Source organism: Shewanella sp. POL2 (assembly GCF_000282755.1).
Taxonomy (GTDB): Bacteria; Pseudomonadota; Gammaproteobacteria; order Enterobacterales; family Shewanellaceae; genus Shewanella; species Shewanella xiamenensis.
In genome coordinates this window covers 1-56,422 of record NZ_AKZL01000028.1, presented here as the reverse complement: position 1 = coordinate 56,422, position 56,422 = coordinate 1, and the positions used below count along the sequence as shown (strand labels likewise).

The following is a 56,422-nucleotide window of genomic DNA, read 5'->3' as shown; positions in this document are numbered from 1 at the left end:
TGCATAATGCAGGTTTTTTATTGGCTGAAGATTTTTTGATTAAAGACAATAGCTAATTAAGCCTATTTCTTACGCCAAGTGGTGCCACTTGGGCCATCCTCTAAGACCACACCAAGCTCATTTAAACGATTACGCGCCACGTCAGCCGCTGGCCAATCTTTTTCACTGCGAGCGCGGTTACGTTCAACGATCAATGCTTCAATCTCTGCAACCTCATCGTCACTGCCCTCACCTTTAAAGAAGGCCTCGGGAGATTGATGCAATAAGCCCAGCACATCAGCAAGTTGTTTCATTGACACGGCTAATGCAGAAGCCTCTGCCATATCAGTGAGTTTCAGACGGTTGATCTCACGCACCATATCAAACAGCACTGAATAGGCTTCTGGGGTGTTAAAGTCATCGTCCATTGCCGCTTTAAACTTAGCCACAAACTCTTCGGCAGGTGCCGGCGCTACAGTCAGGTCAACATCTTTAATCGCAGTGTATAAACGCTCTAACGCCGCACGCGCCTGCTTGAGGTTTTCTTCAGAGTAGTTGATTTGGCTACGATAATGACCCGATAGCAGGAAGTAACGCACGGTTTCAGCGTCGTAATGGCCTAATACATCACGAATGGTGAAGAAGTTACCCAAGGACTTGGACATCTTTTCGCGGTCAACCATCACCATGCCGGTGTGCATCCAGTAATTCACGTATGGCGTATCATGGGCGCAGCAAGACTGAGCAATTTCGTTCTCATGGTGTGGGAATTGTAAATCTGAACCGCCACCGTGAATATCAAAATGCAGACCTAAGTGCTTGCTGTTCATTGCCGAACATTCGATATGCCAGCCTGGACGACCCGGCCCCCATGGTGATTCCCATGTTGGTTCGCCCGGTTTGGACATTTTCCATAGCACGAAATCCATTGGATTTTGCTTGTTATCGTCAACCTCAACCCGTGCGCCCGCCTGTAATTGCTCCAGATTCTGACCTGATAGGCGACCATACTCAGGGAAAGAAGCCACACTGAACAGCACATCGCCATCAGCTGCCACATAGGCATGCCCGCGAGCGAGTAAACGCTCAACCATATCGATGATTTCGGCAATGTGCAGAGTGGCACGTGGTTCGAAATCGGGACGGATCATATTCAGCGCATCGAAATCCTTGTGCATTTCACCAATCAAGCGATCGGTTAATGTATTGCAGTCTTCTTGGTTTTCGTTAGCACGCTTGATGATTTTGTCATCAATATCGGTGATGTTGCGCTGGAAATTCACTTCATAACCCGCGTAACGCAGGTAGCGAACAATCATATCGAAGGAAACAAAAGTACGCCCATGGCCAATATGACAGAGATCGTAAACGGTCACGCCACATACATACATCCCAACTTTTCCGGGATTAATAGGCTTAAATTCCTGTTTTTGGCGGGTAATACTGTTGTAAATCTTCAACATCGGTATTCTCTTCAAAGATAGATTCAAGTGTAAAATCAAGGGGTCAGTCTACCACGCTGACGAGGGTTTTGAATACTGCACTTTGCGCGCAATCCGAGATAAGTTAGAATCGCGCCACTATTTACTGAGAGTATGAAAACATGATCACATTACACACTAATTTTGGCGACATTAAACTGCAACTGAACGCCGAAAAAGCCCCGCTGACCGTGGCAAACTTTATGAAATATGTTGACGAAGGTTTCTTCGACGGCACCATTTTCCACCGTGTAATTGACGGCTTTATGATCCAAGGCGGTGGTTTTACCGCTGAAATGAGCCAAAAACGTTGCCATGAGCCAGTGAAAAACGAAGCCAACAACGGTTTATCAAACCGTACTGGTACTATCGCGATGGCGCGTACTTCGGACCCACACTCAGCGACGGCTCAGTTTTTCATCAACGTCAACGATAACACCTTTCTCGATTTCAAATCTGAAAGCATGCAAGGTTGGGGTTACTGCGTGTTTGGTGAAGTGGTTGAAGGCATGGACATCGTTGAAAAAATCAAAGCTGTCAGCACTGGTAACCGTGGCATGCACCAAGATGTGCCATTAGAAGCGGTTGTGATTGAAAAAGTAAGTGCGGCCTAATTCCCTAGGATGCGAACCTTATTTATTGGCGATCTGCACTTAAGTGCCGATCGCCTCGATATCACCCAAGCCTTTAATCGTTTTCTCGATACCGAACTTGATGATGTAGATGCTCTCTATATTCTGGGGGATCTCTTTGAGGTATGGGTCGGCGACGATTTAGCCTTGCCCTTTGCCATCGAATTAGCGCGCAAGCTCAAGCAAGTCTCCCAAACCTTGCCCATCTACTTTATTCACGGTAATCGTGACTTTATGTTAGGCAAACAATTTGCCGATGCTGCGGGTATGCAAATGTTGCCCGAAGTCAAATGCTTAGATCTCTATGGTGTTAACACGGTTATTTTGCATGGCGACAGCTTGTGTACCTTAGATAAAGCCTACCAACGCTTTCGCAAATTACGCAGTTTTGCCTTTGCCCGTTGGCTTTATAGCTGTTTGCCGAAGAAAAAACGTCAAGCCATTGCCAATAAAATCCGCAGTAACAGCCAAAGCAGTAATCAGCAAAAAAGCTATGTGATTATGGACGTAGAACCCAGTGCGGTGAATGCGTTATTTGCTCAAACCCACAGCAAACAGATGATCCACGGTCATACCCATAGGCCTGCTATCCATGAATTAAACAATGGCTGCAAACGCATTGTAGTCGGTGATTGGTACGAGCAAGGCAGCGTGTTAGTGGTCAGCGCCGACGGTGTGGAGCTAAAAAGCCTGCCCTTCGACGCCAGCTAAGCACCTATAGCGTCTTCACCATTAACACATCTACCGCTAAGGCCTCATACCTGAATATGGTTGAGGCCGCTATTTATCTTTCCCACTGGGCAACTAAGGGTTGACCACTGTGGAAATGAAACTCCTCATCGGGCGCCATAATCAATTCGGCTTCTCTCTCGCCAAAATAAGCAACTCGCTCGCTGATATCCTCAGTCGATACTAACTGTGCCAGCTTAAGATAATCCTCAAAATGACGCGCCTCTGAGCGCAGCAGTGACACATAAAACTTACTTAACTCTGCATCCAAGTAAGGCGCTAATTTGGCAAAGCGCTCACAGGAGCGCGCCTCAATGTATGCACCCACAATCAACTTATCCCGCAGAATATCCTTCTCATGGGTGGTCACGTGGCTCATCATCCCTTTTGCGTAACGCCCAGCACGAATATTACGATATGGGATTTGCCGTGCGTGCATCAGCTCCAGCACTTGCTCAAAATGATGGAATTCTTCTTTTATCAAACGGATCAGTGGTGGGATCAGATCCTGTGCAAAAGCAAAATGTTGATTCGGCTGTAGATTGGCTACCAACTCATTCTTTTTGACATCACGAGCCAAAAACTGCTCGATATTGCGATCCTTATGATAAACAAATTCCTCATAGGGTTTCGCCCATGCCAATAGCGATTGTCCGCTGTCTTTATCCAAGGCATATCGCCTCAATAAGAACATCGCAGTCTGCGCCGCTTTTAGCTCACAATTACAATGGTCAATTAAGAGTTCATCTAACGAGGCAGAGGCTCTTGCTACATCAATCCAAGTTTGCGGCGTCTCACAACGAAGAAACGCATGAACAGGTGCCAGTAATTGCTGCATGGGATCACTCAAAAATCTTAAAGAAAATATCGCCATATTTTACGCGTAATTATCAACAAGCTATAGCTTTAGACACCAGTAAACTTGACTAGCTGAACTTTTTGTTCAATAAATAATCTACACTTTAAGAACTGAGATCCTGATCACGGCACATCTCAATTCAAAGAGTAGGCAATCGGGAGTTAAAGGGATTGTGGAGCATTAACCCTGATTGCAGAGCTGTTATCAGCTCGTCTGACGTTTGGCGAGCCAACATCAATGCTGAACAAGGATAATTATAATGATACTGAATCACTTAATGGGGTTATACACTCATCCAAAGCAAGAGTGGCATGCGATTGAACAAAACCATGAAGCACTCAAAAGCAGCTTAAGTCACGTTCTTCTCATCGCACTCATTCCCGCTGTCTGTAGCTTTATTGCAACAGCTTACATTGGCTGGAATCCAGGAGCTGGTGATCCTATTTATCTCACGCCGCAAAGTGCGATGTTTATGTCCGTAGGTATGTATTTTGGCCTAATTGCAGGCGTCTTTGCCCTCGCCTATTTAGCCTTTTGGATGGCAAAAACCTTCGATGCTCAGCCAACTTTCACCCAAGCATTAGAACTCGCGTCCTACACCGCAACACCGCTGTTTATGGTTGGTTTGGCGGCACTCTACCCAGTACTCTGGTTTATTATGATTGTTGGGCTGATTGGCTTAGCCTACTCGGTTTATCTGCTATATGCAGGTGTGCCCATTATTATGAATATCCCTGAAGAGAAAGGCTTTATTTACGCCAGTTCTATGGTCACAGCAGGTTTAGTGCTCTTGGTTGGATTAATGGCCACCAGTGTTATCCTCTGGAGCATTGGCTTTGGTCCTATGTACCAATAAGGGATTAATCCGCACTCAGGTGCAAACGACTTGAAATACTGATAGTGACAAATAGATAGTGGCAAATAGACGTGTTGAAAACGAAAAGTTGTAAAACAGAAAAGGCCCTTAGCTTGAAAACACTAAGGGCCTTTTTATTCTTTACTGCTGTTGACAGTTAGTCGCGACAGAGATTATCGCGGCCAACAACTTGCTATTCAAACGAGTCCCGCAGTGCAACTGTTAGGTTAAACACTAAATGCTCGGCTGAAGAGTCTTTATTGTCAGCACAGAAATAACCTTCACGCTCAAACTGATAAGCTTTTTCCGCTGGCGCATTCGCAAGGCTTGCTTCAACTAAACCATTAACCACTTCAAGTGAGTTAGGGTTAAGCACTTCATCCACTGTCTCGGCAGCAGCAGGATTTGGATCAGTGAACAAGCGTTGGTATAAACGGAACTCAGCAGGTTTAGCCGTAGTCGCTTCAACCCAATGGATTACGCCTTTCACCTTGCGACCATCGGCAGGGTTTTTACCTAAAGTATCGGCATCGTAGCTACAGTAGACGGTAGTGATATTACCTTCACTGTCTTTGTCACAACGTTCGGCTTTAATCACATAGGCGTTACGCAGGCGCACTTCTTTGCCCATGACTAGACGTTTGTACTGCTTATTGGCTTCTTCTCTGAAGTCAGCCACATCGATATACAGTTCGCGGCCAAAGGCGAGTTCGCGCGTCCCCATGCTTTCATCGCTTGGGTGAGAAGCCGCTTGAATCGTCTCGATTTGACCTTCTGGGTAGTTCTCAATCACCACTTTTAATGGGCGCAGTACGGCCATCGCACGTGGGGCATGTTCGTTTAGCTCTTCACGGATGCAGGCATCGAGCATCGCCGCTTCAATCATGTTTTCTTGCTTAGTGATACCAATACGTTGGCAAAACTCGCGGATAGACGCTGGGGTATAACCACGACGGCGTAGACCTGCAATTGTTGGCATACGGGGATCATCCCAGCCAGTTACTAACTTGCGTGTCACTAAGTCATTTAATTTACGCTTAGACATCAGCGTATATTCAAGATTTAAGCGTGAAAACTCATATTGACGAGTACGATTTGGCGCTTGGAAATCATCTAAATTATCGAGAACCCAGTCATACAGACGACGGTTGTCTTGGAACTCAAGTGTACATAATGAGTGAGTAATGTGCTCGAGCGCATCGGAAATACAGTGAGTAAAATCGTACATTGGATAAATGCACCACTTATCACCCGTTTGGTGATGGTGAGCAAAACGAATACGGTAAATCACCGGATCGCGCATACACATGAAAGGCGATGCCATATCAATCTTAGCGCGCAGCGCACATTCGCCCTCTTTGAATTCACCTAGACGCATTTTTTCAAATAAGCGCAGGTTTTCTTCCACAGGAGTATCGCGATAAGGGCTATTTTTACCAGGCTCTTTTAACGTGCCACGGTATTCACGGGTTTCATCAGCATTGAGAAAACACACATAGGCTAAGCCTTTATTGATTAACTCAACGGCATATTGATGTAATTGGTCGAAATAGTTAGAGGAATAACGCACCTCACCATCCCACTGGAATCCCAACCAACGCACATCCGCCTGAATAGAATTGACATAATCGATGTCTTCTTTTTCAGGGTTGGTATCATCAAATCGTAAGTTACAGAGACCTTGGTAATCGCGGGCGATGCCAAAGTTCAAACAGATGGACTTAGCATGACCTATATGTAAATAACCATTTGGCTCGGGTGGAAAACGCGTCTGCACACTCGTGTGCTTACCGCTTTTCAGATCCTCATCAATGATATTACGAATAAAGTTACTCGGACGTACTTCAGTGTCCACATGACTCATGGAATTCCTCTTTGCGAACAATGGCAATTTTAACAAAACCAGCATGATCCTACAGATCTCGGCCAGTTACAATGCCCAGTATTAAAAACTAAGGGTTATGCCGTGGATAGTAAAACAATAAAAGCAGCCGTGAAAGCTGCTTTTATCTTTGTAACCACTAAGCTGACATTTATTACTCAGGGATTTACTCAGTAATAATCCGCACGCCGGGGATAATTTGCTGAGTTCTGCGCCCTTTACGTTTTAGCCATAGATAGAATATGACTAACGCACTGAGGAAGAAACCAATCCATAAACCCGATTGCAATGGGTGCTCGGCAAAGGTTGCTACTTGGTAAGCGATAGTTGCACTGCCATAGGCCAGAGAGAATGTCCATGTCGCTGCAAACGTTGCCCAACGAGTACCAAACTCGTTCACTAAAGCGCCCATCGCCGCAACACAGGGAGTATAGAGTAAAATAAACAACAGGTAAGAGAACGCCGCTACCTTGGTAGTAAACCCAGATTGCAAGGCACTAAAGGTTGACGTTGCAACACCTTGCGCCTCTGCCGCAACATCGGTACTGGATACATCACCCACAGATAACTTAAGCGGGTCTTCCAAATCCAAACCGAACAAGTTTGCAGGAATGGTCGCAAGTGCCTCGTTAAAGCTGTCTGCTAGTGGTGTTAATTCACCGTCCTCAGGCGCCGCATTGGTATATAAGCTATTGAGTGTTCCCACCACCGCTTCTTTAGCAAAAATCCCGGTGATAATACCTACGGTTGCAGGCCAGTTATCTTGTTCAATCCCCATCGGCGCAAAGATTGGAGTCACTTTCTGGCTCGCTACACTTAAGAGTGACGCTTGGCTATCCTCGTGGCCAAAAGTGCCATCAATACCAATCGCATTGATAAAGTTGAGCAGTGTCACCACCAGCACAATGGTTTTACCCGCACCAAGGATAAAACTCTTAGTCCGCTTACCAGTACGCACCATCACAGCTTTAAATTTAGGCAACTCATAGCTTGGTAACTCCATCACTACCGCACTACTAGTGCCTGGTAATAAAGTGCTTCGCAGCAACAATCCGGTACCGATGGCCGCAAAAATCCCGATGATATACAGTAAAAATACCAGGTTTTGGCCAGAGTCTGGAAAAAATGCCGCCGCAAATAGTGCATACACAGGCAACCGGGCACCACAAGACATAAAGGGAGCCATCATTCCCGTGACAATACGCTCACGCTCACTGCCTAAGGTACGCGTTGCCATAATGGCTGGCACAGAGCAACCAAAGCCCACGATCATTGGTACGAAAGCTTTGCCCGGTAAGCCTATGCGACGCATTAATCCGTCAACCACAAACGCGGCACGAGCCATATAGCCCGAACTTTCAAGAACAGATAAACCAAGGAATAATGCCGCAATCACAGGAATAAACGTAGAAACCGTTTGAATACCTTGGCCCACACCACCCGCAAGGATAGTCACCAACCAAGCTGGCGCGCCTATGTTATTGAGCAATGCACCAAAATGATCGACCAGTAATGCCCCTGCAAACACATCGAAGAAATCGATAAACGCACTGCCGATGTTGATGCTGAACATAAACATCAAATACATGACAAATAAGAACACCGGAATCCCAAGTACAGGATGTAAGACTAATTTATCGAGTTTATCGCTCAAGGTTAAGAAGCCATCGGCTTTAACGGAACCTTGGAATACTCGCTCAACAAAATTAAAGCGAGTGGTTGCGACCATCACTTCAATGTCGTGTCCTTGCTGCGAAATTTGCTGAGTACAAGTATTCACCTCATCCTGAAGCTCAGCATTTTTACAGCTACCACAACCAGAACCGTTACCCAACATAGCTAAGGCGCGGCCACGGCTTAAGTTGGGATCTTTACTACAAAGTAGTTGCACGCCTGCTTCAATTTGCTCGTCGTAATCAAGTAACAAAGGCGCTTCAGATACACGACCTTGAAGTAAGTCAAGCACTTGCGCTTGTACTTTAGCAACATCAGCAGGATCGCGAGAACAAACCCCAATCACTGGGCAGCCCAATTCTTGACTCATTTTCTTTAAATCGACACGAATGCCACGCTTGATAGCAGCATCGATTTTGTTCAACACCACCACCATAGGGATCGACAATTCACGGAGTTGTGCCGTCAAATAGAGGTGGCGCTCGATATTGGTCGCATCAACTAAGTTAATGATGCCATCGACACGTTGTTCGGCGAGATACTGTTGAGCAATCTGCTCATCAAGAGAACAATCACAGCTATTACCCGCAGGGAGTAAATCATAGATACCGGGTAAGTCGGTTAAGTAAACGTCAGCACCATTGAGAGTAAAATGACCGGTTTTTTTCTCAACCGTCACACCGGACCAGTTGCCAACTTGCTGATTAGCGCCTGTAAGCGCGTTAAAGAGTGTTGATTTCCCAGCGTTTGGGTTACCAACGGTGACGCAATGAAACTGCTTAGTCATTCGCCTTTTCCACCTCAATAATGTCTGCCAAGTCTCTGCGCATACAAAGCTTACTACCACGAATATCCAGCTCTAAACCAGAGCCCATTGGCGCTCGGCGAATCAAAGAAAATCGTGTATTTGGGGTAATGCCCATGGACAATAATTTACGCTTCACTGTTTGCGGCAAATCTAATCGCCCGATTTCAGAAATAATGCCACGGTCACCGGGACTGAGTTCGCTTAACTTCATTACCTATTTCACCTTGTAACAGCTTCAGCTTGAAAAACTGTGCTCATTTTATCTGAGCTATGGAGCTAATAACTTTACCTAGATCAAGCTTTTTGACTGGTAACGATAATAGTTTTCAATTGTGTTGGGTATTATGTGACAAAAATCTCAATGAATAAACGCCTGACCGAAAATAAAAATGCCAGCTAGCTGCCACCCTTTATCGCAATCGAACAACATGTTCAATAAGCGTTAAAAAAAGTCATCCTCGGTACAAAATGAGACATTGGTCACACTTATTGTTTATCCCTACAAAATCATTCCTCTTTACAGTCAACCAGCTAAAAAATGTTAAGCACTTGTCACATGCTTGTTCTAATATTAATCAGCTAAATTAGCGATGTCGAAAGCTTGAAAAATAACAAATAAAACGCACTCGGGAATAGATGAACATGGATATAGGTTTAAAGTTCAAAAGCATAACTCAGGTTATGCTTGCTCTGATGTTATCGATACTCAGCCTTTCAACGGTAGCGACACCTTGGGATGACAAGCCACCCGAGGAGGTCGTCGCGACTTTGGACAAAAAGTTTGCCGAAGGTAAGTACTCGGCTAAAGGGGCTGACACTTGCCTGATGTGCCATAAAAAAAGTGCGGTTGTAATGGCCATTTTCGATGGTGTGCACGGTAATCCTAATATTAAAGAATCCCCCATGGCCGACTTACAGTGTGAGGCTTGCCACGGCCCACTCGGTAATCATAACAAGGGCGGCAAAGAGCCGATGATCACCTTCGGCCAGAATTCCCCCGTTCCCGCGCAAAAACAAAACAGTGTTTGTATGAGTTGCCATAACGACGATCAACGCATCGCGTGGAAAGGTAATCACCATGACAATGCCGATATCCCTTGCAGTAGCTGCCACCAAGTACACGTAGCAAAAGATCCTATCAGCGACAAAGCCAACGAAGTGGCGATTTGTACCCAATGCCATACTCAGCAAAAAGCGGATATGCACAAACGCTCATCCCATCCACTACAGTGGCAACAAATGGTCTGTAGCGATTGCCACAATCCCCATGGCAGTTTAAATGATGCCAGTCTGAAACAAATGAGCGTCAACGAAAACTGTTACAGCTGCCACGCTGAAAAACGCGGTCCTAAATTGTGGGAACATGCGCCAGTCACCGACAATTGTGCGAACTGCCATAACCCCCACGGCAGCGTCAACGAATCCATGCTTATTAGCAAACCGCCACAGTTATGCCAACAGTGCCACGCCTCCGATGGCCACAGCAGTAATGCTTACTTTGGTAATCAAACCAATGCCTTCACCTCGGGTAATTCCTGTATGAATTGCCATGGACAAGTGCATGGTTCAAACCATCCATCCGGCAAGTTGCTCCAGAGATAACAAGGGAATGATCATGCAAATAATGAACATATCGACTCCTAAAGCTTGTTTCTCACTCACATTACTGGCTTGGGCGATTAGTGGCGTACTCAACACAGCCCATGCTGAAGGATATGAAATCCAAAAAGCGAATCGCAGTGGCGTAAAAAGTGAGGCATGGAGCTGCAAGCAATGCCAGCCCAAAACAGGGCGCCAAGTCAACGTCAGCGCCACGCTCGCCTACAATGACGGCGAAGATAGCCGTTTTGGTAATCGCACTGGCACGGATAAAGATGGCTTGGTCGGTGCTGTGGGCGCCGATATGCAATACCAAGCTGGGAGTGGTTACCAAACCCGGCTAGAGGCCGATAAATTGGGATTTGACACGGGGTCAGCCAAGCTCACCACAGGCCAACCCGGACACTACCAAATCCAATTAGGTTATAAAGGGCTCGCCAATTACCAATACAATCAGCTAAAGAGCCCTTATCTCACCGATAACGATAAGATGCTCTTGCCTGATAATTGGGTAGCGGGAGCAACGACCCACTCCATGCCGTTACTGCAATCGAGTTTAATCGAGCAGGACTTAAGCATTACGCGGGATAGATTTAACCTCGGCGGTTACTACGCAGGCCATATCTCATCGAGCAGCCGCTACAAAGCCTCGGTGAACTACCAGCATGAAAACCGCAGCGGCACGAAAAAGACCAGCGCAAATATTCTCACTAACAGTGTGATGTTGGCGCAGCCAATTGATGACAGCACTGATGAAGTCGATGCCAGAGTTTATTTTGGCGGCACAGGCTGGCAAGCGGGCATAAACAGCCAGATAAGCCAATATAAGAATGACCATCAGGCACTGCTATGGCAATCGGCCTATACGCCCACATTTGGTGCGGCCTACTTTGGCCAAAATGCAGTCGACCCAGATAACAAGGCCTATCGGATCGCCGCCGAGGCCAGTGGTGGTCAAAATGGTCATAACATCCTTATGCACGTGGGCATCAGTAACATGTCACAGGATGAGGCTTTTCTACCAGCAACCATTAATGGCCCCTCCCCTGTACTGCCAACCGATAATCTGGATGCCCAAGTGGACATCCTAGATATGGTGCTTAAGTATTCAGGCCGCATCACACAGGATTTGAGTGTTCAAGCCAGTTATAACTATCAAGACAGGGAAAACAAGACGGCTCAGTTAGATTTCCCACAGGTCGTGACCGACAGCTTTTATCAAGGCACAGCTACAAATCGTCTCTACGATAAACGCAGTAAACAATTTGATCTCAAAGGCAAATACCGCCTATCGCCGTCGGCCTATGCTGAAGCGGGATATAGCCGAGATGAAATCATTTATTCGGAGCTTGATAGGCAGTCCATCGATGAATCGGGTCTCTTTGCCAAACTCAGCTACCGCTATTCGCCAGCTTGGTCAGCTTGGTTAAAGGGCGAAGTATTAGATCGTAATGGCAGTGAATACGATGCTGTAACAAGCACACAAAGTCCGAGTAATCCTTGGCTACGTAAGTCTTATCTTGCTGATCGCAAACGTCAAAAAGTCACCTTGCACACAGATTACCAAACCGATATAGGGTTCTCTGTGGGTGCGAGTTTACACAGTATTGATGATGACTATAACCATACATCAGTCGGGCTCACCCAAGTGTCTTACCTTGGCTACGATGTAACTGCGCAGTATCTAATTAGCGACAATCTAAGTCTTAACGCCTATCTCAACCAAGACTGGCGCGATTCAGATCAGGCCGGAAGCAATCGTTTCTCAACACCTGATTGGTACAGCACCGCTGAAGAGAAATCGACCCTGATTGGCGCGGGTATCGCCTATCAAAACCTGCTGGATAATCGTTTAGATCTGGGATTGGACTACAGCTACTCCGATGGTCAAAGCGATACTGAAATCACCTATGGCATCACTAGCCCCTACGGTGACTACTACAGTCGCAAGCACAATATTAACGCCTACGCCAAATATAAGCTGGCCGACAGTATGTCATTACGCTTCGATTGGTTGTTCGAGAAATATCAAGATGCAAACTGGCAAAACCAAAACATCACTTGGGACACGGTCCCCAATGTGCTCAGTTTTGGCGACATCAGCCACGATTACAATGCTCATTACTTAGGTTTGACCTTAAGCTACCAAATGTAACTTAGGCACTGACAGCGTATTCCAAGGATAGAAATATGAACAAGTTTGCCAAATTAACCACACAATATAGTTTGATGCTGCTCCTCGCCACACTTGTCTCCGCTTGTGGGGGCAATGATGGTAATGATGGCTCACCCGGTGAGCCGGGGAAACCACCCGCAATAACGATCACTAGCCTAAACATCATGGTCGATAAAGTTACCGTGACCGACGGCATTGCCCAAGTCGATTATCAGGTGAGCAATCAAGACGATGAAGCCGTGGTTGGTATTCCTTCAGCCACCTTTATTGCGGCGCAATTACTACCTCAGGGCGCCACAGGTGCTGGTAATAGCAGTGAGTGGCAACATTTCACCTCTGAAACGTGCGCCGCTTCTTGCCCAGGCACGATTGTTGACCATAAAAACGGCCATTACAGCTATCGTTTTAGCGCCACATTTAACGGCATGAATGGGGTGACATTCGTTAACGACGCCACCCAACGAGTAGTCATCAAACTGGGCGGTGATGCATTAGCCGATGGCACAGCGCTCCCTATAACTAATCAGCACTATGATTGGCAAACCTCGGGGAATACCTTAGCTTATACCCGTAACTTAATTACCATTGAAACCTGTAATAGCTGCCACAACAATTTAGCGTTCCATGGTGGACGTTATAACCAAGTTGAAACCTGCGTAACCTGCCATAACAGTAAGAAGGTCAGCAATCCCGCGGATATTTTCCCGCAAATGATACACAGCAAACATTTAACGGGATTCCCTCAATCCATCAGTAATTGCCAGACTTGCCACGTTGATAATCCAGATTTAGCCGAGCGTCAAAATTGGCATAGGGTACCCACCATGGAAGCCTGTGGTGCCTGCCATACCCAAATTAATTTCCCTGCGGGCCAAGGCCATCCAGCACAAGCGGATAATAGCAATTGCGTTGCTTGCCATAATGCCGATTGGACCGCAAGCGTACACGGCAATGAAGATCAAATAGCCGCGTTAGCTCAATTTAGTCCAAGCATCAGTAGTGCAAGCATGGATGCCAATGGCACAGTGACTGTTGCGGTGACCCTGATCAACCCCAGCACAGGCACTGTTTACCTAGATAGCGCAGATAAACTCAAATTTATCAGCGACCTAAGGGTTTATGCTAACTGGGGAACCAGTTTCGATTACAGTACCCGCTCTGCGCGCTCAATTCGTCTCCCTGACTCCACGCCAGTTTCTGGCAGCAATGGCACCTACGTTTACACTATTTCAGGTCTCACCGTTCCCGCTGGTACTGAGGCCGACCATGGAGGCTTAGCGATTCAGGGCCGGGTATGCGCCAAAGACAAAGTCTTAGTGGATTGCAGCACCGAACAGGCAGAAGTGCTGGTGATCAAATCAAGTCATAGTTACTTCAATATGTCTGCATTAACCAGCACTGGCCGCCGCGAAATCATTAGCAATGCCAACTGTGCTAGCTGCCACGGCGATCAACAACTGAATATTCATGGTTCGCGCAACGATTTAGCAGGCCAATGCCAACTTTGCCACAACCCGAATATGCAGGCCGATGCTACAGCGGCAAATCCCTCCATTACCTCCTTTGACTTTAAACAGTTAATTCATGGGATCCATACCAGCCAATTTACTGGTTTTGCAGATCTCAACTACCCAGGAAAAATCGGTAATTGTGCTCAATGCCATATCAAAGATGCAGCAGGCGTTTCAACGGTTGCCCTGCCCTTAAATACAGCGGTTCAACCGCTTGCGCTTAACAATGGCACCTTTACCAGCCCAATTGCCGCCGTATGCACTAACTGTCACTCAAGTGATGCGACCCACAATCATATGAAGCAACAAGGGGCCGTGTTTGCAGGCTCCAAAGCTGATGCAACCGCAGGCACTGAAACCTGTGCATTCTGCCATGGACAAGGGGCCGCCGCCGATGTACTCAAAGTCCACCCAATTAATTAACCCTATGATGCAGGCCAAAAGGCCTGCAACTGCAGATATAAAAGGAACTCATACTATGCAGTCTTCTACCTCTAAAGAAATAGTCAGATCTCAATCACATAACCCGCTTAAAGTGACTGATAAATACCAATGACTTAGTTAGCCTTACAGGTGGGATCTAATCCCACACATTAAATGCCAATAATGAGATTTATTCTTATTTGATAAGTGTTTAATGATGATTAAAACTATTGCAGGGAAATATCATGATGAAACGGTTCAATTTCAATACCGCAACAAAAGCGATGTTGGGTGCCGGTTTACTTTCACTTCTTCTCACTGGCTGCGGTGGCAGTGACGGTAAAGATGGTGAAGACGGTAAACCAGGCGTTGTTGGTGTCAATATCAACTCCACCTCAACCTTAAAAGCAAAATTCACAAATGCCACTGTTGATGCAGGCAAAGTCACCGTTGATTTTACGTTGGAAAATGCTAATGGCGTTGCCGTATTAGGCTTAACTAAAGATCACGATTTACGGTTTGGTATTGCGCAATTAACTCCAGTTAAAGAAAAAGTGGGTGAAACTGAAGCTAACCGTGGTTATCAATGGCAAGCTTATATTAATGCCAAAAAAGAGCCAGGTACTATTCCATCCGGCGTTGATAACCTCAAGCCATCAGCCCAATACCAAGCAAACGTTGAAGCAGCAAGTAAATGTGATACTTGCTTAGTTGACCATGGTGATGGTAGCTATAGCTACACCTACCAAGCCAACATTGCCAATGTAACTCAGCCATTAACCGTCACTTACAGCGCTGACGCGACTCAACGCGCGACGATGGAGCTTGAATTACCACAACTCACAGCCAACGCCCATTTCGACTGGCAACCTTCTACTGGTAAGACGGAAGGTATTCAAACCCGTAACGTGGTTTCTATTCAAGCTTGTTATACCTGTCACCAACCTGAAAGCTTAGAGCTTCATGGTGGTCGTCGTATCGATATTGAAAACTGTGCCTCTTGCCATACTGCGACCTCTGGCGATCCAGAATCAGGCAATAGCATTGAATTTACTTACATGATCCACGCTATCCACAAAGGTGGTGAGCGTCATACCTTCGATGAGACAGGCGCAGAAGTACCTGCTCCTTATAAGATTGTCGGTTACGGTGGTAAAGTGATCGACTACGGCAAAGTAGGCTTCCCATTAAAACCTGCTGCTGATTGTTCAGCTTGTCACGTTGAAGGTGCCGGTGCACCTGCCAATGCAGACCTATTCAAAGCAGACTTAAGCAATCAAGCTTGTATTGGTTGCCATACTGAAAAACCATCTGCTCACCATAGCAGCACTGACTGTACCTCTTGCCACAATGCGACAGAGCCTTATGGCGGTACTGGCAGCGCAGCCAAACGTCATGGCGATGTACTGAAAGCCTATTCTGACACCAAAGCGATGGGTATTAAGTTCAGCAATGTGGGTGTAAATGCAACAGGAAAAATCACTTTCGATGTACAAGTGATTGATAAAGATGGCAATGCAATCGATAAAGCCTATGTAAACCAAACCTCACGCGTTGTTGTGGCTTGGGATTCTGACAAAGATTACCCAAGCTCAGCAGCAGCTTCTTATAGCAACCGTCGTATCGCCCTGAACGAAGGTACCTATAATGAAGCGACCAAAACCTATTCACTAACAGGTACTAAGTTCAGCTTACCAGCGGATGCTAACGGTAAAACATTTGAACTCTGGTCTACATTAGAGGTTTGCTTCAACAATGGCGGCTATGGCGTTGCTGATGTTGTGATGACAGACTGTACTGTACCTAACGTCCGTAAAGTACCAGTTAAAGAAGCACCATATCACTTCGTTTGGAAAGATGGTGGTGTGGATAGCACTGCAAAAGCTAAAGCACGTCGTGAAATCATCGACCCAACTAAGTGTCAAGGCTGTCACAATCAGGAAATCCACCACTATGACAACGGTGTAAACTGCCAAACTTGTCATACATCGGACAAAACCCTGAAAAATGATGCGGCCTATCCAGGCGGTAAGATACCAACCAGCTTTGCTTGGAAAGCGCACGAGCGTGAAGGACATTATCTGAAATATGCAGGCGTACAATCTGGTACTGTATTAAAAACCGATTGTGCAACATGTCATACTGCAGATAAATCAAACGTTGTAACGGGTATTGCTTTAGGCAGATCACCAGAACGTGTATGGCGCTACGGTGATATCACAAATAATGGTGCTGATATTTGGGTATCTTCCGATGCTGGTGCATGCTTAAGTTGTCACCAGAAATATCTGTCTGACGCTGCCAAATCGCACATCGAGACTAATGGCGGTATCTTAAATGGCTCAAGTGCAGCAGATGTTCAAACTCGTGCCTCTGAAAGCTGTGCGACTTGCCATACTCCATCACAATTGATGGAAGCTCACGGTAACTAAGCCGACGTAATTCTCTCAATAGAGAGTAAGAACAAAAAGAGAGAGGTATCCCCTCTCTCTTTTTTATTTTAGCTTCACAATCCGCCGTTTTTTTGATCTAAATTTGTTTTTCCCCTGTGGTTTAACTACCTCTTTAGAAATAGAAAGATCCAAGTCACACATTAGCAAAGGCTTAGAAGATTTTAGAGGCATGTTAGGTTAGCCTTTCCTTGGGGAATTCTATTTCCAGCATCCACTTAGGTTGCCTTCAAGACCAAAGCACAGACAAAGAATCTGTCGGGTGAAGAAGACAAGCACTTAAGTAATGCCAAACCTATGCAGGGAAAAAAATGATGAACGCAAAAAAATCAAAATTCGCACTGCTGCTTGCAGCAAGTGCCGTCACTATGGCCTTAACAGGCTGTGGTGGTAGCGATGGTAACGATGGTAAACCCGGTGAACCTGGTGGAGAGCCAGCTCCCGCTATTCAAAAGCTCAATTTTACATTCAACAAATCTGTTGTGACTAACGGTGTACCTAGTGTTGAATTCACTGTCACCAACGAAGACGATTTACCGGTCGTGGGTCTGCAAAAAATGCGTTTTGCAGCAGCTCAATTACTTCCTCAAGGCGCTACAGGTGCCGGTAATGCCTCTCAGTGGCAATACTTTGGTGATGAAACCTGTGATCTCGCTTCAACTTGCCCAGGTACTTTTGTTGACAAGAAGAACGGCCACTACAGCTATACCTTCAAGATGAACTTAACTGCCAATGCTAAGATCACCTACAACGACCAGTTGGCTCAACGTGTGCTAATCCGCGCTTACAATACGCCACTACCAGATGGCACCTTAGTGCCTAACAGCAACGCTTTTGTAGATTTCACCGCTGACACAGGTGCCGAGCCTGGTTATAGCCGTAAAATCGTTGCCACTGAAAGCTGTAATACTTGTCACCAAGACTTAGCACAGGTTAAACATGGTGGTGCGTATTCAGATGTTAACTACTGCGCAACGTGCCACACCGCAGGCAAAGTGGGCGTAGGTAAAGAGTTTAATGCTCTAGTTCACGCCAAGCATAAAGACCTGACCTTAGGCTCATTAGAAAGCTGCCAAAGCTGTCACACTGAAAATGAAGCAACACCTGATTGGGGCAACTGGTCACGTATTCCAACTGCCGCAACCTGTGGAAGCTGTCATAGCACTGTGGATTTTGCTGCGGGTAAAGGCCACTCTCAACAACTCGATAACTCTAACTGTATCGCCTGCCATAACAGCACTTGGACAGCCGAGTTACATACAGCTAAAACCGCTGACAAAAAAGCCGTTATCGCTCAATTAGGTATGTCTGCAACATTAGCTGCTCAAGCAGACAATACTGCGGTATTAACCGTGTCTATCTTAGATAAAAACGGCAATGCCATTGATGCGGCGAGTGTACAAAATAAGATTAAACGTTTAGAAACTATCACTAACGTTGGACCTAACTTCCCCATCATGGGCTATAACAAGAGCCCAGGTAGCGGTACAGCTAAAGTGGCCAAAGATCTAGTCAAAGATGGTGCATTACAAGCTGATGTTACCATCGCTGATGGTAAACTGGTGTTCACTACTCCTGCACTGCCATTTGGTGCGGGCGATACTGATACCGCCTTTACCTTTATTGGCTTAGAAATGTGTAACACTGGTACCACATTAACGGCTTGTACTGCTAATAGCACAACCACCAGTATGAAAGCCGAGTTAGCCTTTGGTACTAAATCTGGTAAAGCGCCTAGTACACGTCATGTTAACTCAGTGAACTTCAGCACTTGCCAAGGCTGTCACAGTGACACCTTTGAAATCCACAAAGGTCACCATGCAGGCTTTGTGATGTCTGAACAAGTTTCACATGCCAAAGACGCAAACGGTAAGCCTATCGTGGGTGTTGATGCTTGTGTTGCCTGTCACACACCAGATGGTACCTATGCAAACGGTGCTAACAAAGGTGGTTTCGAAATGAAACTACACGTGGTTCACGGTGAGCAAGGCGTGATCAAAGAATGTACTCAGTGCCACAACGACTTCAACTTAGATGCATTTAAAGTGAAAGGTGCACTGGCTACTTCTGCAGGTAAATACACCACCCCAATCACAGCAACTTGTACTTCATGCCACGCGCCAGAATCTATCGGCCACGGTTTAGAAAATATGGGTGCGATTGTGAATGGCGATTATACTCAAGCCAACCAAGCGGCACAGTCAGAAACCTGTTTCTACTGCCATACCCCAACAGTTGCAGATCACACTCAAGTGAAAATGTAATTTGCCCAAGCAGGGGGAGCTAGCTCCCCCTTTCTTGAATTTTGTTGGGACAAATTGGGAAGCCTATTATGAAGAACAGTCACAAAATGAAAAATCTACTGCCGGCATTTGTCATCACAATGGCAATGTCAGCAGTTATGTCTTTATGCATCACACCAAACGCTTACGCGTCGAAGTGGGATGAAAAAATGACCCCTGAGCAAGTCGAAGCGACCTTGGATAAGAAGTTTGCCGAAGGCAACTACTCCCCTAAAGGTGCAGACTCTTGCATCATGTGCCATAAAAAATCTGAAAAAGTGATGGACCTTTTCAAAGGTGTCCACGGCGCGATTGATTCGTCAAAAAGCCCCATGGCTGGCCTGCAATGTGAGGCGTGCCACGGCCCAATGGGTCAGCACAACAAAGGCGGCAACGAGCCGATGATCACTTTTGGTAAGCAATCAACCTTAAGTGCCGATAAGCAAAACAGCGTATGTATGAGCTGTCACCAAGACGATAAACGTATGTCTTGGAATGGCGGTCACCATGACAACGCCGATGTTGCTTGTGCTTCTTGTCACCAAGTACACGTAGCTAAAGATCCTGTGTTATCTAAAAACACTGAGATGGAAGTCTGTACTAGCTGCCACACTAAGCAAAAAGCGGATATGAATAAACGCTCAAGTCATCCACTCAAATGGGCCCAAATGACCTGTAGCGACTGCCACAATCCCCATGGGAGCATGACAGATTCCGATCTTAACAAGCCTAGTGTTAATGATACCTGTTATTCCTGTCATGCCGAGAAACGCGGCCCAAAACTTTGGGAGCATGCACCCGTCACTGAGAATTGTGTCACTTGCCACAATCCTCACGGTAGTGTGAATGATGCCATGCTGAAAACCCGCGCGCCGCAGCTGTGTCAGCAATGTCATGCTAGCGATGGCCACGCCAGCAATGCTTACTTAGGTAACACTGGTTTAGGTTCTAATGTCGGTGACAATGCCTTTACGGGTGGAAGAAGCTGCTTAAATTGCCATAGTCAGGTCCATGGTTCTAACCATCCATCTGGCAAGCTATTACAGCGCTAAGGAGACGAGAAAATGAAATTTAAACTCAATTTGATCACTCTAGCGTTATTAGCCAACACTGGCTTTGCCGTAGCCGCTGATGGTTATGGTCTTGCTAATGCCAATACTGATAAAGTGAAATTATCCGCATGGAGCTGCAAAGGTTGCGTGGTTGAAACAGGCACATCTGGCACTGTGGGTGTCGGTGTCGGTTATAACAGCGAAGAAGATATTCGCTCAGCCAATGCCTTTGGGACATCCAATGAAGTCGCAGGCAAATTTGATGCCGATTTAAGCTTTAAAGGTGAAAAAGGTTACCGTGCCAGTGTTGAAGCTTATCAACTCGGTATGGATGGCGGTCGTTTAGATGTGAATGCGGGCAAACAAGGCCAGTACAACGTCAATGTAAACTATCGCCAAATTGCGACCTACGACAGCAATAGCGCCCTATCGCCCTACGCGGGTATTGGTGGCAATAACCTGACGTTACCGGATAACTGGGTAACTGCTGGTTCAAGCAGTCAAATGCCATTGTTGATGGATAGCCTCAATGCCCTCGAATTATCACTTAAACGTGAACGCACGGGATTGGGATTTGAATATCAAGGCGAATCCCTGTGGAGCACCTATGTTAACTACATGCGTGAAGAAAAAACTGGCTTAAAACAAGCCTCTGGTAGCTTCTTCAACCAATCGATGATGTTAGCAGAGCCAGTGGATTACACTACTGACACCATTGAAGCGGGTGTCAAACTCAAGGGTGATCGTTGGTTCACAGCGCTCAGTTACAATGGGTCTATATTCAAAAACGAATACAACCAATTGGACTTTGATAGTGCATTCAATCCTACCTTTGGTGCCCAAACCCAAGGTACGTTGGCGCTTGATCCCGATAATCAGGCACACACAGTGTCATTGATGGGACAGTACAACGATGGCAGTAACGCCCTATCGGGTCGTATTCTTACTGGACAAATGAGCCAAGATCAGGCGTTAGTAACGGATAACTATCGTTATTCCAGCCAGCTAACAAGCGATGCGGTTGATGCGAAAGTCGATCTATTGGGCATGAACCTTAAAGTCGTTAGCAAAGTCAGCAAAGATCTTCGCTTGACCGGTAGTTACGATTATTACGACCGTGACAATAATACCCAAGTTGAAGAATGGACCCAGATCAGCATCAACAATGTCAACGGTAAGGTGGCTTATAACACGCCTTATGATAATCGTACGCAACGCTTTAAAGTCGCGGCAGATTATCGTATTACCCGCGATATTAAACTTGATGGTGGTTATGACTTCAAACGTGACCAACGTGATTATCAAGACCGTGAAACCACGGATGAAAATACCGTTTGGGCTCGTTTACGCGTCAATAGCTTCGATATGTGGGACATGTGGGTAAAAGGCAGTTACGGAAAACGTGACGGCTCACAATACCAAGCGTCTGAATGGACTTCTTCTGAAACCAACAGCCTGTTACGTAAGTACAATCTGGCTGACCGTGACAGAACTCAAGTCGAAGCGCGCATCACCCATTCGCCGCTTGAAAGCCTGACCATCGATGTTGGTGCCCGTTACGCGTTGGATGATTATACCGATACTGTGATTGGCTTAACTGAGTCAAAAGACACCAGTTATGATGCCAATATCAGCTATATGATCACCGCAGACTTACTGGCAACCGCCTTCTACAACTACCAGATCATTGAGTCTGAACAGGCGGGTAGCAGTAATTACAGCACCCCGACGTGGACTGGCTTTATTGAAGATAAAGTGGATGTGGTCGGTGCAGGTATTAGCTACAACAACCTGCTGGAGAACAAGTTACGCCTAGGACTGGATTACACCTATTCCAACTCCGACAGTAACACTCAAGTCAGACAAGGTATCACTGGCGACTATGGCGATTATTTTGCCAAAGTACATAACATTAACTTATATGCTCAATATCAAGCCACCGAAAAACTCGCGCTGCGCTTCGATTACAAAGTTGAGAACTATAAGGACAATGACGCCGCAAATGATATCGCCGTTGATGGCATTTGGAACGTCGTAGGTTTTGGTACTAATAACCATGACTACACCGCACAAATGCTAATGCTGAGCATGAGCTACAAGCTCTAATCTGCGTTTATTGATGGTCAAAAGCCCGCTCTGCGGGCTTTTTTATGAGAGCGTGTTGAAGTTTCGAGAGTAAATATTATTCGTTCCGGCAAGCTCGTGCTCGCGAAACTATACGAAAACTCACCGCACTTTTGTTACAACATCTCGCTATTCCAACCCACAAAATCTTGAATAAGATCAGAATCTGGGGCAAAACTCGCACTCAAAATAAGGTATTCCTTGAGTTTACAAGCACTTTAGCGGATGTTAATTCAGCCCGTTAATTATCAGTGGATATCAGATGTCGTCCTTCACTTGTTCTTTTTGGCGTTTATCGCCTGTACCCGCCTTGATAGGTTTAAGTTTGTTCTCTACCCCTGCCATGGCATTTGATGCCAGCGGTGGCACAGCAAGCTTATTTATCATTGTCGGTCTGGGTGGATTTACCCTGATCAATAGCTTAATGCAAGGGCTGTTCTTTTTTGCGGGTCAGTATCGTAATCCCATCTTTGCCAAACGCCACGTACTAACCGCACTGATAGTACCACTGCTCGCTTTTACCTTTACCCTTTATGAACACCGCACTTGGAGCGACTTTGCACTCAATCTTGGGATGATCATTGTAGGCGTTGGGCTGATTTTATTGCCGCTGCAGTTACGCCAACTTCATCAGCCCAGCAATCAACATGCGGGCTGGCTACTGAGTCTTGGCGCCTTATTGATTCTCGGCATCAGTTATCTACTGCCGCCCTGCGCGCTCTTTGCTATCATCTTGGCCCATATTGCTTTAGCCTCTCATGCCAAAACTCCCACTAAATCCTTGGGTGCCAAGCCATTGAGTTATCTTGTATTAACCGCCTCCTATGCACTCTTTGGTTATTGGCTCTATCATCTATTGAGCAAACTAGGGGCTTAACGATGACAACCGCCCCACTCCCAAGTATCGAGCCCGCTTGCTCAACCGAACTCAATTTTCTGCTCAAGCAAATTCGCGCCTGCCAACTTTGTCAGGCCGAGCTTCCCCTGCCAGCAAAACCTATCTTGCAAGCCAGTAGCCAAGCACGGATCTTAATTGCGGGCCAAGCCCCCGGTGTAAAAACTCACCACAAGGGCATTCCCTTCGATGATGCCAGTGGCGAGCGTCTGCGCACTTGGCTTAATGTCAGCAGAGAACAATTCTATGATCCCGCACTGTTTGCCATAGTACCGATGGGGTTTTGTTTTCCGGGAACCATTGAGCGAAACGGTAAAAAGCAAGGTGATAAGCCGCCGCGCCCAGAGTGCGCCACGACCTGGCATGAAAAGTTATTAGCCTTGATGCCACAGGTAGAGTTAGTGCTCGTCCTTGGCCAATATGCAATTGATTACCATCTGCCACGTGCTAAGGCTCGTCTTAGTACAGCATGCAGGGAGTTAACCTCACCGGACTTAACGTTATCGACGCCATTGCCGCCCCCAAAAGTCACAGTAACCCAAGCGATTGAGCAATGGTCCTTGTATTGGCCGCAATTGATGGTCATGCCCCACCCTAGCCCTCGAAACAACCTTTGGCTAAAACAGCATCCCGAATTTGAACGCGAACGACTTCCCACGCTTCAAGAGAGGGTTGCTAGCCTACTGGCAAGCTCTCCAGAACCGAAATAAAAAACCATCATCAACAGGATAGCCTTGTGAGGGCAATATAAATCCAATTAAAAAGCCCCATTTAGGGGCTTAGAATAAGATCTTGAACGACCGACTTAATATCTACAACACAGCACTTTATGCATTGCGTTTAAAATAAGCTTATTGGCAACTCACACCAACTGCCGAAAATGCCGCTGTCACATCCGCCACAGGATAGCCTGAGCCTTTAGCACTCGCGGCCTGCTGAACCCCACAGGCTGCTTGATTAAACGTCGATGTCGGAGTCCAATACAACTGGTTTGCTAGCACAAACACATCGAACGCCTTACGCGTATTCCAACCACTTTTAGTCGCCAGTGTGTAAAAGGCTTTATTAAAAACACCAGAGGAATAATGCACATCCATAGAACTGGTATAATTGGCGGCATTGTCAATTGAACGTCCATCCTTTGTTGGGGTATCCATATAACGCAGCGCCCCAGCGCCTTTGACTATATCGTAGCCGACTTTCCAATCGTTACTACCACGCATGTAGTACTCGGCCGCTTCACCAGCTATATCCGAAAATGCCTCATTGATACCCCCGGACTGGCCGCTGTAATTTAACCCAGAGTTTTGCTCGGTAAAGCCGTGGCTGACCTCATGGGCGGAAACATCTAAGCTCACAAGTGGATAGAAATAGCTTGCGCCATCCCCAAAGGACATAGCCGTACCATCCCAGAAGGCATTTTCATAATTGCGGCCATAATGCACCCGCATCTCCAGCTGGAATGTTAACGGTGCAGTGTTGTACCAATCCTTGTACATATTAAAAATAACGCCGCCGAAATAGTGCGCATCATTTAAAGGAGAATAAGCACCATTTACCGCCAAATAAGTGTTCTCTGGACAAGTAAAAGTGAACACCGAACCACGGCGAGTCGAGTTCGCCATGTTGACAGTTTTCACATTGGTGTTGGTCATGGTGCATGTACCATTAGACTCGCTCACCTTGAGATAACCATAATCACTGCCGTAGTAATAACCACCGATTTTGGCATTTCCTCCAGGTCCAGTGGCATCTAAGGCTGTGCTACCGCCACCGGAACCACCACCGCCAGGTTTACCTGCGGTACTTTTTGCGGTCATGATTTCATTCCAATGCTCGAGCACCATCCCTGTTTGAGCATCTACAAAGCCCGTTGGTCGAGACAATGCATCGGTTTGGTCGCTTAAATAGGAAACCCGATACGCTAACCTTGGAGTATCACCCGTCATCAGGATAATAAGCTGTACGTCCTTTTTCCCCGTTGCCGCCGAACCCGGATATAGTCTATTCAAGGCCGCAATCGCCTGCCCTTGAGAAATCCCAGCTTCCACGGAAAAATCATCCGCAATTTGTGCCACATCTCCTTCAGCACTCAGTTGAGTATCATCCGTGCTAACAACCAAATGGTGGCCATACACCAGCACCCCATCGAAATACTGCAACGCTTTGGTTTTACTTTGGCTTTTGTTAAGCGTTATCGTTTTAACTTCTTTAAAACTGTGTTTTTGGCTCAATCCTACAGCAGCGGATAAGGATTGCCCGTGATTAAATTTAATTTCAACAGCTTGTGCCTGAATACTCGCCGCTATACACATCGCCAGTGCTGACGGTAAGAGATAAACTTTCATCGTGATATCCTTTGCCTTAGCCCATTAAGGGACAAACGACACTAAAGGGAATAAATACGGCCATCATTTTACCCACCCAATTTGTTAAAATTACGTTAAAACCGATTGAGTTCAATAATCAGTATAGAAGATAAAAAAACACCTGCCCTTTTCTGTCGTTTGCCATTACCCTAACTGCGTTGCTGTTTGCGTCAGTGGTTTATAAATAGATTGAAAAATAAGGTGAGTTATGTACGTTTTGGATCAACACATCGCCAAAAAAATTGTGAGTCGCACAATGAAAATCATTGGACACAATATCAATGTGATGAATGGTCAAGGCGTGATCTTAGGCTCAGGAGACCCTAAACGTATCGGTGCAACCCATGAGGGCGCTTTACTCGCGATTGCGCAAAATCGCAATGTGGAATTGAGCGAAGAAGTCGCCTCCGGTCTTCATGGCGTAAAACCAGGCATCAACTTACCTTTGCATTACCAAGGGCAAATTATTGGTGTGATTGGCATTACTGGCGACCCGGCAGAACTAACCCACTACGGCGAGCTACTAAAAATGACCGCCGAGATGATTGTCGAGCAAGCCAATCAACAGGATAAATTGCAATGGGAAAACCGCCAGCGTGAAGAATTTATTCTGCAACTTATCAAGGCACAAACCGATGACGATGAGCAATTGCATCGCTGGGCCAAGCAGCTCGATATTGATATCACGCTACCACGAGTGGCCGCCATTATTGAAGTCAGTGAAAAACAACCCTCCGCCATCCACAAAATGATATCGCAGGTAAACACATCAACAAATAACGAGCTAAGCGGTAGTGATGAGCGCAATCCCAGAGTCAGCGAAACCCTCAAGCAAGTATTGCATCTACTGCAAAATCCCGACCGCGGCAACCTAATTGCCATGACCTCCATGTCACAGCTGGTGATCCTAAAACCCGCTTTTCTAGATGGAAAACAATGGGATCCCGAGCTTGAAAACCAACGTATTGATAAGTTATTGCAACGATTACCTGCGCAGATGGACTTAAATTTTAAAATTGCCTTGGGTCACTTTTTTCCCGTAAAAGGTGGGATTGCACGCTCCTATCAAACCGCGCAAGAAACGTTGAGCTTAGGTAAACAGCTCAACCCTGAAGGCACAAAATACCTATTTGAGGATTATTCCTTACAAGTGCTGCTCTCAGGACTCAAGCATGACTGGCGCGGCCAAGCGCTAGCAAGTCCCTATCAGCAACTAACGCAGGCCGATAAAAATGGCCAATTACGTAAAACTTTAGCCGCCTACATCACCCACTTTGGTGATGCGCAGCAATGCGCCAATGCCCTGTTTATCCACCGAAATACCTTAAGATATCGTCTAGATAAAATTCAGCAATTAACCAAAACTGATATTCAATCCTTACACGGCTTATTAAGTCTGTATCTGGGACAACTGCTTGATACTTAAGCAAGCCCAAAGTAGCAGCCTCTGTTTAACCAGACGCTCCTTTAGCCGACGAATTCAACGACTGAGTATTTAACTCTCGTGGCTTAAGCAATCAATGGATATCGCAATCATGTCTCAAGCTAACCTCATTTACTGCACTATTACTCCACTATTGAGTAAGCAATACATTCGGTGAAAGATTTATACCGTATCTCCTGTCCTATATTTCTGGATAACTCTCTCGCGTCGACATTTCGAACGCTCGTTACAGTCCATTGAAGGAATAACAATGACCCTATTCAAACTGACTTTACTTGCCAAAGCCTGCATCATCACAGGCTTAGCACTAACTTCACCCACATTAATCGCCGCTGAAAAAACCATTCCCGAACTGGTTGATGCCGTCAATGGCACGCCGGATGCGGCGAGTCGCGAAGCCGGCAAAAAAGTGAAACTGCGTAATCACACAAAGGGATTTTGCACCTCCGGCTATTTTGCGCCCAACCCAGAGTTACAAGATTCGCTAACGATTCCATTTTTTAATCAAAGCCAAATTAAGGTTACCGCTCGCTTTTCCCTTGGCGGCACCAATCCTCAAATCTCCGACAAAACCCCTGGGCGCTTTATGTCACTCAAAATTGATGGTGATAAAGAAAACCTGAACTTTGTCACCACCAATGTGCCAGTGTTCTTTGCTAGTAATCTGGATGATTTTTTTACCTTTCAGACCAAAGTGAAACAAGGCGCCGAAGGTAAACAATGGCTTATCGATAATAAGCCCAACGCCAAAGCTTTTTTCGACTATGTAAAACAACTGCCACCCAGCCCCAGCTTTGCCAATAGTCGCTACTTTGGCGTAAACAGCTTTTTGTTTACCGACAAGCAAAATAACAGCGTTGCGGGTAAATGGATTTTTGAACCCGTCGCCGGCACAGCAGCCCTTTCTGCCAGCGAACTGGCTAATCTGGGTGATGATTTTTTAAAGGCAGAATTACTCCAGCGCATTAATACCCAGCCAGCACAATGGAACCTCTATATTCAACTGGCTGAATCGGGTGATGACATTAATAATCCAACGGTGATTTGGCCTGAGACTCGTAAGCGATTACTGGTCGGCCAAGTGGTGATTAACGGGGACCGCGATAGCGACTCCCAAGTGCAACAGTGTGATAAAGGCATTTTTAACCCACTGTTATTACCTAAGGGCATTGCCCCCTCAGCCGATCCGATACTTAATGCTAGAACGGCGGCTTATGTTGAGTCTTTTATTCGTCGTCAATAACTCAAGATATTAAACGCTACACTTTTAAGGTTGGTAAACCGCAGGTTTACCAACCCCTCGCAACAATATTTCTGCTATTACATTCGAAGTCACACGCATTATTTTGTGCATACGCACAAAATAATGGCCTGTTTATGCCGTAATTCCGTCAGTTTAACCAAAGCTATTCAATTCGCAGTATTCAATAATAGGCTGACCTTAAAGCAGCCTTTATTTGAACTTAGGATCAGATAACCGCCGCGCCCTACAAAAACAGCCAGAACCACTTAAGAACTTCAGCCAAGACTGAACGGGACAATCTATGAACTTAGTGCTCATCCTCATCGGCGTGATTGCATTTATTGTTATCGCGACCTCAAAATTTAAGCTCCATCCGTTTTTAACCTTAATTCTGGCCGCCTTTATTGGCGCCTTCGCCTATGGTTTACCGAGTGGCGATATTGCTAAAACCATCACCACTGGCTTTGGCAATATCCTCGGCTATATCGGTCTGGTGATCGTGCTCGGGACCATTATCGGTATCATCCTCGAAAAGAGCGGCGCCGCCATCACCATGGCAGACGTGGTGATTAAAGTCTTGGGTAAACGCTTCCCAACACTCACGATGTCGATTATCGGCTACTTAGTGTCGATTCCGGTGTTTTGTGACTCGGGTTTCGTGATCTTAAACTCGCTGAAACAATCCATGGCCAACCGCATGAAGGTCTCTAGCGTGTCGATGAGTGTGGCGTTAGCGACAGGTCTTTATGCGACTCACACCTTTGTACCGCCCACACCTGGCCCTATCGCCGCGGCGGGTAACTTAGGGCTAGAGTCCAACTTGGGCCTAGTGATTGGTGTTGGTTTATTTGTTGCTGCCGTTGCCTCACTTGCGGGCATGCTATGGGCGAACCGCTTTGCAGGGGTTGAACCTGATGGCGAAGGCGCGGAAGAACTCAAAGCTCAAGCCGCTGATTTTGAATCCTTAAAACAAAGCTACGGCACACTCCCTAGCCCATTAAAGGCATTTGCACCGATTTTTGTGCCTATCCTATTAATTTGTTTAGGTTCTATCGCTAACTTCCCTTCTGCACCACTGGGCAAAGAAGGCCTATTCAGCCTATTAGTCTTCCTCGGTCAACCCGTTAACGCCCTGCTTATCGGTCTATTCCTGTCACTGCTATTACTGAAAAGCGATAACAAGATCGCCGAGTTTAGCGAGCGCATTAGCCAAGGCTTAGTCGCCGCAGCACCGATTATTTTGATCACTGGTGCCGGTGGTGCCTTCGGCGCCGTGTTAAAAGCCACACCTATTGGTGACTTTTTAGGCAGCTCATTATCAGCACTCGGCGTTGGGATTTTCATGCCCTTTATCGTCGCCGCAGCATTAAAATCGGCTCAAGGTTCATCCACCGTTGCCTTAGTGGCAACCTCAGCCTTAGTCGCACCAATGCTGGGCGATATCGGTCTTGGCAGCGAAATGGGCCGCGTGTTAACCGTAATGGCAATTGGTGCCGGCGCCATGACAGTCTCCCACGCCAACGACAGTTTCTTCTGGGTGGTGACTCAATTTAGCCGCATGAGCGTTAAACAAGCCTATAAAGCCCAAACCATGGCGACCCTTATCCAAGGTGTAACCTCCATGCTGGCCGTGTATGTACTAAGCTTAGTGCTGCTCTAAGCCGCTGTTATCTTGTCCTTGGGCGCAACCAAGCGCCCAAAAAGCTGTAGGATTTTGAATGAAGATAGTTATTGCCCCCGATTCCTTTAAAGAGAGCTTAAGCGCACTCGATGTGGCTAATGCAATCGAACAAGGCTTAACACAAGTGATCCCAGACTGTGAGATTGTCAAAATCCCCGTAGCCGATGGCGGCGAAGGAACGGTACAATCTATGGTCGATGCCACTGGCGGCAGCCTTGTCAATTTAGAGGTCATGGGGCCACTCGGCCATAAAGTCAAAGCCCATTACGGCATTTTAGGCCAGCAAGCCAAAGGCACGATTGCGGTGATTGAAATGGCCTCCGCCTCGGGTTTACACCATGTACCAAGGGATCAGCGTAACCCGCTGATCACCACCAGTTATGGTACGGGCGAGCTGGTTTGTGATGCGCTCAATCGCGGGATAAAACACATTATTTTAGGCTTGGGCGGCAGCGCAACCAATGATGGCGGCGCAGGTATGGCCCAAGCGCTGGATATTTTACTGCTGGATAAACAAGGTAAAACCTTAAGTGCGGGCGGCGCAGCGCTATCTCAGCTTGCCAGTATCGATATGAGCAACGCCCATCCGCTACTGAAAGAATGTACCTTTGAAGTGGCCTGCGATGTCGATAATCCGCTGTGCGGCGAGCGTGGCGCTTCGGCCATCTTTGGCCCGCAAAAAGGCGCAACACCCGAGATGGTGAGCATTTTAGACGCCGCACTGAGTCACTATGCCGATGTGATCGCCCAAAGTGGCGTGACCGATCACCGTAACCAAGCTGGCGCGGGCGCGGCGGGCGGTATGGGGCTTGGCGTGATGGCCTTTTTAGGCGCCGAGCTTAAACCCGGTGTCGAGATTGTGATGCAAACGGTAGGACTGGCTGACAAAATTCGCGGCGCGGATCTTGTCATCACGGGTGAAGGCCGAATCGATGGCCAGACCATATTTGGCAAGACCCCGATGGGTGTATTAAAGCAAGCGCAGCTGCAAAATATTCCGACTATCGGGATTGCGGGTTGCCTTGGCGACAATGCTAATGCGGTGCTCGAGCAAGGTATGGCGGCGATTTTCCCCATCATTCCACATTTAAGTCCGCTGGACGATGTGCTAGCTAACGCCAAAACCAATCTAATCAATACCGCCCGTAATATTGGCGCCGTCTTGATGCTGGGAAAGCGTTAACTTTACCTTAGCGTACAAACAGTGTTTAGATAACCAACAACACACACCCAAGGCGCTATTTATAGCGCCTTTGTTTATTCTATAACCCAAGCACTGACTTAGGCGGTGTTTTAGTGCTTGATGCCTAAAAGGCCTTGCAGTAAAGTGAGCTCCCTTTTTGGTAATCCGTAAACGGGTTTAAGCGCCATGTATTTGGTTATACTCTTAATCACCTTTGCGGTTTCACTATAAGAATTAATAGACGGCAAGCCCCATGACCCAAAAACTCCCTCGCCAAGCCATCGCATCTGAAGAAAGTCTAATGCGGATTTTCACTGTGCCCGAAGATGCGGAATCCACCTTAAGCATTATCGAGCAGAAGCTTTCCGAGGACTTAGCCGGTTTTTTGGGTGACAGCATTGCCGCGCTAGAAAAGCCGCTTTCCGAAATCGAAACCGATTTTCAAGCCTTTGAAATTCCAAGCCAGCCGCGTTTTGTCTCCGACTACACCGACGAAATCATGCAAAATCTCGTGGCGCATTCGGTGCATACGGCTGCGCCCAGTTTTATCGGCCATATGACCTCGGCACTGCCCTATTTTGTGTTACCACTGTCGAAAATGATGGTGGGGCTGAATCAAAACTTGGTTAAAATCGAAACCTCCAAAGCCTTTACCCCGCTTGAGCGCCAAGTGCTCGGCATGATGCACCATTTGATTTACGCTCAAAATGATGATTTTTATCGTAATTGGATGCACAGCGCCAACCATTCCCTCGGCGCATTTTGCTCCGGCGGCACTGTGGCTAACATCACCGCCCTGTGGATTGCCCGTAACCAATTACTCAAGGCCGATGGCGACTTTAAAGGCGTGACCCGCGAAGGCTTAATCAAAGCGCTACGTCACTATGGCTTCGATGATTTAGCGATTCTGGTCTCCGAGCGCGGCCACTACTCCTTAGGTAAGGCCGTAGATCTGCTCGGTATCGGTCGCGACAATATCATCAGCATCCCAACCGATAGCAATAACAAAGTCGATGTTGCCAAAATGCGCGAAGTCGCCGCCGAACTGGCGAATAAACGCATTAAAGTCATGGCGATTGTTGGGGTGGCAGGCACTACCGAGACGGGCAATATCGACCCACTGCGCGAACTTGCCGCCTTAGCAAGTGAGCTAAACTGCCACTTCCATGTGGATGCAGCGTGGGGCGGCGCAAGCTTATTATCCAATAAATACCGTCACTTACTCGATGGTATTGAACTCGCAGATTCAGTCACCATCGATGCCCATAAGCAAATGTATGTCCCCATGGGCGCGGGCATGGTGTTATTTAAAAATCCTGAGTTTGCCCATGCGATTGCCCACCACGCCGAATATATTCTGCGCCGAGGCTCTAAGGATTTAGGCAGCCAAACGCTGGAAGGCTCACGCCCAGGCATGGCGATGTTAGTGCATGCCTGTTTACAGATTATCGGCCGCGATGGTTACGAAATCCTGATTAATAACAGCCTTGAAAAAGCGCGTTATTTTGCCGAACAAATCGACGTACACCCAGACTTTGAGCTAGTCACCGCGCCAGAGCTGTGCCTGCTCACCTATCGTTATGTGCCAGCAAGTGTGCAGGCGGCGATGCAAGTAGCGATAGAACAAGGCGATAAGACCAAACTCGCTCGCTTTAATGAGCTGCTCGATGGTCTAACCCAATTTATTCAAAAACACCAACGCGAACAGGGTAAATCCTTTGTCTCCCGCACCCGCATTCAACCCGCGCGCTACTTTAGACAACCCACAGTGGTGTTTCGCGTCGTATTAGCTAATCCCTTGACTAGCCATGAGATCCTGAATCAAGTGCTTATCGAGCAAGGTGAAATTGCCGCATTGGATAAAGAGTTCTTACCTGCGCTATTAGCTATGGTCAATGAATAGCGAGTGATTTAGCGCAAGCTTTAAATATCATTTAAATCCAGAGTGTTAATCAAAAACAGCCGCAAATATTTGCGGCTGTTTTTGTTTGTAGAACTAGAATGGCGGAATGTTAGGTTAAAAATAGAAAGATTATCCAAGCACTTCTGATCTCGTTGCGGATACGCCGAATTCCATTGCTTCCGTGACACGCCGTGAAGCCATCCATGGCGGCTCTACGATGATATCCATATCATCGAAGGTCACGTCAGCAATCGAATTAACCTGACACAGAATTATGAACAGCCTCTTAGTGAAAACTCGCCTATGTTAGGGCTAAACAATGAAGAGTTCTTTAACGATAGTGCTTTTCACTCGCTGGATACATTAAGAGGTAAACGTTTTAAGTGCTTGATATAGTTCTAATGGTTCATTAGTTCCAACCACAATTGAAACGCCTGAACGGAAGTCAATTTTAACACCTTCGAAACCGGATATATTATATATTGCTCCTTCAGATGAAATTCGCATACCCCAACCACAATACCATTTATTTTTTACCATAGACACATTGGCAACATCTGAAAGATCAAATCTCTTTTTAAATAAACCAATTCCGTAGCTTAGCGTAAGCTTTTTATCTTCGATACTCACCCTCAACTTAAAGGTCATCAATAGTATGATACTCAATATTATTATTAAAATAATAAAATCGTTTTCACCTTTAAAGTCTTGCAGAAAAATTTTATTGACTATAAAAACAGACAGCAATACAACGAAATAAATTATAATAAAAGGGTATCCAATTTGATTATTTAAGTAACGCATCAACAATTCTCCTTTATGGCAAATTAATCTTGGCTATATTTTTAGATACGAACTCCTTAGCTAGGTATTAAAAATTTAGCCAACCATTTTATCTCATACCATAATGCACTTTCAGTTTACCTACAACCCGTAAGGCATAAATTGCTTTAACCAAAGTAATAAAAAACACAAGGAGGTAATAAATCCAGCTATACATTTTAAATCAAAGACATAAAAAAGATCCAAGTCATTAAAGATAGTATATTTCAAACGTGCAACTCCCAATACAACAAATGGCCAGCGTGGAAGATGAAGGTAGCCTCACTCTTTTTCCTACTATTTTCCAGTCGATGACGATTAGGTTCTTATGCTCAAATCGCGAATACGCCAAATTCAGCAGCTTGCGTGACACGCCGTAAAGCCATCCATGGTGGTTCTCGAATACATCCATATTATTGAAGGTCATGCCCGTAATAGAATTCGCCTAAACAAATTACGGCTTAATCTGTTGTATATTTAGGACAAATACTATGATAACAGTGCTGCATTGTTCACCACTTCCCATAGGAATTATGCAGTAAAAGAGTAACTATGGGAGGATATTAAGGAGTAGAATTTCTCCCCTTGAGAGTGCGCGGCATACAAACCTCTTATTCAATGTTTAACCAAGGTATAGCCGGAGGTTCACTTCCACGCTATTAAAGTTGGGAGTCAATATTTTCACCCACTTTTTTAGTTTATATATCTCCTTTTGTATGTCATTAATGGTTACTTAACTCATTTTTAATTTTCTGTAATCCGACCAACGCTCTCTTAATGACTCAATTAGAGATAGTGCTATGAAGAGAAACACCAAGCACCAAATATTCGGCTCGTAATTAACACCTAATCCATTTACGGGATAAATTAATGGCTCGTTCGTGCTCGCAAGATCAACGGCATAAATCCATAAAGCTCCTTCACTATTTTGGCTAAAAACACCATTATACCTCTTGGTATAATAGATTACTTTTTCGGGAAAACGTAACTCATTTAATGCTCTAGATAAATTTTTGCACTTTTGCCAACCACTAAACCATACCTCTCGCTCAGGAAAGGATGTATACAAAATAATACTATCCGCCCCTGCAATTTTATTCTTACATTCAATCGAGTAAAGAATACCTTCTACTTTTACAAGTTCAGATTCATTAACACCGCTAACAAAGTATCTAAAGTGCCAAGTCAGATAGAATAAAGATATGATTAATATTAGTTGCAAAGAAATTGGTAACTGCTTCAACCAGCTCATTAATTTAGATTTTTTCGGTACCGTGGGAATAATTTTCACTGTTTATCCTTTTTCACAGAAAATCGAGCAGCCCTTTTCAAAACAATAACATAATGTGCTTTCAACTTACGTTCAAGCAATTAGTTATTAAGTTAGCTCTAAGAAAAAATTTAACAAAACACCCATTGTTAAATTCTTGGCATGTCCTAATTGTAAGTAACAGACCATCTGCCATACCAACGGCTTAACGGCATTAGGCTGTGGGGTGAAACCCCATGACCTCTCTGTTGGTTTTTACACCACGACAGAGTAATCTAACCAAATCAACAATGGGGTGTTCTATGGACAGAAAATCATTATTGCTAGTTACACTTATCCTGCCTTTTTCGGCCAATGCCGCCGTATACCAATGTGCCGATGGAAAATATCAGGCCGATCCCTGTGATGAAAATAGCCAACCCGTGGATCTTAGCGGCGTCGGTAGCGTGGTTAAAGGCCCTGACATTGCCCATGCAAACGCTGTTACTCACTCGGATAAAAAACAAGAAATTAGCGATTTTATTGATAAACAACGCATTAGCCGTGAAATCACTAAACTAGAAAACGACCGTAAACTCATTATCGACCAAAGGGATAAACGTATTGTTGAACTGAGAAACGATAGAAGTTACGCCAATAACAATCTTGCCGGAGCGACTTGGGAGCAAAGCTTAGCGCAAGAAATGTCGGCAGTGGCGCAGCAAGCAGATACACAGGTTGCGTCTATCGATAGGCAGATAGAACAATTACGACTCAAGTTAAAGTAGAACAAACACAGCCACTCACGCTTCCCATGACAAATAGATAAGAACCAATACAAGGAATGACGATGTATTTTATTGCGGCTTTTGGCCTATTAATGCTGTTATTCAGCCTTGTGATGGTCATCAGGCCTGCGGCGTTCGCTAACGGTATCATTGCATTTAGCGAGCAGCCCTACTTCCATATTGTTGAAGTCGTCAGCCGAATTATTGCGGGTATGATTTTTATCCAATATTACGCCGATACCCGATTTCCACAGATCTTTTTGGCGATAGGCATTGTCTTACTCTGTGTGGGAATCGGCTTGGCATGCACGCCGCCGAGTAAACATCGTAAATTTGCCCTATGGTCTGCCCAAGCGTTTAAAAATCAATTCCGCTTAATCGGTGTTGTTTCCGTCCCGCTGTCTTTGCTGCTGATTTATGCTGCTGGCATCGCCTAAAACTCAGTGACAATCCACCCAACTTTCACGACTTTAGCAACCAAGTGTAAAAGCGCAAGATTCGGGTCGAGTAGTATGCCTTAACCCTTCACTATGTCTCTATCGGCGCATATTGGCCGAGGCAATCAATGGAGACATATCTATGGCAGTGTTACAGGGAAAGGTCGCAATCATTACTGGGGCAAGTTCGGGGATTGGCTATGCCACCGCAAAACGCTTTGCCCGTGAAGGCGCAAAACTGGTGCTGGGCGCGCGCCGCGGCGCCATATTGGCCTCATTGGTGGATGAGATAATCACCCAAGGCGGTGAAGCGGTTTATCTGGCGGGCGATGTAACCGACGAAGTGTATGCCAGTGATTTAGTGGCACTTGCCGTTGAGCAGTATGGTGGATTGGATATCGCCTTTAACAATGCTGGCATTAATGGCGAATTAGGTGTGGATTCGGATGCACTTAGCCGAGCCGAATGGGAAAACACCCTAACAACCAACCTTACCAGTGCATTTTTAGCGGCAAAATATCAATTACCACAAATGCTTAAACGTGGCGCAGGGTCGATTATTTTTACATCTTCCTTTGTTGGCTATACCATAGGTTTTCCGCAAACGGCGGCCTATGCGGCAAGTAAAGCGGGGATGATTGGCTTAACCCAAGCCTTGGCCGTTGAGTACGGCGCGCGCGGGATTAGGGTCAATGCGCTCTTGCCAGGCGGCACAGATACGCCAATGGGACGGGAGTTTGCCAATACCCCAGAGGCCATGGCCTTTGTGAAGAACCTCCATGCCCTCAAGCGCCTCGCAGATCCCGCGGAAATCGCCCAATCGGCGCTATATCTAGCCTCCGATGCGGCCAGTTTTACCACAGGGATCGCCTTATTGGTCGATGGTGGTGTGTCCATCTGTAAAACCTAGGGAATGGATAACGATGACCCAAGATTACGAGCGAATTGCACGTGCCATTGACTTTATTCGTCAGCATGTGGGTCATCAACCCTCACTGGCAGAGATTGCGGCGCACGTCCATTTAAGTGAATTCCATTTCCAGCGGCTCTTTAGTCGCTGGGCGGGGATCACTCCCAAACGTTACTTGCAGGCCTTAACCCTAGAACGGGCAAAACAGTTATTGCGGCAGCCGTCCCACTCGACCTTGAGTGCCAGTTATGAGTTAGGCCTGAGCAGTGGCTCGCGTTTATACGATCATTTTGTGCAACTCGAGGCGGTCACGCCCTTCGAATATCGACAAAAAGGCTTAGGGATCAGCATTGCCTATGGCTATCATCCTACGCCCTTCGGGTTGGCCTTTATCGCCCAAACGGCCCGGGGCATTTGCCAGTTTGATTTTGTCGATATGCTGCAAATTCAATTGCCATTAGAACGTTTAAAGCAGAGCTGGAGTCAGGCCACCATTTATGAAGACACAGCGCAAACAGCAAGCTTAATTGATCACCTCTTTAGCCAGTACTTTGCTGACACGAGTGCCAAAAAGCTTAGTTCAATAGCATCCAGCACTCAGGCTATTCACCAAGGTGAGCCTTCCCCGCTCTCACTCTGGGTAAAAGGCACCAATTTTCAGCTTAATGTGTGGCGCGCCCTACTAAATTTACCTAAGGGAGAGGTCGCCTCCTACGGTGATATTGCCAAGGCCATTGGTAAGCCTAAGGCCTCACGCGCGGTCGGTTCGGCGATTGGCGCTAATCCGGTGGCATTACTTATCCCCTGCCATCGGGTGCTACGCCAAACTGGTGAACTTGGCGGTTATCGCTGGGGTGAAACCCGCAAACATGCCATATTGGCAAGGGAAGCGGCCTATAGTGAGTAAAACCATTAAACAGAGGTTTGACAGGCTTTCATGCTCTTAACTGAATTCTTAGCTATTAAATAATAAGGGAGGCAAACATGCCGACGCATTCCCCATCCCAACAGGGACCTAACCCGAATGACAAATCCCCTTTAAAAGGATTTCCTCAGGTGGGTTTTCTGAAGAACTTCATTAGCCGCGACAACATTATCGTCGGCGATTACACCTATTATGACGACCCGGCAGGGCCTGAGCGCTTCGAGTCTAACGTGCTTTATCACTTTGACTTTATTGGCGATAAACTGATTATTGGTAAATTTTGTGCCATTGCAAGGGACGTTAAGTTCATCATGAATGGCGCCAATCATTCAGTGTCTGGCTTTTCCACTTATCCCTTTTATATCTTCGGTAATGGCTGGGAGAAGGCAACACCTAAGCCAGAAGACTTTCCTTTTAAGGGCGATACTTGTGTCGGTCACGATGTTTGGATTGGTTATAACGCCACAATCATGCCTGGGGTGAAGATTGGCCATGGCGCGATTATCGCAAGCCAATCTGTCGTCACAAAAGATGTACCGCCCTATGCTGTTGTGGGTGGTAATCCTGCCGCTATTATTAAACTAAGATTCGAGCAAACAGTGATAGATAAGCTCGTTGCTATTGCATGGTGGGATTGGCCGATTGAGAAAATCACTCAGCACTTAAGTGCTATCGCTGGCGCAGAACTCACTAAGTTGCAGCAGGCAGATTAAGCAAGCGACACCCACAAAACGAGTTACAAGTGAAAAGGTGAAACCTTTACCGATATCGAAGGAATGACTGTTGGCAGTATCGCTAGCGCTTAACTCCCGTAAACCCAATGATAAACAAGTAATCATTAATCATCCTGATTAGGATATTGGGCTAAAAAATGGACGCAAAATGATGCGTCCATTTGCAGTAATTTTAGGCGATTAATTACGTTTAATTGGGGTCAAACCTTTATTACGACTCTCAATAGCATCGTCTAAGTCAAAGCCTGAATCGCGCCAATTTTTAGCTTCTTCTGGGGCAAATTTCTGTGCTCCCCACGCCATCGCATCCTTTAGATTAAATCCAGCCTTGTTCCAGTCAGACGCTTGCGCTGCATCAAATCCACTAAGATGCCACTTTTGAGCAACTTCAGAACTAAAACCTGCCGACTTCCAAGCAGATATTTCATCGGCGGACATTCCAGACCAATCTTTCGGCATAGAACTACAAGCAAACAACACCAAACACATCAATAAGCTAGAACTAATTTTCAACATAGCGCCTCCGCAGCGTTTTTCATTAATACGACTTACGATTACTGTTTAACCATCTTCATTAGCGATTGCCAATGATTGTAGTAACAACGATTCCCCCCTAAATATCGCTATCGATATCCCAACAGACACGACCTGATTCACAGCTATTTAAGAGGACCGATTGGTTGCTCACCGACACATCACTGCAAATGCAGCGTCGAGGAGCTCAACAACTGTCTCGACATCTTACGTATCATTTCCTCTAGCAACTACTTCATAGTGCAAATCATTGAAAATACAACAGAAATTAGCATAATGATGCTCCAACAAAACAGCAATAGCTAGCAATGAGGTTAAAGAAAAATTTTTATCTACTATACAGTTAACAGTATTAATCTGGTTACAGAATCCAATCCTCTTTAAAGAAAGTAAACCATCAATAGCACACACAGTTCAGCTAACAACCATTTAACTTTTTGACAATAAAAAACTTAATATTCCCATTAAATATGGGATTAATGGTACTTCTCACATAGCGCCGAAAAATCACTACTTGGTTCGAGCAAAAAGTCTTTACCAACAATTGATGTCATTTCTGCTTCAGTAGTGAGTGGGTTATTAATTTTAAAAACTCGTCTATGATTAATATTACTTTTTAACAAAAATTCGCAATGCCGCTGATAAAATAATTCATCAAACTTTCCATTAGCAATTATTCGTTTAAGTCCCTCTTGTATTCTTGTGGCTAAACGCGGCTGATTTGGTGCAACATAATAATAAGTTGCAAGTGGTATATGCAGTAAAATATTATCATCAACAACGAGATCGGGATACTGTTGTTTAAACTGTTCAACCTCTTGAAAAGCCTCATTAACACCTCGCCCGAAAGTAATAAATCTCCCCATAGATAACATATTAAACAAATTATCATATTGAATACTTTCAATAACGTTAAATCCAGCATTTTGCATGGCAGCTTTACTTGACCATTGGCTACCAGAACCGGTATCTAACGCCATTAACTGTGCCAATGTATTTATATTGGCCATAATGGGTAAATTTTGTTTCTTGATAATAAATACTCTAAAACCCTGAATACCTTTCCGGATTGGGATTTTTATTGGAATTAACTTTTCATCCCACTGAGAATTGGATGCTTCAGCAATAACGTTGACTGTTTTACCTTCTAATAATCCTCTAAAAATACGGTTACGACTCATGACAACATCAGAAATCTGTATTGTTCCAACACCAAAATCATTGTTTGTTGCTTCAATAATTAATGTCAACAGATCATAAGTATATTGGTATCTATGGTCATTATTTGATTCTGGAGGATTAATAATAAAAGTATCAACAGCATATGAGTTTGGTATATATGTCCATATTCCAATACAAAACAGCAAAGTGAACAGACTAAAACGCTGAAATGTCATCATATATGCTCATTACGCTATATCAAAGCTATCCTTCCCGCTAAATTTTAGCAGAAAGGATAGATCTCGTAGGTATGTACAGCACAACATTTATGCGTTTTGTGAGTCAAACCAAGCAAACATGCCCTTATAAGCCGTGTAGGGTAAAATATCCAAATACCACATTGTACATATAATGCGAGACGCTGGATCTGCTAAGATGGCTTTTACGCCATTAAACATAAATTAAAAATCCATAATAACATTACTAATCAAAGCGTTGAGTTAGTCAATATTGACTAAAACCATTGGGTTAGAACCATAGTTCCTTTGAATGGTTAACGATATAAACAATGCTTTCCTCACTCAATGAGGTATTCCATCGCTTTCTATCAACACCACCATCACCGCAAATGTTAAGACTAGCTTTCCATCAGGCAAATATAATCCTCTAACTCCTGTCCCGGCGTCGGTTCAAAATGGCAGTTAAGCCTTAATAATCCTGTGATACGATCGACCCGAAAGTTGCGAAAATCTTGGCGTAATTCGCACCAGGTCAGCAAGGTCCAAGTGCCGCGCCAAAAATAGATGGCGAGCGGCCGCACTTCGCGCTCTGTCAGGGTTTTATTCACATCTTGATAGAAGAGTTTGACGTACTCACGGCGCTGGGCCGCATTACGCAGCGGATCGAGAAACTGAAACTCGTTGGAATCTAAATAAAAATCCGGCGAGAACATCAAGGATTGATAGGCTTGCAAACGCTTAGGTAGTACGGCTTCCACTTTTATCATCGCCTGGCGCGCCGCACTACCAAGCTCTTTGCCGCCCCATGTTTGCACCATGCGCATGCCGACTTGAATCGCCTCTAATTCGGCCTCGTTAAACATCAGTGGCGGCACATTCACTTCGTGGCGTAAGAGATAGCCCACGCCCGCCTCCCCTTCAATGGGAATGCCGCTCAAACACAAATCCTGCACATCGCGATAAACCGTGCGCGTCGAGACTTCTAAACGATCCGCCAGCTCTTGGGCGGTCGTCAGTCGTCGATGTTTAAGAATTTGCACTATTTGAAATAGGCGGTCGGCACGGCGCATGGACAGTAATCACACCTCAAATTGGCTTCGCTGCGAAAGTTTAGGGATCTTAACCGCTAAAGCTTACCCGCCCAAGCGATAGTGCATCTGCCTGCTTTTATCGTTTAAAACTTCACAATCCCAATATAAATCTCGACTTTATCAGCACTTAGATAGACTTCAAAGTCCGTTTGGTAGCAGCGCTGGTGCGGACAATCAGGCGCACTAAAGTAACGCCAAATCTGTCCCCAAAGTTCCACCACACAGTGGGGCATTTCCCCTTGCGCACTGAACTTAAGGTAGTTTCCTTCTCGCAGCTGCAACGCAGTAAATGGGCCGGTCTCGCTGACAGACTCGACGCTTTTACCCACTAAAACCGAATAGTCTCCCGTCATATCGGATTCATAGTCGTAGTAAACCCCATACATGGGAGAATCGAGCATAGATGTCAGCTGTGAAGATTCAAAAAAAGCCTGCCATAGCGCTGCAATCTTGCCACCTTCGCCCGCCAGTTCTGCGCTATTGTTGGTGCGAGTGCCCAGCCCAAGCATAGGTTGAGCCGCCAAATAAACCAGTTCCATTGTCGTGTTCACTTTCACCATCACTTCAGGTTATTAATTAAGGCCTGTCATTTGATATCTATTGTTTTAGGTGCATAGCCAGACGCCGATAGCCAACAATATCTTATAAATATCAATGTAAAACAGAGAGCAAAAAGTCGTGCCAAAGCACGACTCCGCAAGGTTTCAATTACTGGTTTTGCGACCAGAGGCCGACCTTATTGCCTTCGCTATCCACGAACAGGGCGATATAGCCACAACCACCATCCTTGATAGGTGTCACAGGCAATAGCATAGTCACATTAGCGGCCACGAGTTTATCCACTAAAGGTTGCAATTGAGCGCTGAAATGCAAGTATACAGTGCTACCGTCCATCGACGGTTTGCTCATGCTGCATTTAACGAGGCCAATGCTTGGTGCGCCTTCATCCTCTGTTTCAATCGTGGCATATTGCATGTCTTCCATATCATCACGCTTAAATTCAACCCCGAAATGTTGTTGATAAAAAGCGATGGCACGATCCATATCACTGACAGGAATTTCACCCCAAACTAACGGTGCAATTGATAACATTTTCACGTTCTCCTTGTTGAAAAATGCCAATGATTCATCACGTTATAAATGTGGATCATCAGCGGACGACAACAAGAATAAAACAAGGCTACTGACAGCATCATGTCAGTAGCCTTTGAGTGAAAGTGAATTTATTTAACGAAGGATAACAGGATTACTTAGGCAGGCTTGCCTGATGGGCTGAAATAAACGCCTCCATCGCCTTAGTCGCTCTCGCTTGCGCCGTGGCCAAGGTGTCTTGCGCCGTCATAGGCTCGACCACCTCGTAGTAACACTTGATTTTAGGCTCAGTGCCCGATGGCCGTACTATCACCCGCGCGCCATTGGCTAAGCGGTAAGTTAATACATCACTGGCGGGCAGATTGATTTTCTCAACCTTGCCATCGGCAAAGCGGCGCTCTAACGCCTTGAGATCATCGGTCGACACCACGGCATGTTCACCAATTGCCAGCGGCGGATGTTCACGCAGATAGGCGCCGATATTAGGAGTATCGGGTTTTAAGGCAATGCTAACTTGAGCATTGAGATGGAAACCCTGCTCGCGGTAAATCTGCTCGAGTCTATCCCAAATGGTTTGCCCTTTGGCAGCAAGTTCGGCAGTTAATTGGGCAAAGGCAACTAAGGCCGATAGGCCGTCCTTATCCCACACCATGCTACCGACGGTGTAACCCAGCGCCTCTTCGTAGGCAAACAGGAATTGATTATCAGGCTGACTCTGCGCAATCCCCACATTCATCAGCCATTTAAAACCGGTGAGCGTGGTATAACTTTCAACGCCAAAGCCTTTGGCGATTTTAGATAATAGACTGGAGGACACAATAGTCGTGCCCACTAGACGTTGGTCTTTCGCGGCATGGCTTAACAGATAATGACCAAAGAGCACGCCCACTTGGTCGCCTGTTAGCATTTGATACTCGCCATCATCCTTACGTACTGCAACCGCAAATCTGTCGGCATCGGGATCATTGGCGCAGGCAAGCATGGCACCATGCTTTTTCGCTTCGGCAATGACTAAATCCATCGCACCCTTTTCTTCCGGATTCGGGAAATTAACCGTTGGGAAATCCCCATCGGGTTCACGCTGCGCCGCCACCGAGTAGACTTGGGTAAAACCCGCATCCTTAAGCACAGTTTCAGCCATTTGAGCGCCCACACCATGCATAGCGGTATAGGCAAGGCTGACTTTTTCGGGCGCAGTGTGATTTTGCAGCACATTGGCGTGCATCACGCCGCGGCGATAGGTTTCGTAATAATCGTCATTAAGCCAAATCAATTTACCGTGCTTGATGGCATCAGCCTGATCCATAACGGAATTGCTTGGGTTGCCGCCTGCTCAATCTTAGCGGCGATACCTGAGTCATGGGGCGGGATAATCTGCGCGCCGTTTTCCCAATACACTTTGTAGCCATTGTATTGTGGTGGGTTATGGCTGGCAGTCACCACAATGCCTGCAGCGGCATTAAAATGCTTAACCCCAAAGGCCACCAGCGGCGTTGGCGCCACTTTGGCGGTGAGGCGCACTTTAATCCCCATCGCGGTGAGTACACTGGCGGTATCATGGGCGAAAGTGCGTGAATCGTGGCGGCCATCGTAACCAATCACAACCCCGCGCTCGGCGGCATCTTTAATTTGTTCGAGCAAATAGGCACCAAGCCCAGCAGATGTTTGGCGGATAACCAAGCGATTCATACCCATAGGACCTGCGCCCACCACACCGCGTAATCCGGCGGTGCCAAATTCTAAACGTCCCGCAAAACGTGCCTCGAGTTCGGCGTCATTGCCTGTGTCGATTAAGGCTTGCAGTTGTGCCTGAGTGCGGGGATCAGGGTCATTTTCGAGCCAATGCTTAACCTGTAATTGCAGATGAGTATTCATAGGAGCCTCAGTGAAAATCATTTTCAATTACCTTAGGAAAATCCATGCCGAAGAACAAGCAAATTTGCACTTTTCGCGGCGGATTTAAGTGTAAAGAGAGAGAGTGTAACGAAATTAGGAGAAGTTAAGTCACGTAAAGACGCGATTTATTAACCCTGTTAATCTTCATGTAACAGGGGCTGTCGTGCTTGCGCAGCAGCGCGCCGAGGTGCTTCGAAAGCACTCACCACCTCAAGCAAAATTGCACTGATAAATGCCACGAATTGACGTCTTAACGCAGTAAATTAATCGACACTACGTTAGAGAACAGCTCCTTTTCAGAGTCCTGCTCCAATTGATTTCGCCAAGGTTTATCGAAAACCCGCACAAGATAATATGTATCGCGCCCCGTGTCTGTCACAAAGGCGATGCCAAAACGCATCAACTCGTAGTGAATATCATGGACAAACACCAATGAAAAATTTTGGCATCCGGTCAGCTGATTGATATCTTCTCGAGTTAAACTCACGCCCTTTTCAACACCCTCGAAGCGTTTCTTTAGCCAATGAGCAAATTCCTTCGCACTCACCATAGACATGATCTTTCTCCTCGTACGATCCTCGGCATTAACGGCCTGGTTCGCGGTCATCTGTTCGATTATTTGTAATGATGGCGTGGCGTAATGGCCAACATCTCAGAATGAGCCAAACTGTCGTCCCATTCCGGCAGATAAAGAGCTAAGCCACAAATTTGATGGTGCTAATAATTTATTGTTATTAGTGCAAAATTGATGAAAACAGACTATCTATATTTGGCTCAGTGCGCTGTAAGGCGAACGATTACCCAAGTAGAAAGAAAGCCCGAGCCAAACGACTGTCTATACGAAAAATAGAACAGTTTGCACACTTTTACCAAACCTAAAAACTGCAAATAGAAGTTATTTCATCGGTCAATAACCCAGGCAATCACAACCTATCTTTGAGATGACCGAATAAAAAACTGGCGCACTATGGCGCCAGTTTTAGGTAGAAAAACATTAGCTTACTTCTGCTCGCGCGTCTTCCACAGGGAGAATAATACCCCCGCCAGCAAGAGGCCGAAGGTGACACCAAGGGATAAGGCCGTTGGGATTTTAAAGTCCACAATGCCTTCATGATTAAAGTACACCAGTCCGACTTTTACACCGATAAACACCAATACCACCGACAGCGCATACTTGAGGTACTCGAAACGATGCACCATGGCCGCGAGGGCGAAATACAATGCCCGCAGACCTAAAATCGCAAAGATATTAGAGGTATAGACGATAAAGGGATCTTGGGTAATCGCAAAAATCGCCGGGATACTGTCTACTGCAAACACCAGATCCGCGGTTTCGACTAAGATCAACGCCAAAAACAGAGGCGTTGCCCACCAGCCTTTGCTGAGTTGATGATCCTCTCCCCTTACCCAAAACTTCTCTTGATGAAGGCTTGGGGTAAAACGCATTTTAGAGCGTAACCATTTGTAAAACTTATTATCTTGGATATCACCATGCTCATCATCGGAAAAGAGCATCTTAATACCCGTGAAAATCAAGAACAGGCCGAATAACACCAACACGCCTTGGTATTGCGCCACCAGCGCCGCGCCTAAGCCAATCATAATCGCTCGTAGCACGATAACGCCCATGATCCCCCAGAATAACACTCGGTGTTGATACAGACGGGGAATGCCTAAGCTACTGAAAATAAGCGCGATAACGAAGACGTTATCCATAGATAAGGACTTTTCAATAAGGTAACCCGTGAGGTATTCCATCCCCGCAGTCGAGCCCTTGTACCACCATAACCAGGCGCCGAACAACAGACCCATACAAATATAAAAGGCCGATAATTTAAGGCTCTCTGCCACGGTAATTTCGTGCTGCTCTTTGTGTAGCACACCTAAGTCGAAGGCTAACAATGCCAACACAAAGCCAAAAAACATTAACCAAACCCATATTGGGTAACCCACAAATAGCGTGGTTAAAAACTCCATAACACTCCCTAAAACCTAAAAAATACCGAGTTTTCTCGGCTCCATCGCCACATTCGATCTTAGTACTTGGCGATACCAAAAACAGTGAAACAGGGTAAAAACCTTAAAATGTCAGATTAAAATTTGTTTAAATCCATACTTATCAGCCAAAAAAACTCGTTACACGAACCCTTATCATCAGAGTATTTATGGTACTCAGTTCAGATTTAAGCCTAGCCCTAACACTCACGGGATCACGGAGTAAAATAATCGCGTGAGCTCATCACTCATCACGCCTCAGCACCAATCGACAGTATTTTTCGCTAAGACGATAAAAAGCGAGCTGTTTCAGCGCACTGTGTACCACTTGAGCATTAAGCGAAAATGAAAAATCCGCGGGCAAGAATGGCTGCTTGTAATAGCGTAACTGGCGTGTGTGATCGCTCACCACAAAGGATAAAAAGGAGATTCGATGGGAAGCGAAAAAACTATTCGCGACCGAGCAGACGACGCGTGACTAATACCACAAGATGCAGTAACAACAGGCCAGTAAAAGCTGAGCAGAAAAACAGTAAGGCGATGGAGTTGACCTCTCGAGGAGCGTCACTGTAGAGATACCACCACAAAGGCCAACCGATAAGCGACAGCAGCGTCAACTGCCACATGCAGCGTTTGCAGCGGCCAATCTTTTGCCGAAAAATCGAAGTATTACAATCGTCGCAGGCCATTAACGCTTTAATCCATTAGGTTACCGTGGTGGCATAGGATATCACCCTGTCAGCCCAGTGCTAAATAAGCACTAGAGCGATGCCTTAAGTCGCTTCATACCCTCTTCTATCGACACTAAGGCATGATAGCCAAAGTCCTGTTTTGCCGCGCTGATATCGAAATAATGGCTACAGGAAAGCTGTTTAGCGACAAAGCGCGTCATGATCGGCTCTTCTTGCTTATTCAGCAGTCGATACGCCGTTTCTAACACAGCGCCCACCACATAAGCTAGGGTCTGTGGCACGCGCGCGGTCACAGGCGGCAACCCATCACAGGCTAGGATGAGGTTCAGCATCTTGGCCATAGTCACAGGCTCGTCGTTACTGACAAAATAGGCTTTCCCTTGGCACTTAGGCGAGACTTGGCAAAGCTCAACGGCCGCCAGAATGTGGGCATAAGCCGCATTATCGATATAAATGGTATCGACCAGTTTATCCTCGCGCCCCACCAGCTTAAGTTTACCTAAACGACCGCGGGCGAGCACCCTTGGCACCAGATGTGGATCATTTGGCCCCCAAATCAAATGCGGCCGCAGAGCAACGGTCTTTAGCGCATACGCCGATGCAGTTGAAGAGATTTGATTAGCATCGAGCATCATCTTCTCGGCAATCGCCTTGGAGTGAGCATAAAAATTTAAAAAACGGCTGGCGTAGGGCGTCGATTCATCAATACCCGCTTCATCCTCGCCCGCAAAGGTCACGCTAGGAGTGCTGGTATAGACTAATTTACTGATTTTAAGCGCTTTGCAAGCGGCAATCACATTAGCTGCGCCCTTCACATTTGGGCAAAAATAACTGTCTCTGTCGCCCCAGACACCCGCTTTTGAAGCCACATGGAATACGACATCGCAGCCCTGCATCGCCTGTTTGACTTGCTCAGGATTGGCTAAATCCCCCTGTAACATAGTCACACCAAGGGCTTCAAGCTCAGGATAATGGCCACGGGCAAAACCAGTCACCTTAATCCCAGCCGCGACCAAACGTAGGCAAATGGCCTTACCCAAAAATCCACCCGCGCCAGTCACAAAGGCATGGTTGACCTTAGCGGCCAAGGCATAAAGCGCGACTTGCTCACGCTTATCGAGACTCAGTTTGCTACATGCTTGGTCACCGCCCACTTGGTTTAGGCCTGTTGGTTGCGACGACGTACATTCTAAGTCCGTAGGGGCGAGAGAAATGGAACAATTATCGGTCATCTTGCTATTCCGAGACACACAGTGTCGTTTACAGTATTAAGTTCAGCGCTTATATGCAATGGAATAATATTTCATCCCTATGCCACTAAAAAGCAACAGAAAATCTAGACGAGTAAGGTTAAAAGTCCCTTAAATGAACATCAGCCTTTGGTTTGCGATTGCGCCCAAACGGCTAATTTTTCTCTAAATATTTTGGCATTGTGGCGCACATCCACAGGGAAATCGGGATGAATGAGAAAACGTCTAATCCCCTGAGTGTGGCTATACTGCTCGGCAATCGCCATCAGCTCTTGATAGAGCTGCGCACTCTTATTGCATACCAAAGATTGGTCAAGCTCGATGCAGATGAGTGGTTCAATCTCACTCGCACCGCCTTGCCCCTTCACTTTGATACCCACTAACGCCGAACGCTTCACATTCGGATGGGTATTAAAAATACGCTCACTCGGAATGGAATAGTACCGTTTAACAAACTGCCCACCTTGGGTGGCATCCACTCTATGGGCTTTACGGCCACACATCCACAAGCGGCCGCTGTCATCTAAATAGCCAAGGTCGCCCATTCTGTGCCTAAAGGTTTGCTGCTCGCGGTCCCAGATTTTAGCCGCCGTCGTTGCCGTTTCGCGGCGATAATAGGACTGGCTTACCATAGGGCCTGTTACCACTATTTCGCCAATTTCCCCCGCGTTAAGACGCAGGCCATTATCCCACTCAGGGATGTTATCCTCAGTGATGGCGATAATCTCGATGCTGACACCATCGATGGCGCGGCCGACACAAATCCCACCACCATTATCTGTGGTTTGAGTCGTGGTAAATAGCTCATCGCTGGCGATCATGCTGATGGGTAAGGATTCGGTAGCGCCGTAGGAATTGAGTACAGGCACGCCGTCACTGAGCATTTTGCTAAAGCGTGCAATCGAGGCAATAGTCGCGGGCGCGCCAGCGGAAATTACGCGTTTCACACTGCTGAGTTTATGTTGGCGCTTCGACTCGGTTTGCTCACCGGCGCGGCCTAAACGTTCAAGCAAGGCTGGATTAACAAAGATATTGCTGCATTGGTATTTCTCAATGGCGGCAAATAAAAACTCAGGATTGGCCGTAATCGGTTTGCTGGCATCCATCTCAGGCACAATCGATGCCATACCGAGCGCCGGACCAAAGAGGGAGAATAGCGGAAATGTCGCTAAATCACGCTCGCCATGTGCAATGCCATAATCCTGTTTTAGCGCCTGAATTTGCGCCTCAAACATGCCATGGCTATAGACAACGCCTTTCGGCGTCCCCGTGCTGCCGCTGGTAAAGAGAATCGCCGCCATCTCGTCATGCCTAAGCAGCGCCATAGGATACTCGACCTGTTCTGGGAATTTAGCCACAGATGACTTAGCTGTAGACGACTTAGCTGTTGATAAGAGTATCGACGCTAAACTTGGCGCGCCCGTAAGTAAGCGCGATAGCGTGCCAGCAAGTCCGCTTGGATTACTATCCACATTGATAAGATGCTGCACGCTGCCCTTACCCCAGCCTAATAAACGTCTGGCGATATGGGCTTTAGGGATACCAATAAAGGCATCCAGCGCGGCTTCAATAAAACATTGCTTAAGGTTTTTAATGCCCATGCCTGGGTCAACCAGCACGGGGATAATCCCCGCCTTAAATAAGGCAAAAGTTAACGCAAAAAAATCCAGACTCGGGGTGACCATCAGCACCGCCTTCATCCCCCGCGTCAGCCCATGGGCATTGAGCGCGAAGGCGATGGCATCGCTTTGTTTATCGAGGCTAATAAAGTCGAGTTCTTGGTAAGTAAGGTTGGCAAGGGATTTACCCTTGCCCTGTTGCACCGCAACCGCGAGATGATGGGGAATGTGATGGGCGGCCTGCTTTAAATGCCGACAGATATTGGCATCGCTTGCTTGCTCGACGCTAGATGTCCCACGGCCGAGCTGCGCATCCTCCACCCTAACCATTAATGTGCGGCCTGTGGCGCTTGAGTCTCAACCTCAGGCTCTGTGACCTGCGCCGTTTCAACGGGCTGCACTTCTGCCGCTGGCGTTTGCGCCTCAGCCATAAAGTGTTTGATATGGGTAATCACCTCATCGCTCGCATCTTCGAGGATATAGTGACCACAATCGGCAAATTCATGCACCTGTGCATGGGGCATATGTTCACGCCATTTGGCTAAAAAGTGCTTATCGAACACAAAGTCCTGTAATCCCCAGCAAATCAGTGTCGGCACCTTGGCAAACTTTGGCAGACTAGCGGCGATATCCGACACCAGTTGATAGTTTCTGTCACCCGGTTTTAGCGGAATATCCTGTACAAAACGCAGGGTCGAAATCCGATTCGCCCATGAGTTAAACGGTGCGACGTAGGCTTCACGAATGTACTTGGACATCGGCTCACGCTTTACCCCAACGTAGGAGGCAATCGATGAAAAGGCATTAAAACCACGCACTAATACGGTGCCGAGCAGCGTATTACGGCAGATCCACAGCGCCAGTGGTAAAGGCTTAGTCTCGGGTAAATGGAAGGCGCCAGTATTTAAAATCACCAGACGTTTAATGCGCTCAGGGTAGCGCGCCGCATAGCCCATGCCTATCATGCCGCCCCAGTCGTGGACGACTAAGGTAATGTTTTCGTTTACCTTTAGGCTATCGAGCAGCGCCTCTAAATCATCAATGCGACTCTTAAGGGTGTAATCGTAACCGCTGTCATCCGGCTTATCCGACAGGCCACAACCAATATGGTCTGGCACGATACACTGGTGAGTATCCTTAAGGGCACTCACGAGATTACGGTAATAAAAACTCCAACTTGGATTACCGTGCACCATGACCACAGGTTCACCTTGGCCTTCATTGATGTAATGCAGCTTGTTGCCATTACGGCTAAGAAAATGACGTTTAAACGGCAACAGAGTGTCTAACATGACGCTTCCTATCTTTTGTTCTAATTGTTTTTGTATTGGTAGCCTGTGCAGGTAAATTCGGCTTTACCTCTGCTCATCGCTAATGCCCATCGCTAAACCAATAAGCATAAAAATGCCCTAGCAAACCTTGCTCTCAAGCGTCGGCTAAGGCAAATAACAATCCTTGAAAAACTACCACTTAATGCCCAGCATCATACAGTTCAAACCACTGCCGATACCTAAAAAGCTCACCTGATCCCCTGGGCGTAAAAAGCCTTGATCGTGTGCCATGGCCGCAGTGACGGGTAAAGAGACTGTGCCCATATTGCCGAGCAGTTGATATGTTGGAAATTCTTTTTCAGGTGGAATATTTAACGCACTCAAGACCTGTTTGCGGTTTGAAGCGCCGACCTGATGACAGATTACTTTGTCGACCTGCTCGACCAACCAATTCCGCTGAGCGAGGAAATGCTCCCACGTATGCTTAGCCAGCTCGACCCCTTCTTTGAGCAAGGTCACCGCATCGGTACGCATAAACTCACGGTAAATATTGTGCCCTACTTCCTGCAAGCCCCACTGACACAGTTGATGGTGCTGCGGCGCAGATAAATGGGAAGCGCCAAGTAGCTGATGTTTACGCACATTAGTCAGCGGTAAACTGCCATCGGTGAGGATCACCGCCACCGCGCCAGAGCCGCCAGTTAAGGTCGCCAGCGACTGGGCAAAATTCTGCATGGTCGGATCTGCCAGCATATTATCAATGGTCACATCGACAATATCCCGCGCCGACTCACAGGACACCACCATGCCCGCCTTAATTTGACCAAGCTCGATACGGTTGGCAATGTCTAAAATGCCCGATAACACGCCAAGACAGGCATTGCTGATATCGTAAATCGCCGTGTCCTTCGACACACCTAAGGCCGCTGCAATCCGGCAGGCGGTGGCGGGTTCGTGCTGGTCACGGCAAACGCCGGTGTACACCACAGCGCCCAGTTCGGCGACTTCTATTCCCGTTTCTGCAATCGCCTTGTGCGCCGCTTTAATCGCTCCATCGGATAATTGATGCCCTTTAGGCCACCAACGGCGTTCGGTAATGCCCGTTAACGCCGCAAGTTGCCCCATGGGAATGCGAAATTTTTGATATAGAGGCGCGAGGCGAGATTCTAGCTCACTACTGGAAACCACCACAGGTGCCAGTTCATAGGCAAGGCTATTAATAAATACGCGGGAATATTTCATGAAACTGTTTTATTCGCTCACTAGGATCACTGATCTTTTAGGTCAGTTTTTAGTTGTTATGTGTCATTAAGGCGACATTTGAACAAGAAAAGCCCGATGATTCAATAAAAAACCATCTTTCGCCTTAGACTTGTCTCACAGGGTTTATAAACCCTTGTGACGATCATGCCGCCAATCCGTTAATTCAAAATGAACTAATAAAGAAATACTTTATAAAAAACAGTCAGGTATAACGTTAAATAGTAGATTATTTTTTACTCGCTCAATTTTTGCGCCAAAATCAGCGCATTTCTGGGTGTCACACTGTTTGCACAAAATTCCCTCAGGGTCACCCGATAGCCACTTTCCTGCAAAAAGCAGCAACGATCGAGAATTAACCACAGCTCCAGCGCACGGCGGAATAAATGCGCCGCCAAATCGATGCGTCGAGTTAACCTTTGTCGCTGTTTGCCTATCTCAAGCCAAGCGTCAAAATCACAATCTGCATCTAAGGTAACCGCCTTTTGCGCTGCCGCCCAATGGCAAAACTCGGTAAACTCACCACTCAGCTGACTTTGCTTTATTGCGGGTAAAGGTAAATAAGCATCTATGCCACGATAGCTTCGCTGCAACGCATCAAAACCGAGCCGCCAGGCGATTTCCTGATGCCGCAGCGCCTGTTGTTTCGGATTGGCGATTACACTCTGCTGCAAGGGCAATTGCAAGTCATGGCGACTTAAACGCAGCGCGCTGTGTTTGGCGAGTGTCGATAAGCCTTGATATTGATTAGCTTGAATTAAATGATAGCAGCAAGGTGAAATCGCCAGTGCCTGTGTGCCCGCCGCTGCGCCCAATTGCAGTAAACGCACATGCAAATCGCCACAGGCATGCAGCGCCACCGCCTGTTGCTTGGCGCGAAAAGGATTGGTTTGATGAGCGGTATTTTCGCAAGCATTACCTTCGATAGCGAAGGCATCGGCACAGATAAAGTGCTGTGATAATTGCCATTTATCGGCAAAGGCTTGGCCCTCTTCACAGAGCATCGCCTGCCACTCGAGGCTTAACACATCCACACCACGTGCTTTGGCTATTAAGCGGCCTAAATGGCCTTTGCCCGCACACCACTCCAGTACGGGTAATCCCGCATCGGGCAAATGCTGCACAAAGGCGGTAATTTGTTCCCACTTACGGCCTTTAATATGGGCGCTAAAGTGAGCCAACTCGGTAAGATCAATACAAGGTGAAGTAGCAGTTTCAATATCGTTAGAGCTAATGTCAGAGCCAATATCAAAGCCTATATCTGAGTCAATATCAGAGCCAAGCGAAAGTTCGGCAAAGGACAATGTGAGTAAAGACAGATCCCAGTCGTAGCCTAACGCGGCAAGATCCTGCTTGAGTGCTGGAGATAAGGCATCGACTAACACCGATTGCTCGGCATCCAAACTATCGAGCACAGCATCATCAAGCGCCCAAAGGGTGGTTGCTAGCCTTGGGAATTGCGCCGCCCAAGGCAGTGCTTTTGCCTCAAAGGCACGGACTTGCCACAGGGCGCGACTCTGCTCAAGTAACTTATCCAATTGGATAAAGTGCGCCCTGAGCCTGTCCTGACGCTCGGCCCTTGCCTGCTTATGATTATCGCGCTTAATTGCCATGCTAAATTTGCTTTACTCTAATGTGTTCCACTTGATTCTCTTATTAGCCTTAGCCGCCAAGCCTTCACAACAGCACTGTTTTTAAAACCAGTTTGAAAACAGTGCCGTCATTAAGCCTTTACGAATATCAAGGTGCATTTCACTTAATATCGCTGCCCAAATGGCGGCTAAAGCTGCTAGTATCGCCGCAGTTTTGGCCAACTTGCTATACCAGTTGGCAATCCATGTGTGTGTATACACAAAAAAGCCAGTTAAAGAGAAGAGTTTTAGAGGAAAAGTATGCTCTCCCCCTGTGTCGCTCGCTGCGGCTTAAATGATGAAGATTATTGCATGGGCTGTTTTCGCCATATTGATGAGATTGTCGCTTGGCGCAATGCCAGCGATGCTGAACACACTGCGATTATTGCGCAGCTCCCTGCCCGCAAAGCCCATTTCGAAGGCGACGAAAATCAACAGGTGCTAAGCCGCGCTAAATGGCTGGAAGCCGAGGCACGACTTGCGAAAAAATCCTGACATTTCAGGCTTTTTACTTTTATCGCTACTTTTTCATCATCACTTTTAAATCGGCAAAGGGATTATAGGTCGCCGCCGCTTGCTTGGTTTCTGTGGTACTACCGTAGCGGATCAGTTCTTCGAAGCGTGAATGTTCGTTATCGTGGCAATAGAGGCACAATAATTCCCAATTCGAGCCGTCGGATGGGTTGTTGTCGTGGTTGTGATCTCTATGGTGAACCGTCAACTCGCTTAAATTTTTTGAGGTAAATTCGCGGGTACAGCGGCCACAGATCCAAGGATACAATTTGAGCGCCTGCTCGCGGTAACCGCCCTCACGCTTTGCGCGGTATTCCCGCTCTTGGGCTAAGACTTGATCTAACTTACTCTGGCCTGGATTTGCTGACATGCTCACACCTAACTAATGACCCCTAAAAAAGTGCCCCAAGGATAATCCGAGTTATTCCTTGGGGCAATATTTCTAACACGCGAAGCGTTTAGGCGACATGTCCTTGGTCGGCATTGGACAAGTGCAAATAGTGCAGGTATTTCTCGTATTGGGTGACCACATCCGCCAATAGCTGCTCTTCGGTATAGCCCATCACATCATAGTGTTGGCCGCCCTGCTCTAAGTACACTTCGGCGCGATAATACCAATTGTTGCCCTGCTCTAACTCTTCACCGACCGGATTGACGATTTCAAAGCAGCGCATCCGCACACCATATACGAAGGGTTGATAGGCTTCGTTGCTGATCACCAATCGCACTTTGCCGTCGAGATACTCAAGATCCGCCGTCAGTCCCTTGCTCATAAATTGCTGACACACCTTAGATAACGCTGGTGTCGCGACATTATTGAGGAAGATACGCGCCTCATCTTCCGTGGGATGCGACACTAAGACTTCGATACGCTCCTCCCAGCTGATATTGGTCTTAGCATATTGCACACTGGTGGTATGGAGCTGCACACTGTTGATCTTCAGCCAATCGTCCTTCAGCGCCTTATACAGCCCTAAACACATCAGCAACATCACGCATAAAAATGGCATCGCACTGGCAATGGCGGCGGTTTGGAGTGCCTGTAAGCCACCGCAAGCAGCAGCACCGAGGCCACCAC

At 46.5% G+C, this 56,422-nt stretch carries 46 protein-coding genes and 2 pseudogenes; 23 read left to right on the top strand and 25 right to left on the bottom strand.

The window, feature by feature from the left end:
* Positions 1-62: 62 nt before the first annotated feature.
* Complete coding sequence (cysS, locus tag SHEWPOL2_RS09640) at positions 63-1,442, bottom strand: cysteine--tRNA ligase (RefSeq protein ID WP_037427925.1); 1,380 nt, start codon at positions 1,440-1,442, stop codon at positions 63-65.
* A 140-nt stretch (positions 1,443-1,582) separates the two neighbouring features.
* On the opposite strand from cysS, the gene SHEWPOL2_RS09635 reads away from it, so the two are divergent.
* Complete coding sequence (locus tag SHEWPOL2_RS09635; RefSeq protein ID WP_011623251.1) at positions 1,583-2,074, top strand: peptidylprolyl isomerase; 492 nt, start codon at positions 1,583-1,585, stop codon at positions 2,072-2,074.
* 9 nt (positions 2,075-2,083) lie between these two features.
* The gene (locus tag SHEWPOL2_RS09630) at positions 2,084-2,803 is read left to right on the top strand and encodes a UDP-2,3-diacylglucosamine diphosphatase (protein WP_037427923.1); all 720 of its coding nucleotides are present in this window, start codon (positions 2,084-2,086) and stop codon (positions 2,801-2,803) included.
* A 73-nt stretch (positions 2,804-2,876) separates the two neighbouring features.
* Here the strand turns inward: SHEWPOL2_RS09630 and SHEWPOL2_RS09625 are convergent, their stop codons facing one another.
* Entirely contained in the window at positions 2,877-3,659 is a 783-nt protein-coding gene (locus tag SHEWPOL2_RS09625; RefSeq protein WP_037427922.1) for a tRNA isopentenyl-2-thiomethyl-A-37 hydroxylase MiaE, read from the bottom strand.
* A 280-nt stretch (positions 3,660-3,939) separates the two neighbouring features.
* Between SHEWPOL2_RS09625 and SHEWPOL2_RS09620 the strand changes: the two genes are divergently transcribed.
* Complete coding sequence (locus tag SHEWPOL2_RS09620) at positions 3,940-4,536, top strand: Yip1 family protein (RefSeq protein WP_037427921.1); 597 nt, start codon at positions 3,940-3,942, stop codon at positions 4,534-4,536.
* 193 nt (positions 4,537-4,729) lie between these two features.
* Here the strand turns inward: SHEWPOL2_RS09620 and glnS are convergent, their stop codons facing one another.
* The 3 genes from glnS to SHEWPOL2_RS09605 all read right to left on the bottom strand — a co-directional run bounded on the left by glnS (position 4,730) and on the right by SHEWPOL2_RS09605 (position 9,111).
* Positions 4,730-6,400 carry a glutamine--tRNA ligase gene (gene glnS / locus SHEWPOL2_RS09615; RefSeq protein ID WP_037417167.1) on the bottom strand — a complete coding sequence of 557 codons (1,671 nt, stop codon included), beginning with the start codon at positions 6,398-6,400 and terminating at the stop codon, positions 4,730-4,732.
* Positions 6,401-6,584: 184 nt separating this feature from the next.
* Positions 6,585-8,879 (bottom strand): Fe(2+) transporter permease subunit FeoB, encoded by a 2,295-nt coding sequence (gene feoB, locus SHEWPOL2_RS09610; RefSeq protein WP_037427919.1) that lies wholly within the window; start codon positions 8,877-8,879, stop codon positions 6,585-6,587.
* Positions 8,872-9,111 (bottom strand): FeoA family protein, encoded by a 240-nt coding sequence (locus tag SHEWPOL2_RS09605; RefSeq protein WP_011623257.1) that lies wholly within the window; start codon positions 9,109-9,111, stop codon positions 8,872-8,874. The genes feoB and SHEWPOL2_RS09605 overlap by 8 nt, the downstream gene beginning before the upstream one ends.
* Before the next feature lie 425 nt (positions 9,112-9,536).
* On the opposite strand from SHEWPOL2_RS09605, the gene SHEWPOL2_RS09600 reads away from it, so the two are divergent.
* From SHEWPOL2_RS09600 to SHEWPOL2_RS09560, 9 genes are all read left to right on the top strand, one after another.
* Positions 9,537-10,502 carry a DmsE family decaheme c-type cytochrome gene (locus tag SHEWPOL2_RS09600; RefSeq protein ID WP_086024018.1) on the top strand — a complete coding sequence of 322 codons (966 nt, stop codon included), beginning with the start codon at positions 9,537-9,539 and terminating at the stop codon, positions 10,500-10,502.
* Positions 10,503-10,515: 13 nt separating this feature from the next.
* Positions 10,516-12,654: an MtrB/PioB family decaheme-associated outer membrane protein gene (locus SHEWPOL2_RS09595; RefSeq protein ID WP_037427916.1), complete on the top strand. Its 2,139-nt coding sequence runs from the start codon at positions 10,516-10,518 to the stop codon at positions 12,652-12,654.
* Between the two features lie 35 nt (positions 12,655-12,689).
* A complete protein-coding gene (locus tag SHEWPOL2_RS09590; protein ID WP_037427915.1) occupies positions 12,690-14,609 on the top strand; it encodes an OmcA/MtrC family decaheme c-type cytochrome in 1,920 nt (639 codons plus the stop codon).
* A gap of 245 nt (positions 14,610-14,854) precedes the next feature.
* A complete protein-coding gene (locus SHEWPOL2_RS09585) occupies positions 14,855-17,041 on the top strand; it encodes an OmcA/MtrC family decaheme c-type cytochrome (protein ID WP_037427914.1) in 2,187 nt (728 codons plus the stop codon).
* Between the two features lie 329 nt (positions 17,042-17,370).
* Complete coding sequence (locus tag SHEWPOL2_RS09580; RefSeq protein ID WP_037427913.1) at positions 17,371-19,323, top strand: OmcA/MtrC family decaheme c-type cytochrome; 1,953 nt, start codon at positions 17,371-17,373, stop codon at positions 19,321-19,323.
* A 68-nt stretch (positions 19,324-19,391) separates the two neighbouring features.
* Complete coding sequence (mtrA, locus tag SHEWPOL2_RS09575; protein ID WP_037417148.1) at positions 19,392-20,393, top strand: decaheme c-type cytochrome MtrA; 1,002 nt, start codon at positions 19,392-19,394, stop codon at positions 20,391-20,393.
* A gap of 12 nt (positions 20,394-20,405) precedes the next feature.
* On the top strand, positions 20,406-22,499 hold the full coding sequence (locus SHEWPOL2_RS09570; RefSeq protein ID WP_037427912.1) for an MtrB/PioB family decaheme-associated outer membrane protein: 2,094 nt from the start codon (positions 20,406-20,408) through the stop codon (positions 22,497-22,499).
* Positions 22,500-22,779: 280 nt separating this feature from the next.
* Complete coding sequence (locus SHEWPOL2_RS09565; RefSeq protein WP_037427911.1) at positions 22,780-23,394, top strand: hypothetical protein; 615 nt, start codon at positions 22,780-22,782, stop codon at positions 23,392-23,394.
* A gap of 2 nt (positions 23,395-23,396) precedes the next feature.
* Entirely contained in the window at positions 23,397-24,122 is a 726-nt protein-coding gene (locus SHEWPOL2_RS09560) for a uracil-DNA glycosylase family protein (RefSeq protein ID WP_050991338.1), read from the top strand.
* Positions 24,123-24,263: 141 nt separating this feature from the next.
* Here the strand turns inward: SHEWPOL2_RS09560 and SHEWPOL2_RS09555 are convergent, their stop codons facing one another.
* A complete protein-coding gene (locus SHEWPOL2_RS09555) occupies positions 24,264-25,760 on the bottom strand; it encodes a M4 family metallopeptidase (RefSeq protein ID WP_037427910.1) in 1,497 nt (498 codons plus the stop codon).
* Positions 25,761-25,989: 229 nt separating this feature from the next.
* On the opposite strand from SHEWPOL2_RS09555, the gene SHEWPOL2_RS09550 reads away from it, so the two are divergent.
* The 5 genes from SHEWPOL2_RS09550 (at position 25,990) to panP (ending at position 33,235) form a co-directional block, all read left to right on the top strand.
* The gene (locus SHEWPOL2_RS09550) at positions 25,990-27,207 is read left to right on the top strand and encodes a sugar diacid recognition domain-containing protein (protein ID WP_037427908.1); all 1,218 of its coding nucleotides are present in this window, start codon (positions 25,990-25,992) and stop codon (positions 27,205-27,207) included.
* Positions 27,208-27,475: 268 nt separating this feature from the next.
* Entirely contained in the window at positions 27,476-28,468 is a 993-nt protein-coding gene (locus tag SHEWPOL2_RS09545; protein ID WP_037427907.1) for a catalase family peroxidase, read from the top strand.
* 301 nt (positions 28,469-28,769) lie between these two features.
* Positions 28,770-30,128 carry a GntP family permease gene (locus SHEWPOL2_RS09540; protein ID WP_037427906.1) on the top strand — a complete coding sequence of 453 codons (1,359 nt, stop codon included), beginning with the start codon at positions 28,770-28,772 and terminating at the stop codon, positions 30,126-30,128.
* A gap of 58 nt (positions 30,129-30,186) precedes the next feature.
* The gene (locus tag SHEWPOL2_RS09535) at positions 30,187-31,332 is read left to right on the top strand and encodes a glycerate kinase (RefSeq protein WP_037427905.1); all 1,146 of its coding nucleotides are present in this window, start codon (positions 30,187-30,189) and stop codon (positions 31,330-31,332) included.
* A 253-nt stretch (positions 31,333-31,585) separates the two neighbouring features.
* Entirely contained in the window at positions 31,586-33,235 is a 1,650-nt protein-coding gene (panP, locus tag SHEWPOL2_RS09530) for a pyridoxal-dependent aspartate 1-decarboxylase PanP (protein WP_037427903.1), read from the top strand.
* A gap of 363 nt (positions 33,236-33,598) precedes the next feature.
* Here panP and SHEWPOL2_RS09525 read toward each other — a convergent pair whose 3' ends face one another.
* Together SHEWPOL2_RS09525 and SHEWPOL2_RS09520 are read right to left on the bottom strand one after the other, a co-directional pair.
* Entirely contained in the window at positions 33,599-34,039 is a 441-nt protein-coding gene (locus SHEWPOL2_RS09525; RefSeq protein ID WP_037427902.1) for a hypothetical protein, read from the bottom strand.
* Between the two features lie 751 nt (positions 34,040-34,790).
* A complete protein-coding gene (locus SHEWPOL2_RS09520) occupies positions 34,791-35,348 on the bottom strand; it encodes a hypothetical protein (RefSeq protein WP_037427900.1) in 558 nt (185 codons plus the stop codon).
* A 281-nt stretch (positions 35,349-35,629) separates the two neighbouring features.
* Between SHEWPOL2_RS09520 and SHEWPOL2_RS09515 the strand changes: the two genes are divergently transcribed.
* From SHEWPOL2_RS09515 to SHEWPOL2_RS09495, 5 genes are all read left to right on the top strand, one after another.
* Entirely contained in the window at positions 35,630-36,094 is a 465-nt protein-coding gene (locus tag SHEWPOL2_RS09515; RefSeq protein ID WP_023267497.1) for a hypothetical protein, read from the top strand.
* Positions 36,095-36,156: 62 nt separating this feature from the next.
* The gene (locus tag SHEWPOL2_RS09510; RefSeq protein WP_037427898.1) at positions 36,157-36,531 is read left to right on the top strand and encodes a hypothetical protein; all 375 of its coding nucleotides are present in this window, start codon (positions 36,157-36,159) and stop codon (positions 36,529-36,531) included.
* Positions 36,532-36,673: 142 nt separating this feature from the next.
* Positions 36,674-37,441: an SDR family oxidoreductase gene (locus SHEWPOL2_RS09505; RefSeq protein ID WP_037427895.1), complete on the top strand. Its 768-nt coding sequence runs from the start codon at positions 36,674-36,676 to the stop codon at positions 37,439-37,441.
* Positions 37,442-37,454: 13 nt separating this feature from the next.
* Positions 37,455-38,348, top strand: a complete 894-nt coding sequence (locus SHEWPOL2_RS09500) for a methylated-DNA--[protein]-cysteine S-methyltransferase (RefSeq protein ID WP_037427893.1) — start codon at positions 37,455-37,457, stop codon at positions 38,346-38,348.
* A 77-nt stretch (positions 38,349-38,425) separates the two neighbouring features.
* Positions 38,426-39,079 (top strand): Vat family streptogramin A O-acetyltransferase, encoded by a 654-nt coding sequence (locus SHEWPOL2_RS09495; protein ID WP_037427890.1) that lies wholly within the window; start codon positions 38,426-38,428, stop codon positions 39,077-39,079.
* Between the two features lie 201 nt (positions 39,080-39,280).
* Here the strand turns inward: SHEWPOL2_RS09495 and SHEWPOL2_RS09490 are convergent, their stop codons facing one another.
* The 15 genes and pseudogenes from SHEWPOL2_RS09490 to SHEWPOL2_RS22890 all read right to left on the bottom strand — a co-directional run bounded on the left by SHEWPOL2_RS09490 (position 39,281) and on the right by SHEWPOL2_RS22890 (position 55,053).
* Entirely contained in the window at positions 39,281-39,616 is a 336-nt protein-coding gene (locus SHEWPOL2_RS09490; protein WP_037417103.1) for a hypothetical protein, read from the bottom strand.
* Between the two features lie 494 nt (positions 39,617-40,110).
* Positions 40,111-41,034, bottom strand: a complete 924-nt coding sequence (locus SHEWPOL2_RS09485; RefSeq protein ID WP_037427889.1) for a hypothetical protein — start codon at positions 41,032-41,034, stop codon at positions 40,111-40,113.
* Positions 41,035-41,432: 398 nt separating this feature from the next.
* Positions 41,433-42,104 carry a YafY family protein gene (locus tag SHEWPOL2_RS09480; RefSeq protein WP_037427886.1) on the bottom strand — a complete coding sequence of 224 codons (672 nt, stop codon included), beginning with the start codon at positions 42,102-42,104 and terminating at the stop codon, positions 41,433-41,435.
* A 104-nt stretch (positions 42,105-42,208) separates the two neighbouring features.
* Positions 42,209-42,664: a GyrI-like domain-containing protein gene (locus SHEWPOL2_RS09475; protein ID WP_037427884.1), complete on the bottom strand. Its 456-nt coding sequence runs from the start codon at positions 42,662-42,664 to the stop codon at positions 42,209-42,211.
* Positions 42,665-42,833: 169 nt separating this feature from the next.
* Positions 42,834-43,217 (bottom strand): VOC family protein, encoded by a 384-nt coding sequence (locus SHEWPOL2_RS09470; protein ID WP_037417091.1) that lies wholly within the window; start codon positions 43,215-43,217, stop codon positions 42,834-42,836.
* Between the two features lie 154 nt (positions 43,218-43,371).
* A pseudogene (locus tag SHEWPOL2_RS09465) lies at positions 43,372-45,092 on the bottom strand (phospho-sugar mutase).
* Between the two features lie 271 nt (positions 45,093-45,363).
* Positions 45,364-45,669 (bottom strand): hypothetical protein, encoded by a 306-nt coding sequence (locus SHEWPOL2_RS09460; protein ID WP_037427883.1) that lies wholly within the window; start codon positions 45,667-45,669, stop codon positions 45,364-45,366.
* A 443-nt stretch (positions 45,670-46,112) separates the two neighbouring features.
* Complete coding sequence (locus tag SHEWPOL2_RS09455) at positions 46,113-47,090, bottom strand: TerC family protein (protein WP_037427880.1); 978 nt, start codon at positions 47,088-47,090, stop codon at positions 46,113-46,115.
* A gap of 467 nt (positions 47,091-47,557) precedes the next feature.
* The gene (locus tag SHEWPOL2_RS09450) at positions 47,558-47,797 is read right to left on the bottom strand and encodes a DUF3624 domain-containing protein (protein ID WP_037427878.1); all 240 of its coding nucleotides are present in this window, start codon (positions 47,795-47,797) and stop codon (positions 47,558-47,560) included.
* A gap of 71 nt (positions 47,798-47,868) precedes the next feature.
* Positions 47,869-49,032 carry a 2-alkyl-3-oxoalkanoate reductase gene (gene oleD, locus SHEWPOL2_RS09445; RefSeq protein ID WP_086024016.1) on the bottom strand — a complete coding sequence of 388 codons (1,164 nt, stop codon included), beginning with the start codon at positions 49,030-49,032 and terminating at the stop codon, positions 47,869-47,871.
* Positions 49,033-49,172: 140 nt separating this feature from the next.
* Positions 49,173-50,999 (bottom strand): olefin beta-lactone synthetase, encoded by a 1,827-nt coding sequence (gene oleC / locus SHEWPOL2_RS09440; RefSeq protein WP_050991337.1) that lies wholly within the window; start codon positions 50,997-50,999, stop codon positions 49,173-49,175.
* Positions 50,999-51,961: an alpha/beta fold hydrolase gene (locus SHEWPOL2_RS09435; RefSeq protein ID WP_037427876.1), complete on the bottom strand. Its 963-nt coding sequence runs from the start codon at positions 51,959-51,961 to the stop codon at positions 50,999-51,001. The genes oleC and SHEWPOL2_RS09435 overlap by 1 nt, the downstream gene beginning before the upstream one ends.
* Positions 51,962-52,132: 171 nt before the next feature.
* Positions 52,133-53,182: a 3-oxoacyl-ACP synthase III gene (locus tag SHEWPOL2_RS09430; protein WP_011717598.1), complete on the bottom strand. Its 1,050-nt coding sequence runs from the start codon at positions 53,180-53,182 to the stop codon at positions 52,133-52,135.
* Between the two features lie 254 nt (positions 53,183-53,436).
* The gene (locus SHEWPOL2_RS09425; protein ID WP_037427873.1) at positions 53,437-54,813 is read right to left on the bottom strand and encodes a methyltransferase; all 1,377 of its coding nucleotides are present in this window, start codon (positions 54,811-54,813) and stop codon (positions 53,437-53,439) included.
* A gap of 81 nt (positions 54,814-54,894) precedes the next feature.
* The gene (locus tag SHEWPOL2_RS22890) at positions 54,895-55,053 is read right to left on the bottom strand and encodes a hypothetical protein (protein WP_157173870.1); all 159 of its coding nucleotides are present in this window, start codon (positions 55,051-55,053) and stop codon (positions 54,895-54,897) included.
* A gap of 39 nt (positions 55,054-55,092) precedes the next feature.
* On the opposite strand from SHEWPOL2_RS22890, the gene SHEWPOL2_RS09420 reads away from it, so the two are divergent.
* A complete protein-coding gene (locus SHEWPOL2_RS09420; protein WP_037427871.1) occupies positions 55,093-55,326 on the top strand; it encodes a DUF1289 domain-containing protein in 234 nt (77 codons plus the stop codon).
* Between the two features lie 25 nt (positions 55,327-55,351).
* On the opposite strand, the gene SHEWPOL2_RS09415 is transcribed toward SHEWPOL2_RS09420, so the two are convergent.
* Both SHEWPOL2_RS09415 and SHEWPOL2_RS09410 read right to left on the bottom strand, forming a co-directional pair.
* Positions 55,352-55,714: a YajD family HNH nuclease gene (locus SHEWPOL2_RS09415; RefSeq protein ID WP_037427869.1), complete on the bottom strand. Its 363-nt coding sequence runs from the start codon at positions 55,712-55,714 to the stop codon at positions 55,352-55,354.
* Positions 55,715-55,802: 88 nt separating this feature from the next.
* Positions 55,803-56,422 (bottom strand): annotated as a pseudogene (locus tag SHEWPOL2_RS09410) (BCCT family transporter); the annotation flags it as partial.

Excerpts from the sequence above, each read along its gene's own strand:
- SHEWPOL2_RS09430 (WP_011717598.1), bottom strand. The coding sequence starts at position 53,182 with ATGAAATATTCCCGCGTATTTATTAATAGCCTTGCCTATGAACTGGCA.
- SHEWPOL2_RS09425 (WP_037427873.1), bottom strand. The coding sequence starts at position 54,813 with ATGGCAATTAAGCGCGATAATCATAAGCAGGCAAGGGCCGAGCGTCAG.
- glnS (WP_037417167.1), bottom strand. The coding sequence starts at position 6,400 with ATGAGTCATGTGGACACTGAAGTACGTCCGAGTAACTTTATTCGTAAT.
- SHEWPOL2_RS09485 (WP_037427889.1), bottom strand. The coding sequence starts at position 41,034 with ATGATGACATTTCAGCGTTTTAGTCTGTTCACTTTGCTGTTTTGTATT.
- oleC (WP_050991337.1), bottom strand. The coding sequence starts at position 50,999 with ATGGTTAGGGTGGAGGATGCGCAGCTCGGCCGTGGGACATCTAGCGTC.
- SHEWPOL2_RS09505 (WP_037427895.1), top strand. The coding sequence starts at position 36,674 with ATGGCAGTGTTACAGGGAAAGGTCGCAATCATTACTGGGGCAAGTTCG.
- SHEWPOL2_RS09550 (WP_037427908.1), top strand. The coding sequence starts at position 25,990 with ATGTACGTTTTGGATCAACACATCGCCAAAAAAATTGTGAGTCGCACA.
- SHEWPOL2_RS09500 (WP_037427893.1), top strand. The coding sequence starts at position 37,455 with ATGACCCAAGATTACGAGCGAATTGCACGTGCCATTGACTTTATTCGT.
- feoB (WP_037427919.1), bottom strand. The coding sequence starts at position 8,879 with ATGACTAAGCAGTTTCATTGCGTCACCGTTGGTAACCCAAACGCTGGG.
- SHEWPOL2_RS09625 (WP_037427922.1), bottom strand. The coding sequence starts at position 3,659 with ATGCAGCAATTACTGGCACCTGTTCATGCGTTTCTTCGTTGTGAGACG.
- SHEWPOL2_RS09605 (WP_011623257.1), bottom strand. The coding sequence starts at position 9,111 with ATGAAGTTAAGCGAACTCAGTCCCGGTGACCGTGGCATTATTTCTGAA.
- SHEWPOL2_RS09560 (WP_050991338.1), top strand. The coding sequence starts at position 23,397 with ATGACAACCGCCCCACTCCCAAGTATCGAGCCCGCTTGCTCAACCGAA.
- SHEWPOL2_RS09630 (WP_037427923.1), top strand. The coding sequence starts at position 2,084 with ATGCGAACCTTATTTATTGGCGATCTGCACTTAAGTGCCGATCGCCTC.
- SHEWPOL2_RS09420 (WP_037427871.1), top strand. The coding sequence starts at position 55,093 with ATGCTCTCCCCCTGTGTCGCTCGCTGCGGCTTAAATGATGAAGATTAT.
- SHEWPOL2_RS09450 (WP_037427878.1), bottom strand. The coding sequence starts at position 47,797 with ATGGCCTGCGACGATTGTAATACTTCGATTTTTCGGCAAAAGATTGGC.
- SHEWPOL2_RS09525 (WP_037427902.1), bottom strand. The coding sequence starts at position 34,039 with ATGCGTTACTTAAATAATCAAATTGGATACCCTTTTATTATAATTTAT.
- SHEWPOL2_RS09435 (WP_037427876.1), bottom strand. The coding sequence starts at position 51,961 with ATGTTAGACACTCTGTTGCCGTTTAAACGTCATTTTCTTAGCCGTAAT.
- SHEWPOL2_RS09565 (WP_037427911.1), top strand. The coding sequence starts at position 22,780 with ATGTCGTCCTTCACTTGTTCTTTTTGGCGTTTATCGCCTGTACCCGCC.
- SHEWPOL2_RS09495 (WP_037427890.1), top strand. The coding sequence starts at position 38,426 with ATGCCGACGCATTCCCCATCCCAACAGGGACCTAACCCGAATGACAAA.
- SHEWPOL2_RS09620 (WP_037427921.1), top strand. The coding sequence starts at position 3,940 with ATGATACTGAATCACTTAATGGGGTTATACACTCATCCAAAGCAAGAG.
- SHEWPOL2_RS09635 (WP_011623251.1), top strand. The coding sequence starts at position 1,583 with ATGATCACATTACACACTAATTTTGGCGACATTAAACTGCAACTGAAC.
- SHEWPOL2_RS09515 (WP_023267497.1), top strand. The coding sequence starts at position 35,630 with ATGGACAGAAAATCATTATTGCTAGTTACACTTATCCTGCCTTTTTCG.
- SHEWPOL2_RS09590 (WP_037427915.1), top strand. The coding sequence starts at position 12,690 with ATGAACAAGTTTGCCAAATTAACCACACAATATAGTTTGATGCTGCTC.
- SHEWPOL2_RS09595 (WP_037427916.1), top strand. The coding sequence starts at position 10,516 with ATGCAAATAATGAACATATCGACTCCTAAAGCTTGTTTCTCACTCACA.
- SHEWPOL2_RS09480 (WP_037427886.1), bottom strand. The coding sequence starts at position 42,104 with ATGCGCCGTGCCGACCGCCTATTTCAAATAGTGCAAATTCTTAAACAT.
- SHEWPOL2_RS09600 (WP_086024018.1), top strand. The coding sequence starts at position 9,537 with ATGAACATGGATATAGGTTTAAAGTTCAAAAGCATAACTCAGGTTATG.
- mtrA (WP_037417148.1), top strand. The coding sequence starts at position 19,392 with ATGAAGAACAGTCACAAAATGAAAAATCTACTGCCGGCATTTGTCATC.
- SHEWPOL2_RS09555 (WP_037427910.1), bottom strand. The coding sequence starts at position 25,760 with ATGAAAGTTTATCTCTTACCGTCAGCACTGGCGATGTGTATAGCGGCG.
- SHEWPOL2_RS09490 (WP_037417103.1), bottom strand. The coding sequence starts at position 39,616 with ATGTTGAAAATTAGTTCTAGCTTATTGATGTGTTTGGTGTTGTTTGCT.
- SHEWPOL2_RS09415 (WP_037427869.1), bottom strand. The coding sequence starts at position 55,714 with ATGTCAGCAAATCCAGGCCAGAGTAAGTTAGATCAAGTCTTAGCCCAA.
- SHEWPOL2_RS09580 (WP_037427913.1), top strand. The coding sequence starts at position 17,371 with ATGATGAACGCAAAAAAATCAAAATTCGCACTGCTGCTTGCAGCAAGT.
- SHEWPOL2_RS09455 (WP_037427880.1), bottom strand. The coding sequence starts at position 47,090 with ATGGAGTTTTTAACCACGCTATTTGTGGGTTACCCAATATGGGTTTGG.
- SHEWPOL2_RS09475 (WP_037427884.1), bottom strand. The coding sequence starts at position 42,664 with ATGGAACTGGTTTATTTGGCGGCTCAACCTATGCTTGGGCTGGGCACT.
- panP (WP_037427903.1), top strand. The coding sequence starts at position 31,586 with ATGACCCAAAAACTCCCTCGCCAAGCCATCGCATCTGAAGAAAGTCTA.
- SHEWPOL2_RS09545 (WP_037427907.1), top strand. The coding sequence starts at position 27,476 with ATGACCCTATTCAAACTGACTTTACTTGCCAAAGCCTGCATCATCACA.
- SHEWPOL2_RS09510 (WP_037427898.1), top strand. The coding sequence starts at position 36,157 with ATGTATTTTATTGCGGCTTTTGGCCTATTAATGCTGTTATTCAGCCTT.
- SHEWPOL2_RS09535 (WP_037427905.1), top strand. The coding sequence starts at position 30,187 with ATGAAGATAGTTATTGCCCCCGATTCCTTTAAAGAGAGCTTAAGCGCA.
- cysS (WP_037427925.1), bottom strand. The coding sequence starts at position 1,442 with ATGTTGAAGATTTACAACAGTATTACCCGCCAAAAACAGGAATTTAAG.
- SHEWPOL2_RS09460 (WP_037427883.1), bottom strand. The coding sequence starts at position 45,669 with ATGTCTATGGTGAGTGCGAAGGAATTTGCTCATTGGCTAAAGAAACGC.
- SHEWPOL2_RS09540 (WP_037427906.1), top strand. The coding sequence starts at position 28,770 with ATGAACTTAGTGCTCATCCTCATCGGCGTGATTGCATTTATTGTTATC.
- SHEWPOL2_RS09570 (WP_037427912.1), top strand. The coding sequence starts at position 20,406 with ATGAAATTTAAACTCAATTTGATCACTCTAGCGTTATTAGCCAACACT.
- SHEWPOL2_RS09585 (WP_037427914.1), top strand. The coding sequence starts at position 14,855 with ATGATGAAACGGTTCAATTTCAATACCGCAACAAAAGCGATGTTGGGT.
- SHEWPOL2_RS09470 (WP_037417091.1), bottom strand. The coding sequence starts at position 43,217 with ATGTTATCAATTGCACCGTTAGTTTGGGGTGAAATTCCTGTCAGTGAT.
- oleD (WP_086024016.1), bottom strand. The coding sequence starts at position 49,032 with ATGACCGATAATTGTTCCATTTCTCTCGCCCCTACGGACTTAGAATGT.